Source organism: Amaricoccus sp. (assembly GCF_017993425.1).
GTDB lineage: Bacteria > Pseudomonadota > Alphaproteobacteria > Rhodobacterales > Rhodobacteraceae > Amaricoccus.
Genome location: NZ_JAGOMQ010000010.1, coordinates 55,475 through 109,292, shown reverse-complemented (window position 1 = coordinate 109,292; position 53,818 = coordinate 55,475). Strand labels below are relative to the sequence as shown.

At 71.0% G+C, this 53,818-nt stretch carries 51 protein-coding genes (1 of these 51 only partly in view); 16 read left to right on the top strand and 35 right to left on the bottom strand.

From position 1 onward, the window contains the following. The first annotated feature begins 271 nt into the window (after positions 1–271). Both KBB57_RS06930 and uvrA read left to right on the top strand, forming a co-directional pair. On the top strand, positions 272–1,270 hold the full coding sequence (locus KBB57_RS06930) for a hypothetical protein (RefSeq protein ID WP_290747956.1): 999 nt from the start codon (positions 272–274) through the stop codon (positions 1,268–1,270). Between the two features lie 198 nt (positions 1,271–1,468). After that, entirely contained in the window at positions 1,469–4,345 is a 2,877-nt protein-coding gene (uvrA, locus tag KBB57_RS06925) for an excinuclease ABC subunit UvrA (RefSeq protein WP_290747955.1), read from the top strand. A gap of 691 nt (positions 4,346–5,036) precedes the next feature. Here the strand turns inward: uvrA and mmsB are convergent. The 7 genes from mmsB to KBB57_RS06890 form a co-directional block, all read right to left on the bottom strand. Then, entirely contained in the window at positions 5,037–5,909 is an 873-nt protein-coding gene (gene mmsB, locus KBB57_RS06920) for a 3-hydroxyisobutyrate dehydrogenase (RefSeq protein ID WP_290747953.1), read from the bottom strand. A gap of 10 nt (positions 5,910–5,919) precedes the next feature. Then, positions 5,920–6,954, bottom strand: coding sequence for an enoyl-CoA hydratase/isomerase family protein (locus tag KBB57_RS06915; RefSeq protein ID WP_290747950.1), 1,035 nt, complete (start codon positions 6,952–6,954; stop codon positions 5,920–5,922). Continuing rightward, entirely contained in the window at positions 6,951–8,096 is a 1,146-nt protein-coding gene (locus KBB57_RS06910) for an acyl-CoA dehydrogenase family protein (RefSeq protein ID WP_290747948.1), read from the bottom strand. The genes KBB57_RS06915 and KBB57_RS06910 overlap by 4 nt, the downstream gene beginning before the upstream one ends. After that, the gene (locus KBB57_RS06905) at positions 8,096–8,518 is read right to left on the bottom strand and encodes a type II toxin-antitoxin system VapC family toxin (RefSeq protein ID WP_290747945.1); all 423 of its coding nucleotides are present in this window, start codon (positions 8,516–8,518) and stop codon (positions 8,096–8,098) included. Before KBB57_RS06905 ends, KBB57_RS06910 begins: the two co-directional genes overlap by 1 nt. Further along, a complete protein-coding gene (locus tag KBB57_RS06900) occupies positions 8,511–8,771 on the bottom strand; it encodes a type II toxin-antitoxin system Phd/YefM family antitoxin (RefSeq protein WP_290747943.1) in 261 nt (86 codons plus the stop codon). Before KBB57_RS06900 ends, KBB57_RS06905 begins: the two co-directional genes overlap by 8 nt. An 87-nt stretch (positions 8,772–8,858) precedes the next feature. Then, entirely contained in the window at positions 8,859–10,358 is a 1,500-nt protein-coding gene (locus KBB57_RS06895) for a CoA-acylating methylmalonate-semialdehyde dehydrogenase (RefSeq protein WP_290747941.1), read from the bottom strand. A gap of 220 nt (positions 10,359–10,578) precedes the next feature. Next, positions 10,579–11,262, bottom strand: coding sequence for an O-methyltransferase (locus tag KBB57_RS06890; protein WP_290747939.1), 684 nt, complete (start codon positions 11,260–11,262; stop codon positions 10,579–10,581). A gap of 172 nt (positions 11,263–11,434) precedes the next feature. Between KBB57_RS06890 and KBB57_RS06885 the strand changes: the two genes are divergently transcribed. From KBB57_RS06885 to KBB57_RS06875, 3 genes are all read left to right on the top strand, one after another. Further along, entirely contained in the window at positions 11,435–12,214 is a 780-nt protein-coding gene (locus KBB57_RS06885; protein WP_290747936.1) for an alpha/beta hydrolase, read from the top strand. Positions 12,215–12,224: 10 nt separating this feature from the next. Then, entirely contained in the window at positions 12,225–13,256 is a 1,032-nt protein-coding gene (gene galE, locus KBB57_RS06880; protein WP_290747934.1) for a UDP-glucose 4-epimerase GalE, read from the top strand. Positions 13,257–13,543: 287 nt separating this feature from the next. After that, the gene (locus KBB57_RS06875) at positions 13,544–14,707 is read left to right on the top strand and encodes a glycosyltransferase (RefSeq protein ID WP_290747932.1); all 1,164 of its coding nucleotides are present in this window, start codon (positions 13,544–13,546) and stop codon (positions 14,705–14,707) included. A gap of 42 nt (positions 14,708–14,749) precedes the next feature. On the opposite strand, the gene KBB57_RS06870 is transcribed toward KBB57_RS06875, so the two are convergent. From KBB57_RS06870 to mdh, 25 genes are all read right to left on the bottom strand, one after another. After that, complete coding sequence (locus KBB57_RS06870) at positions 14,750–15,988, bottom strand: folylpolyglutamate synthase/dihydrofolate synthase family protein (protein ID WP_290747959.1); 1,239 nt, start codon at positions 15,986–15,988, stop codon at positions 14,750–14,752. A gap of 75 nt (positions 15,989–16,063) precedes the next feature. Beyond that, positions 16,064–16,984 carry an acetyl-CoA carboxylase, carboxyltransferase subunit beta gene (gene accD, locus KBB57_RS06865; protein ID WP_290747931.1) on the bottom strand — a complete coding sequence of 307 codons (921 nt, stop codon included), beginning with the start codon at positions 16,982–16,984 and terminating at the stop codon, positions 16,064–16,066. A gap of 596 nt (positions 16,985–17,580) precedes the next feature. Then, positions 17,581–18,798 (bottom strand): phenylacetate--CoA ligase family protein, encoded by a 1,218-nt coding sequence (locus KBB57_RS06860; RefSeq protein WP_290747929.1) that lies wholly within the window; start codon positions 18,796–18,798, stop codon positions 17,581–17,583. Next, a complete protein-coding gene (locus KBB57_RS06855) occupies positions 18,786–19,610 on the bottom strand; it encodes an ABC transporter ATP-binding protein (RefSeq protein WP_290747928.1) in 825 nt (274 codons plus the stop codon). The genes KBB57_RS06860 and KBB57_RS06855 overlap by 13 nt, the downstream gene beginning before the upstream one ends. Positions 19,611–19,661: 51 nt before the next feature. Beyond that, positions 19,662–20,957: an ABC transporter substrate-binding protein gene (locus tag KBB57_RS06850; protein WP_290747926.1), complete on the bottom strand. Its 1,296-nt coding sequence runs from the start codon at positions 20,955–20,957 to the stop codon at positions 19,662–19,664. A 44-nt stretch (positions 20,958–21,001) separates the two neighbouring features. Next, positions 21,002–22,078 (bottom strand): branched-chain amino acid ABC transporter permease, encoded by a 1,077-nt coding sequence (locus tag KBB57_RS06845; protein ID WP_290747925.1) that lies wholly within the window; start codon positions 22,076–22,078, stop codon positions 21,002–21,004. 4 nt (positions 22,079–22,082) lie between these two features. Further along, positions 22,083–22,454: a VOC family protein gene (locus tag KBB57_RS06840; protein WP_290747924.1), complete on the bottom strand. Its 372-nt coding sequence runs from the start codon at positions 22,452–22,454 to the stop codon at positions 22,083–22,085. Between the two features lie 2 nt (positions 22,455–22,456). Then, positions 22,457–22,831 (bottom strand): VOC family protein, encoded by a 375-nt coding sequence (locus KBB57_RS06835; protein WP_290747922.1) that lies wholly within the window; start codon positions 22,829–22,831, stop codon positions 22,457–22,459. Positions 22,832–23,102: 271 nt separating this feature from the next. After that, entirely contained in the window at positions 23,103–24,104 is a 1,002-nt protein-coding gene (locus KBB57_RS06830) for a branched-chain amino acid ABC transporter permease (protein ID WP_290747920.1), read from the bottom strand. Between the two features lies 1 nt (position 24,105). Further along, positions 24,106–24,861: an ABC transporter ATP-binding protein gene (locus tag KBB57_RS06825; protein ID WP_290747957.1), complete on the bottom strand. Its 756-nt coding sequence runs from the start codon at positions 24,859–24,861 to the stop codon at positions 24,106–24,108. Positions 24,862–24,920: 59 nt separating this feature from the next. Then, positions 24,921–26,885, bottom strand: coding sequence for an AMP-binding protein (locus tag KBB57_RS06820; protein ID WP_290747917.1), 1,965 nt, complete (start codon positions 26,883–26,885; stop codon positions 24,921–24,923). A 708-nt stretch (positions 26,886–27,593) separates the two neighbouring features. Continuing rightward, positions 27,594–28,019 (bottom strand): hypothetical protein, encoded by a 426-nt coding sequence (locus tag KBB57_RS06815; protein WP_290747915.1) that lies wholly within the window; start codon positions 28,017–28,019, stop codon positions 27,594–27,596. A 132-nt stretch (positions 28,020–28,151) separates the two neighbouring features. After that, a complete protein-coding gene (gene lpdA, locus KBB57_RS06810) occupies positions 28,152–29,540 on the bottom strand; it encodes a dihydrolipoyl dehydrogenase (RefSeq protein ID WP_290747912.1) in 1,389 nt (462 codons plus the stop codon). 151 nt (positions 29,541–29,691) lie between these two features. Beyond that, on the bottom strand, positions 29,692–30,273 hold the full coding sequence (locus tag KBB57_RS06805) for an HXXEE domain-containing protein (protein WP_290747909.1): 582 nt from the start codon (positions 30,271–30,273) through the stop codon (positions 29,692–29,694). A gap of 1 nt (position 30,274) precedes the next feature. Continuing rightward, positions 30,275–30,670: an MAPEG family protein gene (locus KBB57_RS06800; RefSeq protein WP_290747906.1), complete on the bottom strand. Its 396-nt coding sequence runs from the start codon at positions 30,668–30,670 to the stop codon at positions 30,275–30,277. A gap of 7 nt (positions 30,671–30,677) precedes the next feature. Then, positions 30,678–32,213: a 2-oxoglutarate dehydrogenase complex dihydrolipoyllysine-residue succinyltransferase gene (odhB, locus tag KBB57_RS06795; RefSeq protein ID WP_290747903.1), complete on the bottom strand. Its 1,536-nt coding sequence runs from the start codon at positions 32,211–32,213 to the stop codon at positions 30,678–30,680. Position 32,214: 1 nt separating this feature from the next. After that, positions 32,215–35,157: a 2-oxoglutarate dehydrogenase E1 component gene (locus KBB57_RS06790; RefSeq protein WP_290747901.1), complete on the bottom strand. Its 2,943-nt coding sequence runs from the start codon at positions 35,155–35,157 to the stop codon at positions 32,215–32,217. 100 nt (positions 35,158–35,257) lie between these two features. Next, entirely contained in the window at positions 35,258–36,142 is an 885-nt protein-coding gene (gene sucD / locus KBB57_RS06785) for a succinate--CoA ligase subunit alpha (RefSeq protein WP_290747899.1), read from the bottom strand. 4 nt (positions 36,143–36,146) lie between these two features. Continuing rightward, positions 36,147–36,536 (bottom strand): PIN domain-containing protein, encoded by a 390-nt coding sequence (locus KBB57_RS06780; RefSeq protein WP_290747897.1) that lies wholly within the window; start codon positions 36,534–36,536, stop codon positions 36,147–36,149. Further along, complete coding sequence (locus KBB57_RS06775; RefSeq protein WP_290747895.1) at positions 36,460–36,780, bottom strand: hypothetical protein; 321 nt, start codon at positions 36,778–36,780, stop codon at positions 36,460–36,462. The genes KBB57_RS06780 and KBB57_RS06775 overlap by 77 nt, the downstream gene beginning before the upstream one ends. Positions 36,781–36,795: 15 nt before the next feature. Beyond that, complete coding sequence (locus KBB57_RS06770; RefSeq protein ID WP_290747894.1) at positions 36,796–37,317, bottom strand: hypothetical protein; 522 nt, start codon at positions 37,315–37,317, stop codon at positions 36,796–36,798. Positions 37,318–37,321: 4 nt separating this feature from the next. Further along, positions 37,322–38,515, bottom strand: coding sequence for an ADP-forming succinate--CoA ligase subunit beta (sucC, locus tag KBB57_RS06765; protein ID WP_290747892.1), 1,194 nt, complete (start codon positions 38,513–38,515; stop codon positions 37,322–37,324). 1,159 nt (positions 38,516–39,674) lie between these two features. Continuing rightward, the gene (locus KBB57_RS06760) at positions 39,675–41,054 is read right to left on the bottom strand and encodes a GAF domain-containing protein (protein ID WP_290747890.1); all 1,380 of its coding nucleotides are present in this window, start codon (positions 41,052–41,054) and stop codon (positions 39,675–39,677) included. Between the two features lie 7 nt (positions 41,055–41,061). Continuing rightward, positions 41,062–41,580 (bottom strand): hypothetical protein, encoded by a 519-nt coding sequence (locus KBB57_RS06755; protein WP_290747888.1) that lies wholly within the window; start codon positions 41,578–41,580, stop codon positions 41,062–41,064. 126 nt (positions 41,581–41,706) lie between these two features. Beyond that, positions 41,707–42,669, bottom strand: coding sequence for a malate dehydrogenase (gene mdh / locus KBB57_RS06750; RefSeq protein WP_290747885.1), 963 nt, complete (start codon positions 42,667–42,669; stop codon positions 41,707–41,709). Between the two features lie 98 nt (positions 42,670–42,767). On the opposite strand from mdh, the gene KBB57_RS06745 reads away from it, so the two are divergent. Beyond that, positions 42,768–43,517: a sulfite exporter TauE/SafE family protein gene (locus KBB57_RS06745; protein WP_290747882.1), complete on the top strand. Its 750-nt coding sequence runs from the start codon at positions 42,768–42,770 to the stop codon at positions 43,515–43,517. Here the strand turns inward: KBB57_RS06745 and KBB57_RS06740 are convergent. Further along, positions 43,463–43,660 (bottom strand): hypothetical protein, encoded by a 198-nt coding sequence (locus KBB57_RS06740; protein ID WP_290747879.1) that lies wholly within the window; start codon positions 43,658–43,660, stop codon positions 43,463–43,465. The two genes, KBB57_RS06745 and KBB57_RS06740, sit on opposite strands and share 55 nt — an antisense overlap. Positions 43,661–43,929: 269 nt before the next feature. Between KBB57_RS06740 and KBB57_RS06735 the strand changes: the two genes are divergently transcribed. The 10 genes from KBB57_RS06735 to KBB57_RS06690 all read left to right on the top strand — a co-directional run bounded on the left by KBB57_RS06735 (position 43,930) and on the right by KBB57_RS06690 (position 51,520). Further along, the gene (locus KBB57_RS06735) at positions 43,930–44,802 is read left to right on the top strand and encodes a CoA ester lyase (RefSeq protein ID WP_290747876.1); all 873 of its coding nucleotides are present in this window, start codon (positions 43,930–43,932) and stop codon (positions 44,800–44,802) included. Next, positions 44,799–45,359, top strand: a complete 561-nt coding sequence (locus KBB57_RS06730) for an NnrU family protein (RefSeq protein ID WP_290747874.1) — start codon at positions 44,799–44,801, stop codon at positions 45,357–45,359. Before KBB57_RS06735 ends, KBB57_RS06730 begins: the two co-directional genes overlap by 4 nt. A gap of 8 nt (positions 45,360–45,367) precedes the next feature. Further along, positions 45,368–45,571: a DUF1737 domain-containing protein gene (locus tag KBB57_RS06725; protein ID WP_290747872.1), complete on the top strand. Its 204-nt coding sequence runs from the start codon at positions 45,368–45,370 to the stop codon at positions 45,569–45,571. Further along, entirely contained in the window at positions 45,571–46,605 is a 1,035-nt protein-coding gene (locus KBB57_RS06720; protein ID WP_290747869.1) for a MaoC family dehydratase, read from the top strand. Before KBB57_RS06725 ends, KBB57_RS06720 begins: the two co-directional genes overlap by 1 nt. A 208-nt stretch (positions 46,606–46,813) precedes the next feature. Further along, entirely contained in the window at positions 46,814–47,206 is a 393-nt protein-coding gene (sdhC, locus tag KBB57_RS06715) for a succinate dehydrogenase, cytochrome b556 subunit (protein ID WP_290747866.1), read from the top strand. Between the two features lie 12 nt (positions 47,207–47,218). Beyond that, positions 47,219–47,599 (top strand): succinate dehydrogenase, hydrophobic membrane anchor protein, encoded by a 381-nt coding sequence (sdhD, locus tag KBB57_RS06710; protein WP_290747863.1) that lies wholly within the window; start codon positions 47,219–47,221, stop codon positions 47,597–47,599. A 10-nt stretch (positions 47,600–47,609) separates the two neighbouring features. Continuing rightward, positions 47,610–49,418 carry a succinate dehydrogenase flavoprotein subunit gene (gene sdhA, locus KBB57_RS06705; RefSeq protein WP_290747860.1) on the top strand — a complete coding sequence of 603 codons (1,809 nt, stop codon included), beginning with the start codon at positions 47,610–47,612 and terminating at the stop codon, positions 49,416–49,418. A gap of 105 nt (positions 49,419–49,523) precedes the next feature. Then, positions 49,524–49,781 (top strand): virulence factor, encoded by a 258-nt coding sequence (locus KBB57_RS06700; RefSeq protein ID WP_367272660.1) that lies wholly within the window; start codon positions 49,524–49,526, stop codon positions 49,779–49,781. Between the two features lie 9 nt (positions 49,782–49,790). After that, positions 49,791–50,570, top strand: coding sequence for a succinate dehydrogenase iron-sulfur subunit (locus KBB57_RS06695; RefSeq protein WP_290747854.1), 780 nt, complete (start codon positions 49,791–49,793; stop codon positions 50,568–50,570). Between the two features lie 140 nt (positions 50,571–50,710). After that, a complete protein-coding gene (locus tag KBB57_RS06690) occupies positions 50,711–51,520 on the top strand; it encodes a transglutaminase family protein (RefSeq protein WP_290747851.1) in 810 nt (269 codons plus the stop codon). A 24-nt stretch (positions 51,521–51,544) separates the two neighbouring features. On the opposite strand, the gene KBB57_RS06685 is transcribed toward KBB57_RS06690, so the two are convergent. Together KBB57_RS06685 and KBB57_RS06680 are read right to left on the bottom strand one after the other, a co-directional pair. After that, positions 51,545–52,216, bottom strand: a complete 672-nt coding sequence (locus KBB57_RS06685; protein WP_290747849.1) for a hypothetical protein — start codon at positions 52,214–52,216, stop codon at positions 51,545–51,547. Positions 52,217–52,441: 225 nt separating this feature from the next. Then, positions 52,442–53,818, bottom strand: the 3' portion of a protein-coding gene (locus KBB57_RS06680) for a protein meaA (RefSeq protein WP_290747847.1). The gene runs 591 nt beyond the window's last position; 1,377 of the gene's 1,968 nt are visible here — the last part of the coding sequence; its start codon lies off the right edge, out of view; the stop codon is at positions 52,442–52,444.

The following is a 53,818-nucleotide window of genomic DNA, read 5'->3' as shown; positions in this document are numbered from 1 at the left end:
ATCCCCCCGCCGCCCCGCCCCCAAGCCCCCTCACGGCGCCCGCGGCGACCCGCCATGGCGATGTCTGGCGTCGCCGGCGGCGACGGGCGCCGGTCGGCAGCGCCGATGACGAGCGCCTGTTGGCGGCGCCGATGACGAGCGCCTGCTGGCGGCGACGATGGTCCGCGCCCCGGCGGCAATGACAAGCGCCCAGCGGCGGCGATGACAAGCGCGCCGCGGCGGGCTATGGAGCGCGCATTCCCCGCGTGCCGCCCGGAGTCCGCGCCCGACCATGACCGCGCTCGACAAGTATGTCCGCCTCGAGGCCCTCGGCCAGTGGCGCGAGGCCCGCGGCGCGGCCGCGCGCGAGGTGGTGGTGAGCTTCGGCGACGCGACGCTGGTCCTCACCGACCTCGCCGACCGCCCGCTCGGCCACTGGGCGCTCGCCGGCGTGCAGGCGGTCGGCCGCGACGGCCCGGCGACGGTCTACGCCATGACCCGCGACGGCGAGGAGACCCTCGCCATCAAGGACGCCGACATGGTCGAGGCGATCGCCGCGGTCAGCCGCGCCCACCGCCTGCGCGAGATCGTCCCCGGCCCGAAGCCGCGCCCCAGGCGCTGGTGGCCCTGGCTTCTCGTCGCCGCCGCGGCCGCGCTCGCCGCGGGGCTGGCCCCGCCGCTGCTGCGCGCGCAGGCGGCGCGCATGGCCCCGCCCGAGGCGGTCGAGGAGTTCGGCGACCGCATGCTCCTGCAGATCATGGCGGCGCGCGGCCCGCTCTGCGCCGACGCCGAGGGCCGCCGCGCGCTGGCGACGCTGGTCGGCCGCGTCGCCGAGGGGACGACGCCGCGGGTCCGCGCCCTCGACCTCGGCGCGACGCCGGTGACCCTTCTCCCCGGCCCGACCGTGGCGCTCGGCCGCACGGCGCTCCTCCAGGCCGACGACCCGGCCGAGATCGCCGGCTGGGTGGCGCTGGCGCTCGCCCGCGAGGAGATGCAGCCGGGCGCGGAGCGGCTGATGGCTGAGATCGGCCCGGTCGCCGACCTGCGCTACGTGCTGACCGGCCGCCTCAGCGAGGCCGCCCTCGGCCGCGCGATCGTCGCGGCGATGGCGCCCCCGACCCCGGTGGAGATCGAGGCCGCCTTCGAGCGCCTGCGCGTCGCCGGCCTCCCGACCGCCCCCTTCGCCGACGGCCTGCGCCGCGCCGGCCACGACGCCCCCCCGGCCAGCGCCGAGGGCAAGGCCGCCCTCTCCGACCGCGACTGGGTGGCGTTGCAGGGGTTGTGCGGGTAGCCAGGGGGGACCGCATATGCGCCGGAGGTCCCGCGCCCGGGAGCGTTCGCGTTCCTCCTCGCCTGGCCAAACGCGATCCCCTTGGCGTGGATCACCCTTGCGCGCGGTCGCGTTTTGTTCTTCCTTCCCGACTCGCACCCTTGCGACTCGCATCGGCGCGTGGCGACGCTATGTATGGCGCTTCACCAGGGGCGAGACATGCCTGAGCAGAAGTTCATCGAGGTCCGCGGCGCCCGCGAGCACAACCTGAAGTCGATCGACATCGACATCCCGCGCGACCGGCTCGTCGTCATCACCGGCCTCTCCGGCTCCGGCAAGTCGAGCCTCGCCTTCGACACCATCTACGCCGAGGGCCAGCGCCGCTACGTCGAATCGCTCTCCGCCTATGCGCGGCAGTTCCTCGACATGATGCAGAAGCCGGACGTCGACCACATCTCCGGCCTCTCCCCCGCCATCTCGATCGAGCAGAAGACCACCTCGAAGAACCCCCGCTCCACCGTCGGCACGGTCACGGAGATCTACGACTACCTGCGCCTGCTCTTCGCCCGCGTCGGCGTGCCCTACTCGCCCGCGACCGGCCTGCCCATCGAGGCCCAGCAGGTCAGCCAGATGGTCGACGCCGTCATGGCGATGCCGGAGGGGACGCGCGCCTACCTGCTCGCGCCGATCGTCCGCGACCGCAAGGGCGAGTACCGCAAGGAGTTCGCCGACCTGCGCAAGCAGGGCTATCAGCGCGTCAAGGTCGACGGCGCCTTCCACGAGCTCGAGACCCCGCCCGAGCTCGACAAGAAGTTCCGCCACGACATCGACGTCGTCGTCGACCGCATCGTGGTGCGCGAGGGGCTGGAGACCCGGCTCGCCGACTCGATGCGAACGGCCCTCGACCTCGCCGACGGCATCGCCGTGCTGGAGACGGCGCCCGTGGCGGAGGAGGGGGCCGAGCCGCCCGAGCCGCAGCGCATCACCTTCTCCGAGAAGTTCGCCTGCCCGGTCAGCGGCTTCACCATCCCCGAGATCGAGCCGCGGCTCTTCTCCTTCAACGCCCCCTTCGGCGCCTGCCCGGCCTGCGACGGGCTCGGGGTCGAGCTGTTCTTCGACCCGCGCCTGATCGTGCCGGACGAGGCGCTGCCGCTGATGAAGGGCGCCATCGCGCCCTGGTCGCGCGGCCAGTCGCCCTACTACAAGCAGACGATCGAGGGCCTCGCCGCCCACTTCAAGTTCAACAAGAACGCCCGCTGGCGCGACCTGCCGGAGGCGGCGCGCGACGTGCTGCTCTGGGGCTCCAAGGGCGAGAAGGTGCGCTTCCGCTACGACGAGGGCGGCCGCGTCTACGAGATCGACCGCCCCTTCGAGGGCGTCATCCCCAACATGGAGCGCCGCTACCGCGAGACCGACAGCGCCTGGTCGCGCGAGGAGATGGAGCGCTACCAGAACAGCCGCCCCTGCGGCGCCTGCCACGGCTATCGGCTGAAGCCCGAGGCGCTGGCGGTCAGGATCGCCGGCATCCATGTCGGCGAGGCGGTGCGCATGTCGATCCGCGAGGCGCTGGCCTGGGTCGAGGCCGTGCCGGCGAGCCTGACCGCGCAGCGCAACGAGATCGCCCGGGCGATCCTCAAGGAGATCCGCGAGCGGCTGGGCTTCCTGGTGAACGTCGGCCTCGACTACCTGACGCTCGCCCGCAACGCCGGCACCCTCTCCGGCGGCGAGAGCCAGCGCATCCGGCTGGCGAGCCAGATCGGCTCCGGCCTGACCGGCGTGCTCTACGTGCTCGACGAGCCTTCCATCGGCCTGCACCAGCGCGACAACGGAAGGCTGCTGGAGACGCTGAAGAACCTGCGCGACGCCGGCAACACCGTGCTCGTCGTCGAGCACGACGAGGAGGCGATCCGCGAGGCCGACCACGTCGTCGACATCGGCCCCGGCGCGGGCGTCCACGGCGGCGAGATCATCGCGGAAGGAACGCCGGCCGAGATCGCCGCCGCGCCCGCGTCGATCACCGGCCAGTACCTGCGCGGCGAGCGCGAGATCGCCATCCCGGCGAAGCGGCGCAAGGGCAACGGCAAGAAGGTCGTGGTCCGCGGCGCCACGGGGAACAACCTCCGCGACGTCACCGCCGCCTTCCCGCTCGGGGCCTTCACCTGCGTCACCGGCGTCTCCGGCGGCGGCAAGTCGACGCTGACCATCGAGACCTTGTTCAAGACCGCCTCGATGCGGCTGAACGGCGCCCGCCAGACCCCGGCGCCCTGCGAGACCATCGAGGGGCTCGAGCATCTCGACAAGGTCATCGACATCGACCAGTCGCCGATCGGCCGCACCCCGCGCTCGAACCCCGCGACCTACACCGGCGCCTTCGGCCCGATCCGCGACTGGTTCGCCGGCCTGCCGGAGGCCAAGGCCCGCGGCTACAAGCCCGGCCGCTTCTCCTTCAACGTCAAGGGCGGCCGCTGCGAGGCCTGCCAGGGCGACGGCGTCATCAAGATCGAGATGCACTTCCTGCCCGACGTCTACGTCACCTGCGAGACCTGCAAGGGCAAGCGCTACAACCGCGAGACGCTGGAGGTGCTGTTCAAGGGCAAGTCGATCGCCGACGTGCTCGACATGACGGTGGAGGACGCCGAGGAGTTCTTCGCCGCGGTGCCCTCGATCCGCGAGAAGATGACGACGCTGATGCGCGTCGGCCTCGGCTACGTGAAGGTCGGCCAGCAGGCGACCACCCTCTCCGGCGGCGAGGCGCAGCGGGTGAAGCTCTCCAAGGAGCTCGCCCGCCGCTCGACGGGACGCACCCTCTACATCCTCGACGAGCCCACGACGGGGCTGCATTTCGAGGACACCCGCAAGCTCCTCGAGGTGCTGCACGAGCTGGTGGAGCAGGGCAACACGGTGGTGGTGATCGAGCACAACCTCGACGTCATCAAGACCGCCGACCACATCATCGACATCGGCCCCGAGGGCGGCGACGGCGGCGGCTCCATCGTCGCCGTGGGCACGCCGGAGGAGATCGCCCGCGTCCCCGAAAGCCACACCGGCCGCTACCTCGCCCCCCTCCTGTCGGCGCGCCGCGTCGCGGCGGAGTAGCCCCGCGGCGCCGGGCGGCCCTACGACCGCCGCCCGCCGGCTCGACCCCGACGCCGCCGGCGCGGCCGCCTTGTGTCGCCGCCGCCGCACGCTGCCTGACCTTAACGCCCGGCGGCCCCGGGCGGCTGCGCGTCCTGCCCCCTCGTAGACCTGCCGGCGACTCTCGCCTGTGACGGCGCCCCGCCCGCCGCCCGCGCGGCCGGTTCGGCGCCGGTCACCCGGCGCTAACGCTTCGTGAAAAAGTGGCAAGTCGGATTCCAGCCGGATTCCAGCCGCGTTCCAGCCGGAAATTTCCGGGCTGTCCCAAAGCCTTGACCGCTTCCAGCGCCGCCTGGCCCGTCGATGCGAAAAATCGTCCCGTCAGGACCGAAAAAGATGCGGGCGCGCCCGACCCCACGAGCGCGCCCGCCTCTTCACTCACCCCACCCCGAACTCGCGGACGCCGCCCCACACGGCGTCCGAACAACTCACGACACAGCCCTCGGCCTGGGGGAGCCTGACCGTGGCCAGGGCTGCTTGGCGGCCCTGGCCACCACAGGCTGCTCCCCCCAGCCGCTGACGGCGGAAGAAGCGAGGGCGGCAAACACCAAGGACACAACCCCACCGACGCCGCGTCTCCCCACAGACGCGTCAACTCCCACGCCGCCCTCGGTAAACACAACGTTGCGGCACGGGAGTTATTCGCGAGGATCTACGCGTCGCGCGATTTTTTTTCGAGCCAGGGCAGCATGGCGGAAAAATCGCTTCCCCGTCCGCCGCTTGCGACGAACGCCTCGTAAAGCTCTGCCGCCCGCGCCCCCATCGGCGTCGCCGCGCCGACCGCCGCGGCAGCCTCCTGGCTGAGGCCGAGGTCCTTCAGCATCAGCTCGGCCGCGAACCCCGGCCGGTATCCGTCGTCCGCCGGCGACCGCGGCCCGACGCCCGGGGCCGGGCAATAGGTGTTCATCGACCAGCACGACCCGGACGAGGTCGACACCACCTCGAACATCGCCCCCCGGTCGAGCCCGAGCCGGTCCGCGAGCGCGAAGGCCTCGCAGACGGCGATCATCGACACCCCGAGGATCATGTTGTTGCAGATCTTGGCCGACTGCCCCGCGCCCGACCCGCCGCAATGCACCGTCCGCGCGCCCATGACCTCCAGCAGCGGCCGCACCCGCTCCATCGCCGCCTCCGACCCCCCGGCCATGAACGTGAGCGTCCCCGCCTTCGCGCCCCCCGTGCCCCCGGAAACCGGGGCGTCGACCGCCAGCAACCCCGCCTCCTCCGCCTCCGCCGCCGCGGCCTTGGCCGAGCCGACGTCGACGGTGGAGCAGTCGACGAGCACGGCCCCCTTGCGCGCCGCCGGCACGATCTCGGCGTAGACGGCGCGCAGGATCGCCCCGCTCGGCAGCATCGTGACGACCACGTCCCGCCCCGCCGCCGCCTCGGCGGCGGAGGCCGCCGGCGTCACGCCCTCGACCCTGACCCCGGCGACGTCGAAGCCCGCGACCGCATGCCCGGCGGCGGCGAGGTTGGCGGCCATGGGCCCGCCCATGTTGCCGAGCCCGATGAAACCCACCTCCATGTCGACCTCCTCAGGCCTGCGGCAGCTTCAGCTCGTCGGGGCCGAGCGATTCCATCAGCGCGGCGACCCGGGCGGGCGTCACGCTGTCGATGGTGTCGGCCCATTGCGGGTTGCGGTCCTTGTCGATGACCTGCGCGCGGACGCCCTCCATCATGTCGCCGCCCTCGAAGATGCGCGTCCCGGCGCGCAGCTCGCGCGCCAGCGCCAGCTCGAGGCCGGGCTCCTGCCGCGAGGCCCGCACCAGCGCCATCGTCGCCGCCATCGAGAGCGGCGAGCCCTTGCGCAGCGCGGTCAGCGTCTCGTGGCCCCAGTCCGACGCCTCGAGCCGGGCGACGAGCGTCGCGAGGTCCGGCGCGGAGAAGGCGTCGTCGATCATGGCGCGCTTGTCCGCGAGCTCGCTCGGCGGCGGGTCGGCGGCGAAGTCGGCGATCACCGCCGGATCGCCGCTCTCGACCAGCCGGGCCGCAAGGTCGGGCCAGAGCGCCTCGGGCACGAACACGTCGGCGAAGCCGGCGGCGATGGCGTCGGCCGGGCCCATGCGCCAGCCGGTCAGGCCGAGGAACTCCCCGAGCCGCCCCGGCGCCCGGCCGAGCAGATGGGTCCCGCCGACGTCCGGGATGTAGCCGATCGCGCATTCCGGCATGGCGACCCGCGAGCTCTCGCCGACGATGCGGTGGCTGGCATGGCCGGAGAGGCCGACCCCGCCGCCGAGGACGTAGCCCCTCATCAGCACCGCGACCGGCTTCGGGTAGGCTCCGATCGCCGCGTTGAGGCGGAACTCGTCCGCCCAGAAGGCGCGCGCGAAGACGAAGTCGCCGTTGCGTCCGTGCTGGTAGATCTCGGCGATGTCGCCGCCGGCGCAGAAGGCGCGGTCCCCGACCGAGTCCATCAGGACGAGCGAGACCTCGGGATCGTGCCGCCACTCCTCCAGCGCGCGCTCGATCACGAGGTCCATCTCGTGGGTCAGCGCGTTGAGCGCCTTCGGCCGGTTCATGGTGATCCGGCCGGCCCGGCCTTCCTTGCCGATCAGGACGTCTTCGGTCATGTCGCCTCCGCGATGAGCGCGCGGGCGACGATCACCCGCATGATCTCGTTGGTGCCTTCGAGGATCTGGTGGACGCGCAGGTCGCGCACGATCTTCTCGATCCCGTAATCGGCGAGATAGCCGTAGCCGCCGAGCAGCTGCAGCGCGTCGTTCGCCACCTTGAACGCCGTGTCCGTCACCAGCCGCTTGGCCATGGCGCAGTGCTTGGTCGCGTCCGGCGCGCCCGTGTCGAGCTTCCACGCCGCCTGGCGCAGGAAGACGCGCGCCGCCTGGAGCTCGGTCTCCATGTCGGCGAGGCGGAACTGCGTCGCCTGGAAGTCGCGGATCGCCTGCCCGAAGGCCCGCCGCTCGCCGGTATAGGCGAGCGCCTTGTCCATCGCCGCCTGCGCCCCCCCGAGGGCGGCGGCGGCGATGTTGAGCCGCCCGCCGTCGAGCCCCTTCATGGCGTAGCGGAAGCCCTGCCCCTCCTCGCCCATCAGGTTCGCCGCCGGCACCGTGCAGGCGTCGAGCTGCACCTGCGCGGTCGGCTGCGCCTTCCAGCCCATCTTGCGCTCGTTGGCGCCGAAGGAGAGGCCGGGCGTCCCCGCCTCGACCGCGAGGGTGGAGACGCCGCGGGGGCCGTCGCCCCCGGTGCGCGCCATGACGACGTAGAGGTCGGAAAAGCCGCCGCCGGAGATGAAGGCCTTCGTCCCGTCGAGGGTCCAGCCGTCGTTCGTGCGGGTCGCCCGGGTGCGCAGCGCCGCGGAGTCCGACCCCGACCCGGGCTCGGTCAGGCAATAGGACGCCACCGCCTCCAGCGTGACGAGCCGCGGCAGCCAGCGCGCCTTCAGCGCCTCGGCGCCGTAGGCCGCCACCATGCTCGCGCACATGTTGTGGATCGAGACGAAGCTCGAGAAGGCCGGGCAGCCCATGGCGAGCGCCTCGAAGACCAGCGTCGCGTCGAGTCGCGAGAGCCCGGCGCCGCCCAGCTCCTCGGGCACGTACATGGCGGCGAAGCCGAGCTCGCCCGCCTCGCGCAGCGCCTCGCGCGGGATGGCGCCGGCGGCCTCCCAGGCCTCGGCGAAGGGCGCGATCCGGTCCCGGGCGAAGTCCCGGGCCATGTCGAGGATCGCCTGCTGTTCCTCGGAGAGCGCGAAATCCATCAATCCTCCCAAGGGTTGAACACACTGGCCCCGGTTTCCCCGAAGTCGCTGACGTTGCGGGTCCAGACCGTCAGGCCGTGGACGACGGCGGTGGCGGCGATCAGTCCGTCCGCGGGAGAAATCGTCCGGCCGCGCCCGCGCGCGCCTGCCGCGATCGTCCCCCAATGCTCGGCGACCTCAAGGGTCACCGGCAGTATCCTGTCTCCGAAGTCGCGAACGAGACCGGCGTAGTAGTCCGAAAGCCCGTCACGCCGCCGCGACGGCTTCAGCTGGCTGATGCCGCGCCACGTCTCCCCGAGCACGACCACGCTCAGCATGATCCGATCGCTCACGTCGGCAAGAGCCTCGCGGACGGAGGTGCGTCCCGCGGGATTCCAAATCTCTCCGAGGACATTCGTGTCCGGCAGAATGCCCTTATTCATCGTCGAATTCGAAGTTCACCTCGCGCATCGGCGACCTGTCCCTTGTGAGGTCGACGCCCTCGAAGGAGGGGCCGCTCAGGAGGTACTCCCCCAGCGTCATCTTCGGCCTGGGCTTGCCCGCAAGCCGCTCGTACTCCGCGCGGGAGATGAGGACGGCCTCCTCGCCGCGGCGGGTGATCGTCTGGGGGCCTTCCGTCATCGCCCGGGTGAAGACCTGGGAAAACTTGTTCTTGGCTTCGGCGAGCTGCCACATGGCGGCCTCCATCTTGGCTAGATTGTCTAGACAATATGGTCGGCGCGCCCCGCGCGATCAAGCGCGGAGCGCGTCGGCGGGCAAGCGTCACTCCATCGTCGGGATGGAGAAGGCCGCGCCTTCCTTGATGCCGGAGGGCCAGCGCGCCGTGACGGTCTTCGTCCGGGTGTAGAAGCGGAAGGCGTCCGGGCCGTGCTGGTTCAGGTCGCCGAAGCCCGATTTCTTCCAGCCGCCGAAGGTGTGGTAGGCGAGCGGCACCGGGATCGGCACGTTGACGCCGACCATGCCGACGTTGATCCGGCTGGCGAAGTCGCGGGCGGTGTCGCCGTCGCGGGTGAAGATCGCGGTGCCGTTGCCGTAGGGGTTCGACATGGCGAGGTCGATCGCCTCGTCGTAGGAGCCGGCGCGGACGGTGGAGAGGACCGGGCCGAAGATCTCCTCCCTGTAGATGTCCATGTCCTTCGTCACCCGGTCGAACAGGCAGGCGCCGACGAAGAAGCCGTTCTCGTAGCCCTGCATCTTGAAGCCGCGGCCGTCGACGACGAGCGTCGCGCCCTGCTTCACGCCGGAATCCACCAGCCCCAGGATGCGGCTCTGGGCCGCCCGCGTGACGACGGGGCCGAAGTCGACGTCGGCGCCGGCGGTGTAGGGGCCGATCTTCAGGCTCTCGACCTTGGGGATCAGCTTCTCGATCAGCCTGTCCGCGGTCGCCTCGCCGACGGGGACGGCCACCGAGATCGCCATGCAGCGCTCGCCGGCGGCGCCGTAGCCGGCGCCGACCAGGGCGTCGGCCGCCTGGTCCATGTCGGCGTCGGGCATGATGATCATGTGGTTCTTGGCGCCGCCGAAGCACTGCACCCGCTTGCCGGCCGCGCAGCCGCGGCCGTAGATGTACTCCGCGATCGGCGTGGAGCCGACGAAGCCCACCGCCATGATCGTCGGGTTGTCGAGGATGGCGTCCACCGCCTCCTTGTCGCCGTTCACCACCTGGAGCACGCCGTCGGGGAGGCCCGCCTCCTGCAACAGCCCGGCGAGCATCAGCGGCACGGAGGGGTCGCGCTCGGAGGGCTTCAGGATGAAGGCGTTGCCGGCGGCGATGGCCGGGCACATCTTCCAGAGCGGGATCATCGCCGGGAAGTTGAACGGGGTGATCCCGGCGACGACGCCGAGCGGCTGGCGCATCGAGTACATGTCGATGCCGGGGCCGGCGCTGTCGGTGTACTCGCCCTTGAGGAGATGGGGGGCGCCGATGCAGAACTCGGCGACCTCCAGGCCGCGGACCACGTCGCCGCGGGCGTCGGGCAGGGTCTTGCCGTGCTCGCGGCTGAGCGCCTCGGCGAGCTTGTCCATGTCGCGGTTGATCAGGTCGACGAACCGCATGATGACCCGGGCGCGGCGCTGGGGGTTGGTCGCGCCCCACTTGACCTGCGCCTCGGCGGCCGAGGCGACGGCGGCGTCGAGCTCCGCCTTGCTCGCCAGCGCGACGCGGGCCTGCACCTCGCCGGTGGCGGGGTTGTAGACGTCGGCGGCGCGGCCGGAGCCGCCGGCGACGCGCTTGCCGTCGATGAAGTGTCCGAGTTCCTGCATGACGTCCTCCCCCGGGGCCTCGTTCGGGCGGGACCCTAGCGCGGGCAAGTTCGATGCGCAGCGGGAAAAACGTCAGTTCGGATCCGCGTTTCTGCCGGGGGCGCGCGTAGGGCGGGCCCGGAGCGCCCAGGAGCGGGTCTGCCCGGCGCACTTTGGGGCGCGAAGGAGCGCGGGGGACCGGACGGTGGCGTCGGGCGCGTCTGCCCCTCGCCCGGCCCGCTCAGGCGGCGGCGCGGGGCGGGTCGATGACGACGGCGACGAGGATGCCGTCCCAGCCCTTCTCGCCGACGGTCTGCATCACCGTGGCCTCGAGGCGGGGCTCGGCGGCGACGCGGTCGAGCAATCGCCGGGATCCGACGGCGCCGGCCTCGTCGGAGCCGCGGTCGGCGAGGCGGCCGGAGCGGACGACGTTGTCGACGAGGATCACCGAGCCCGGCCGGGCGAGGCGCAGCGCCCAGTCGAGATAGGCGGCGTTGTTGGGCTTGTCGGCGTCGATGAACACGAGGTCGAAGGCCGGGCCGCCGGCGAGCGCAGGGAGGGTGTCGAGCGCCTTGCCGAGGCGGAGCTCGACGCGGTGGCCGAGGCCGGCGGCGGCGATGTTGGCGAGCGCCACCTCGGCGTGGCGGGGATCGGCCTCGAGCGTCACCAGCCGGCCGTCGGCGGGCAGGGCGCGGGCGAGGCAGATGGTCGAGAACCCGCCGAGCGTGCCGATCTCGAGGATGCGCCGGGCGCCGACCATGCGGGCGAGGATCTGCAGGAGCCGGCCCTGCGCCCGGCTGACGTCGATCGCGGGGAGGTTCGCGCCGGCGTTGGCGGCGAGGACCGCGTCGAGCGTCGGGTCGGGGCCGAGGAGCGCGTCCGCGATGTAGCTGTCGACCCTGGCCCAGTCCTGCGCTTGCGACATTCGCGGGTGCTCCCGGTTCTGGAGGCGCGCTACGCCGCCGGTGGCGAGGGTAGTCCCGCGGGCCGCCGCGGACAAGGTTGACCCCGGCCCCGCGTTAGCGCTTCGTTCGCGCATAGCCGCTATGCGGGGGCGCCGCTCGACAGGCGGAGCGCCGGGGGTTAGACGACGAGACATGGCCGAGCGACCGCCGCTTCTGTTCCTGCACGGGGCCTTCGCCGGGCCCGAGGTCTGGACCCGCTTCGTCGCCCCCTGGTTCGCCCGGCGCGGACACCGCGTCGCGGCGCCGGTGATGCCGGGGCGGCTGAACGTCCGGGCGCGGCTCCGGGACTACGTGCGGGCGGGACGGGAGGCGGCCGAGGAGCTCGGGCGGCCGGTGGCGATCGGGCATTCCCTCGGCGGGCTCGTCGCGCAGCATCTCGCGGCCGAAGGGCGGCTGGCCGGCGCGGTGCTGGTGTCCTCGCCCGGGCCGATGGGCCTCGCCCCGACCCTATGGAACCTCTCCGCCGTCTCGCCCCACGTGCTGGCGGCGCTGATGATCGCGCAGGCGGGCGCGGGGAACCGGCTGGGGACGGACCTGGTGCGGCGGGCGCTCTTCACCGAGGAGACCTCGGACGACTGGATCGCCGGGCTGGGGCTGACATGGGCGCCGGAGAGCCCGGGGGCCTTCGCCGACGGGCTGGCCTGGGACCTGCCGGCCTGGCCGCTGGCGCGGGCGACGCCGATGCTCGCCGTGCAGGGCGACCGCGACGCCTTCGTGCCGGTGACGGATCTGTGGTCGATCGCGATGGCCTATGGCGCCGAGACGGACCTTCTGCCCGGGCTGGCGCACGGGCTGCCGGTCGATCCGGCGTGGAAGAGCCTCGCCTGGCGCATCAACAGCTGGCTGGGGGAGCGGCAGATCGGCGAGCGGGCGCCGCGGCCCTGGCTGACCGCCTTCGGTTTCGCGTCCTGAGGTTTCCGTCATGCGTATCCTGGTCACCGGCGGCGCCGGCTATATCGGCAGTCACACCCTCGTCGAGCTTCTGGCCGCGGGGCACGAGGCGCATGTCGTCGACACCTTCGCCAACTCGAGCCCGGAGGCGCTGGCGCGGGTGCGGCAGCTCGCGAACCGGGACTTCGGCTTCACGCGGGCGGACATCCGCGACGGAGAGGCGATGGCGCGGGTGGCGCGGGACTTCGCGCCCGAGGCGGTGGCGCATTTCGCCGGGCTGAAGGCGGTCGGCGAGTCGGTCGGGAAGCCGCTCGCCTATTTCGACGTGAACGTCGGCGGGACGGTGGCGCTCCTCCAGGCGTTGCAGGCGGAGGGGTGCCGCAGGTTCGTGTTCTCTTCCTCGGCGACGGTCTACGGCGATCCCGACTACCTGCCGATCGACGAGGCGCATCCACGGCGGACGACCAACCCCTACGGCCGCACCAAGCTGCAGATCGAGGGGATCCTCGAGGATCTCGCCGTCGCCGATCCGGCGTGGTCGATCGCGCTCCTGCGCTACTTCAACCCGGTCGGCGCCCATGCCAGCGGGCGGATCGGCGAGGACCCGGAGGGGATCCCGAACAATCTGATGCCCTACGTCACCCAGGTCGCCACCGGGCGGCGGGAGCGGCTGATCGTGCATGGCGACGACTACGACACGCCGGACGGGACCGGGGTGCGGGACTTCATCCACGTGGTCGACCTCGCGCGGGCGCATGTCGCGGCGGCGGAGTGGACCGGGCGGGGCGCCGGGTGCGAGGCCTTCAACCTCGGGACCGGGCGGGGCGCCTCGGTCCTGGAGCTGGTCGCGGCGTTCCGCGCGGCGAGCGGGCAGGCGATCCCGGTGACGGTCGGGCCGCGCCGGGCCGGGGACATCGCGGCGAGCTGGGCCGATCCTGCCCGGGCGGCGCGGGTGCTGGGCTGGCGGGCGGAGCTCGGGGTCGCCGAGATGTGCGCCTCGGCCTGGGGCTGGGCGGCGCGCAATCCGGCGGGCTATGCCGGGCCGGAGCGCAACCCGGACTGAGCCCGACGGGAAATGTGGGGTCCGGCGCGGCAGTCTCGGGCCGAGGCAGTCGGCTGGCGAGCGTATATTATCGGCCTCGCTTGAACTGTTCCGTTTGATCGGAGCGATCGACTGGACCCGCGCATCGTTATCAGCGCCGCATTTCGCGGCGCCGTGCGACTCACTTCGAGGTTCCGCCGTCCCCGCCGCTACCGCTCCGCGTCGAGCCGGGCGACATGCGCATGTCACCCCGGCGGCCGATGGCGCGAGATGCGAATCGCCGCTCGCCTTTCATGCCGCAATGCGGTATGAGGCGGCTCACCCCGGTCGAGCGGGGGAAGCGGCGTCTTGGCATGGACGGGTTGGGGCAGGTCACGGCGGATTGGGGCGTCCTGGCGGCGGCGGCGGCCGGTTTCGGCCTCTGCCTGGCGGCCTGCGTCCTGCTGATCCTCACCCAAAGCTGGCATGGCCACCTGTCGCACGACAGCACCGAGGGCGTGCAGAAGTTCCACACCGCGCCGACGCCGCGGATCGGCGGCGTGGCGATCGCGCTCGCCTACGGGCTGGTCTGGCCGCTGGTCCCCGCGGACTTGCAGGGGATCTGGGCGGCGATCGGCATCGCCGGCGTCCCCGCCTTCGCGGCCGGGCTCGGCGAGGACCTGACGCGCAAGGTGGGCGTGCGGGCGCGGCTGATGGCGACGATGCTGGCGGGGCTGCTGTTCTCGGCGCTGACCGGCTACGTGATGAACGACGTCGACCTGCCGGGGGTGGACTGGCTCCTGTCCTTCACGCTCGGGGGGCTCCTCTTCACCGCCTTCGCGATGGGCGGGGTCGCCAATGCGATCAACATCATCGACGGGTTCAACGGGCTCGCCGCCGGGGCGCTGCTGATCATGCTCGGGGCCTTCGCCTGGGTGGCGCATCAGGTCGGCGACGGGCTGGTGCTCGGGCTGGCGCTGATCTTCGCCGGGCTGGTGCTCGGGTTCTTCGTGCTGAACTTCCCGTTCGGGCGGATCTTCCTCGGCGACGGCGGCGCCTATTTCGCCGGATACCTGCTCGCCTGCCTCGGGGTGCTGCTGCCGGCGCGCAACGCCGAGGTCTCGGCGTGGACGGCGCTGCTGATCTGCGGCTATCCGGTCATCGAGACGCTGGCCTCGATGCGGCGGAAGTCGCGGCGCGAGGGACACAGCGTCGGGCGCCCCGACAAGGTGCATTTCCACATGCTGGCGCATCGCCACTACGGGCGGCGGATCGTGCCGGACCGCGAGCGCGAGCACCTGCGCAACCCGGCGACGGCGGTGGTGACCTGGGCGCTGCCGGCGATCACGGCGGTCCTCGCGGCGATCGCCTACGACAGCGCGCTCCTCAGCGCGGTGTTCTTCTTCGCGACGGTGGCGATCTACGGCCAGCTCTACCGGGTGATGTCGCTGAACGCCCCCCGCCTGCCGGCGGCCCTGGCCCGGCTGCTCTGAGGCTTCAGGCTGCGGCGCCGAGGCGACCCGCCGAACCCGGGATCAGCCGTTCTCGCGCAGCACCCGCCCCGCCAGATAGAGCGACCCGCAGACCAGCACCCGCGCCTCGGGCGCCCGCGCGGCCACCCGCGCCGCCGCCTCGACGACGTCCGCCGCCGCCTCGGCGGCGATGCCCACCGACCGCGCCGCCGCCACCGTCTCCGCGGCGGTCAGCGTCGCCGCCTCGCCGGGGATGTCGACGCCCTGCAGGCTGGCGGCCATCCCGGCGAAGGGCCGCAGGAACCCCGCCGCGTCCTTCGTCCGCAGCATCCCCACCACCATGTGCAGCGGCCGCGCCGGCAGCCGCCCCACGGCCTCGGCCAGCGCCAGCCCGGCGGCGGCGTTGTGGCCGCCGTCGAGCCAGACCTCGGCCCGCGGCCCCGCCGCCTCGACCAGCGGCCCGCGCCGCAGCCGCTGCAGCCGCGCCGGCCACTCCGCCCGGGTCACCGCCGCCTCGCAGGCCGCCTCGTCCATCCCGAGCGCCCGCAGCGCCGCCAGCGCCGATCCGGCGTTCGCCACCTGATGCGCCCCGATCAGCGCCGGCCGCGGCAGGTCGAGCAGCCCCCGCCCGTCCTGGTAGACGAGCCGCCCGTGCTCCTCCCAGACCTGCCAGTCCTGCCCCTCGGCGATCAGCGGCGCCCCCACAGCCTCGGCCCGCGCCACCACCACGTCCCACACCACCGCCGGCTGCGGCCCGACCACGCAAGGCACGCCCGGCTTCAGGATCCCGGCCTTCTCGCCGGCGATCTCGGCCAGCGTCTCGCCGAGATACTGCTGGTGGTCGATCGAGACCGGGGTGATCGCGGTCAGCAGCGGCCGCTCCACCACGTTGGTGGCGTCGAGCCGCCCGCCGAGCCCCACCTCCAGCAGGCACCACTCCGCCGGCGTCTCGGCGAAGGCGAGCAGCGCCGCCGCGGTGGTGATCTCGAAGAAGGTGATCGGCGCCCCGCCGTTCGCCGCCTCGCAGCGCTCGATCAGCGCCACCAGCCGATCCTCGGCGATCAGCTCGCCCGCCACCCGGATCCGCTCGTGGAAGCGCGCCAGATGCGGCGAGGTGTAGACATGCGCCCGCCCCCCCGCCGCCTCGAGCCCGGCGCGGATCATCGCGATCGTCGAGCCCTTGCCGTTCGTCCCCGCGACGTGGATCACCGGCGGCAGCCGCCGCTCGGGATGCCCCAGCGCCGCGAGCAAGCGCTCGATCCGGCCGAGCGACAGGTCGATGACCTTGGGATGGAGCCCCATCACCCGGGCGAGCGCGGCGTCCGAGCCCGCGTCCGCGGCGGTCACGACAGGCTCATGACGGGCTCAGGACGGGGCTCACGGCGCCGCCGTCGGCTCCACGGCCGCCTCGCCCTCCGTCGGCGCGGCCAGCTCGCCCCAGACCGGCGGCGGCTGGTTCGTCAGCATCCGCAGCATGGTCGCGAGCTCGGCCCGCATCGCCTTGCGCGGCGTCACCCGGTCGAGCATCCCGTGGTCGAGCAGGTACTCCGCCCGCTGGAAGCCCTCCGGCAGCGTCTCGCGGATGGTCTGCTCGATCACCCGCGGCCCCGCGAAGCAGATGAGCGCGTTCGGCTCGGCGATCTGCACGTCCCCGAGCATCGCGTAGGACGCCGTCACGCCCCCCGTCGTCGGATGCGTCAGCACCACCACGTAAGGGAGGCCGGCATCCTTCAGCATCTGCACGGCGACCGTGGAGCGCGGCATCTGCATCAGGCTGAGGATGCCCTCCTGCATCCGCGCGCCCCCGGCGGCGGCGAAGACCACCAGCGGCGCCTTCAGCTTCAGCGCCCGCTCGGCGGCGGCGACGATGGCGTTGCCGACATGCATCCCCATCGAGCCGGCCATGAACGAGAAATCCTGCGCGGCGGCGACCACCTTCAGCCGGGCGATCTCGCCCTCGGCCACCAGCATCGCCTCCTCCTCGCCGGTCGACTTCCTCGCCTCGCGCAGCCGGTCGACGTATTTCTTCTGGTCGCGGAAGCCGAGCGGGTCGGTCAGCGGCTTCGGCACGGGCACCTCGACGAACACCCCGCCGTCGAACAGCGCCGCGAACCGCTCGCGCGGGCTGATCGGCATGTGGTGGCCGCAATTGGTGCAGACCTGCAGCGAGGCGTCGAGCTCGCGATGGAAGAGCATCGTGCCGCACTGGTCGCACTTGACCCACAGGTTCTCCGGCATCTCGCGCCGGCTGAACAGCGAGTTGATCTTCGGCCGGACGTAGTTCGAGATCCAGTTCATGCCGCCTTCCGCCTGCTCGGCCCTAGATATTCCCGCCCCCCCGCGAATGCAATCAGCGCCTCCGCCCGCAGGCCCCGGCCGCCCCTTGCGGCCGCGCGCGCGCCGCGCAAGAACGGGCGGCACGCCCCGCCCTGCCCGAGGCTCCCGAAACCCATGCCCGCGCTCCCCGTCCCGGTGGTCACCATCGGCCTCCTCGCCGTGTCCATCCGCGCCGGCGCGTTCCCGATCGCCGTTCCCCTGATCCGGAGCGCCCGGCGCGTGGGGCGGGCGAAATCAGCCTGGACAAGGGCGCCCTCGACGCCATCGACGAAGCCGCGTCCCGCCGCGGCCTGACCCGCCCGGCCTTCCTGGCCGCGGCCGCGATCAACGAGATCAACGGCAGGCACTGACACCGGGCGCTCGCGGAGGGCAGGGGCGGGATTCGTGCAGATTCCGGCAGGATCGTGCATAAACGTGCAATCGCTCACGACATATCAATGGCTTAGCCTGTGTTCACACGTGGGCACGCCCCGGAAGTTTGCCGGGCCGCCGGAAACGTGGAGGCCCGCCAACGTCCTCACGGCGGCCCGGGCGGGACGCCGGCGCCGCCCGCTCGCTCAGTCGTAGCTGCGCCGGTCCTCGATCACCTTGCCGTCGTTCGGGAGCGAGCCCGGGGCCACCACCTCGACCTCGCCGCGAAGCTTCAGCACCGCCTGCACGCTCTCGCCGATGCGGCCCGCGTCGGCGGCCTCGGCCTCGACCAGCACCCGCATCCGGTCCGCGTCGCCCGCGCGCTCCGCCACCACCCGGGCGCGGCGGATCTCCGGGTGCCGCGCGACCAGCGCCGCCACCTGCTCGGGGCGGACGAACATGCCCTTGATCTTCGTCGTCTGGTCGGCCCGGCCCATCCAGCCGCGGATCCGCATGTTGGTCCGCCCGCAGGGGCTCGGCCCCGCCGCCACGGCCGACAGGTCCCCCGTGGCGAAGCGGATCAGCGGATAGTCCGGGTTCAGCGTCGTCACCACCACCTCGCCGACCTCGCCCTCCGCGACCGGATCGCCCGTCCCCGGCCGCACGATCTCCACCACCACGCCCTCGTCGACGATCATCCCCTCGCCGCCGGCGCTCTCGTAGGCGATGAGCCCCAGATCCGCCGTGGCATAGCATTGCAGGCAGGCGATCCCCCGCGCCGCATAGCCCGCCCGCAGCGCGGGAAAGAGCGCGCCCCCCGACACCGCGGCCCGCGTGAGCCCGAGCGCCACGCCCATCTCGTCGGCCCTGTCGAGGATCGCCTTGAGGAAATCCGGCGTCCCCGCATAGGCCGTGGCCCCGAGCTGCGCCGCCGCCTCGACCTGCAACTCCGTCTGCCCGGTCCCCGCCGGGATCACCGCGGCCCCGACCGCCGCCGCGCCGCTCTCGAACATCATCCCCGCCGGCGTCAGGTGATACGAGAAGCAGTTCTGCACCAGATCGCCCTTGCCGATCCCGCAGGCCCGCAGGAACCGGCCGATCCGCCACCAGTCGCCCCCGCGCCGGCCCGGCTCGTAGATCGGCCCGGGGCTCTGGAAGGCATGGTCGAACTCCGCCGCGCCCCCGGAAGCAAAGCCGCCATAGGGGGGCCGCGCCTTCTGCGCCGCCGACAGCTCGGCCTTGCGCAGCACCGGCAGCCGCGCCAGCGCCGTCCGGTCCGCGACCGCCGCCGCCTCGACCCCGGCCAGATGCGCCGCCATCCCCGGCGCCCCCGCGATCGCCGCCGCCACCGCCCGCGGCAGCGCCTCGGCCAGCGCGGCCGCCCGCGCCTCGGGGCTGCGGGTCTCGTCGCTCACGCCAGCCACCGCTTGCGCCTCCTGTAGCTCCGCACCTCGCGGAACGACTTCCGCCCGGTGTCCGACATGCCGAGATAGAACTCCTTCACGTCCGGGTTCTCGCGCAGCGCCTCGGCCGGCCCGTCCATCACCACCCGCCCCGACTCGAGGATATAGCCGTAATGCGCGAACCGGAGCGCCACGTTGGTGTTCTGCTCGGCGAGGAGGAAGCTCACCCCCTCCTTCTCGTTCAGCGTCTTCACGATGCCGAAGATCTCCTCGACGAGCTGCGGCGCCAGCCCCATCGACGGCTCGTCGAGCAGCACCGTCTCCGGCCGCGACATGATCGCCCGCCCGATCGCGCACATCTGCTGCTCGCCGCCCGAGGTATACCCCGCCTGGCTCCGCCGCCGCACCTTCAGCCGCGGGAAATAGGCGTAGACCATCTCCAGATCCCGCGCGACCGCGGCGGACCCGTCCCGGCGCGTGAACGCCCCGGTCATCAGGTTCTCCTCGATCGTCAGGTGCTCGAAGCAGTGCCGCCCCTCCATCACCTGGATCACCCCCCGCCGCACCAGCTCGGCCGGGTTCAGCTCGCCCACCGCCTCGCCGCGGTAGAGGATCGACCCCTTGGTGATCTCGCCGCGCTCCGAGGCGAGCAGGTTCGAGATCGCCTTCAGCGTCGTCGTCTTGCCCGCGCCGTTGCCGCCGAGGAGCGCGGTCACGCCGCCCTTGGGCACGCTCAGCGACACCCCCTTCAGCACGAGGATCACGTGGTTGTAGATCACCTCGATGTTGTTGACCTCGAGCAGGGTCTCGCCCTGCGGCGCGGCGTCGAGCATCCTTCACCTCCCCCAGAGATGCCCCCGGCCCGCGGGCCGGGGGCGCGCCGGTCAGCCGGCGGGGCACTCGCGCTGGCTCACCCCGCTCTCCGAGCGGAACGCCGCGGCGTCCTCCTCGACCAGCGGCCAGATCACCTCGTCGTCGGGCTCGATGAAGTCGGTCAGCACCACCCACTTCTTCGCGGCCGCATCCCACTGCGTCATCATCGCCTTGCCCTTGGAGCGATGGTTCTGGCAGCTCACCGAGATCTCCGGCGAGAAGCCGGTCATCCCCAGCGCCTCCAGCGCGGCTGCGTCGAGCGACAGCGCCTCCATGCCGTCGCGCATCTCCTCGGGGGTGATGCCCGCATGTCCCGACAGCGCCTGCGCCTTCCTCGCGCTCTCGGCCGCCAGCATCGCCGCGAAGACGCCGCGGTTGTACTGCACCGTGCCGACGCTCGACCCGTCGCCCGCGCCCTTGCCCGCGTCGACCACGTACTTCCGCAGGTCGTCGTAGAACTTGTAGTGGTCGCCCACGCCGGTGAAGGCGAGCGCCTTGTAGCCGTTCGCGCCCGCGCCCGCCGGCAGCACGTCAGGCTCCGCGCCCGACCACCAGATGCCGATGAAATGGTCCATCGGGAAGCCGATCGAGGCGGCCTCGCTGACCGCCACCGAGTTCATCACGCCCCAGCCCCACATCAGCACGTAGTCCGGGCGCTCGCGGCGGATCTGCAGCCACTGGCTCTTCTGCTCCTGGCCGGGGCTGTCGACGGGGATCGTCGTCAGCGCGAAGCCGTACTTCTCCGACAGCTTCTCCAGCGTGCGGATCGGCTCCTTGCCATAGGCGGAGTTGTGGTAGAGGAGCGCGATCTTCTTGCCCTCGAGGCTGCCGCCGTTCTCGTCGAGCAGGTACTTGATCGCCACCGAGGCGCCGTCCCAGTAGGTCGCCGGGAAGTTGAACACCCAGGGGAAGGTCGAGCCGTCCGCGGCCGAGGTCCGGCCATAGCCCACGGTCAGCAGCGGCAGCTTGTCCGCGGTCATCTTGGGGATGAGCTGGTAGGTGATGCCGGTCGACATCGGCTGCAACACCAGCGGCTTGCCCTCGCGGAGCTGCTCGTAGCACTCGACGCCGCGGGTGGTGTCGTAGGCGGTCTCGCACTCCGTCACCACCGCCTTCTCGCCGCCGATGCCGCCGTCGCGCTCGTTCAGCAGCGTGAAATAGTCGGCATAGCCGTCGGCGAACGGCGCCCCGCCCGAGGCGTAGGGCCCGGTCCGGTAGGAGAGCGAGGGAAAGTTCAGCTCGGCGAAGGCCGGGGCCGCGGTCACCGCGGCCGCCAGCCCAAGGGCCGCAAGTCCGGTCAGTCTCATCTTCGGTCCTCCCTTTTTTGTCCGCATTCCCGTCCGGCCCCAGCTCAGTGCGGGAACGGCCAGAGCCTCAGCTTCTCCTTGGCCAGCCGCCAGAGCTGCGCCAGACCGTGCGGCTCCACGATCAGGAACGCCATGATCAGGAACCCGAGCAGCAGGATCTCCACATGCGCGGCGAGATCGGTCGGCCAGCCGAGGCCGCCGACCATGACGTTCTTCAGCAGGATCGGCAGCAGCACCATGAAGGCCGCCCCGAGGAACGAGCCGAGGATCGACCCGAGCCCGCCGATGATCACCATGAAGAGCACGAGGAACGACACCCGGATGCCGAAGGCGTCGGTCACCTCGACCGCCCCGAAATAGACGGTGAAGTAGAGCGCGCCGGCGACGCCGACGAAGAACGACGACACCGCGAAGGCGGATAGCTTGGCGCGGAGCGGGCTCACCCCGATGATCTCCGCGGCGATGTCCATGTCGCGGATCGCCATCCAGCTCCGCCCGATCCGCCCGCGGGTCAGGTTCTTCGCGACCAGCGCCACCACGAGAAGGATGGCGAGGCAGAAGAGATACTTCGCCGAGGGCGCGGCGTTCGCGCCCGTCACCTCGAACCCGAAGACCGTGCGCACCGGCGCGTTGATCTGCCCCGTCGCCGAGTTGTTGAAGAACCACGGCGCCTTGTTGAAGAGCCACACGAGGAAGAACTGCGCCGCGAGCGTCGCCACGGCGAGGTAGAACCCCTTGATCCGCAGGCTCGGCAGGCCGAAGGCCATCCCCACGACGGCGGTGACGAGCCCCGCCAGCGCCACGACGAAGACGATGTTCATCCCCGGAAACGCCGTCATCAGCTTGAACGCCGCGAAGGCGCCCACGGCCATGAACCCGCCGGTGCCGAGGCTCACCTGCCCGCAATACCCGGTCAGGATGTTGAGCCCGATCGCCGCGATCGACCAGATCAGGAACGGCAGCAGGATCGCGTTCGACCAGTAGTTGGTGATGACCAGCGGCACGACGAGGAACGCGACCGCCACCAGCGCATAGAAGGCGTGGCGGTCGAAGCGGATCGGGAACGTCTGCTCGTCTGCCGCGTAGCTCGTCTTGAAGTCGCCCGCCTCGCGATAGAGCATCGCCTCACGCCTCCCAGACGTTCGCCGTGGCCGCGAAATCCGCGCCCTTCGCCCGGATCACGCAGAAGCGGTGCCCCGTCGGGGCCTCCATCACCACCCAGGTCCGCACCCGCTTCACCACCCGGGCGCCCAGCCGCTCCAGCCGCGCCACCTCGGCAGGGATGTCGTCCGCCGCGATGTCGAGATGCACGCGCGAGGGATGCGCCACCCGCTGCACCTCGATATGCATCCCGTTCCGCATGTCGAGCCGCACGTATTTCCCCTGCGGCTTCCGCCGCTTCGCATCGCCGAGGGCGCCGGCCCAGAACGTCCCCGCGGCGTCGAGGTCGGCGTCCTCGCAGTCGATGATGAACCCCCCGAGCCGGCTGTGGTGCATCCTCAGTCCTCCCAGACGTTCGCGCTGGCCCGGAACGCCTCCGAGCGGCCCTCTATGATGCAGAACCGCTGCCCCGTCGGCGCCTGCATGATCGTCCAGGTCCTGACCTCGCCCACCTTCGCCGCCCCGAGCCCCTCCAGCCGCGCCACCTCGGCCGGAATGTCGTCCGCCGCGATGTCGAGATGCACCCGGCTCTCGTGGTCGACGACCTGCACCTCGACCTGCAACGCGCCGACGGCGCCGAGCTCGACATAGTTCGGCGTCGCCCCCGGCCGCGCCTCCAGCCCCAGCGCCGCCGACCAGAACGCCGCCGCGGCGTCGAGGTCCTCGCCCTTGCAGTCGATGACCAGCGCCGCGAGGCGCGAGCGATGCGACATCACCGCGGCCCTCCGCCCGAGACGCCGTCCGCCGCCGGAAACGCCACGCGCGTTTCATTCAGGTTAGCTAACCTGGAGAGCAGTCGTTTCGCGCGAACGCGCGCGAAACCAGAAAAGAGACTCTGCGCGCACCTGCGCGCGCCTTGTGGCGGCAAAGGCCGCCTCCCGCCCGCGCCGCCGCTCCCCCGGCCCGGATCCGGCAAACACGCAGCCATGATGAATTCTCCTAGAGATTTCAATCTACTAACCCTGCTAACACGCGTGTTAGCCATCATACCCGCTCGATGATCCGCTCGCCGAACAGCCCCTGCGGCCGGACCATCAGGAACGCCAGCGCCAGCACGTAGGCGAACCAGTTCTCCGTCGCCCCGCCGATCATCGGCCCGACGGCGAACTCGAAGAGCTTCTCGCCCACCCCGATGATCAGCCCGCCGACGATCGCGCCGGGGATCGAGGTGAACCCCCCGAGGATCAGCACCGGCAGCGCCTTGAGCGCGATCAGGCTCAGCGAGAACTGCACGCCCGTCTTCGCCCCCCACATCGTCCCGGCGACCAGCGCCACCACCCCGGCGATCGACCACACGATCACCCAGATCCAGCGCAGCGAGATCCCGACCGACAGCGCCGCCTGGTGGTCGTCCGCCACCGCCCGCAGCGCCCGCCCGATGCGGGTATACTGCGAGAGCAGCGTCAGGCTCACCACCAGCACGCCCGCCACCACCATCGCGGTGACGTCGAGCCGGTCGATATACATCCCCCAATAGCCCGAATCCGCCGCCGCCCAGCCCTTGGTCAGCTCCTCGAACCACAGGCTCCCGCCCTGCGGCAGCCCGATGTCCACGGCCCGCACGTCCGCGCCCCACATCAGGTCGCCGAGCCCCTCGAGGAAATACGCGAGCCCGATCGTCGCCATGAACAGGATGATCGGCTCCTGGTTCACCAGATGCCGCAGCAGCAGCCGCTCGACGAGGATGGCGAGGACGACCATCACCCCCGCCGTCAGCACGATCGCCACGACGGCCGGCAGCGTCCAGCCGAAATGGTCGAGCTCCACCCCCGTCACCGCCTTGATCAGATGCGCGAACGGAACCTGCCCCGACTGCAACCCGACCAGCGTCAGCGCCGCGAAGAGCGCCATCACCCCTTGCGCATAATTGAAGATGCCGCTCGCCTTGAAGATCAGCACGAACCCCAGCGCGACCAGCGAGTAGAGCACGCCGACCATCAGGCCGTTCAGGATCACCTCGATGGTGTCGAGCATCCAGATCGGCATGTCAGTGGCTCACGCCGAGATAGGCGTCGATCACCTCGGGGCTCGCGCGCACCTCGTCCGGCGTCCCGTCCCCGATCTTGCGCCCGTAGTCGAGCACCACCACCCGGTCCGAGATGTCCATCACCACCCCCATGTCGTGCTCGATCAGCGCGATCGTCGTGCCGAACTCCTCGTTCACGTCGAGGATGAAGCGGCTCATGTCCTCCTTCTCCTCGACGTTCATCCCGGCCATCGGCTCGTCGAGCAGCAGGAGCTTCGGTTCCGCCGCCAGCGCGCGGCCGAGCTCCACCCGCTTCTGCAACCCGTAGGGCAGCCGCCCCACCGGCGTCTTGCGGATCGCCTGGATCTGCAGGAAGTCGATGATCCTCTCGACCACCTCGCGGTTCGCGTATTCCTCCCGCTCCGCCGGCCCCTTCCACAGCGCCTGCCAGAACATCCCCCGCCGCATGTGGGTGAAGCGCCCGGTCATGATGTTGTCGAGCGTCGTCATCCCCTTGAAGAGCGCGATGTTCTGGAAGGTCCGCGCGATCCCCTGATGCGCGATCGCATGCGGCCGCATCGCCCCGCGCCGCGCGCCGCGGAACCAGATCTCGCCCTCCTGCGGGTGATAGAAGCCGTTGATGACGTTCAGCATCGACGACTTCCCCGCGCCGTTCGGCCCGATGATCGCCCGGATCTCGCCCTCGCGGATGTCGAAGCTGATGTCCTTGATCGCGGTGACGCCGCCGAAGCGCAGCGTGATGTTCCTCAGCTCCATCAGCACGCCGCCGATGCGGCGTCCCCCAGCAGTATCGGCCGGCGCCTCCACGGCCGCGCTCACGCCGCCGCTTTCCGCTCGACGCCGGCGCGGTCCGCGTCGCGGATGGCCAGCGTCGCCTTGATCCGCCCCTTGCGCCCGTCCTCGTAGGTGACCTCGGTCTCGGTGTAGACGCTGTCCCGCCCGTCGTAGAGCGCCGCGATCAGGTCGGCGTACTTCTCCTCGATGATCCGCCGCCGCACCTTGCGGGTGCGCGTCAGCTCGCCGTCGTCGGCGTCGAGCTCCTTGTGCAGGATCAGGAACCGCGCGATCTGGCACCCGGCCAGCATCGGGTCCTCCGCAAGGCTGCGGTTCACCTCCGCCACGTGCCCGGCCACGATCTCGTAGACCTTCGGGTGCTGCGCCAGCTCCTGATAGGAGGCATAGGCGATGTTGTTGCGCTCCGCCCAGTTCCCCACCGCCGTCAGGTCGATGTTGACGAAGGCGGTGCAGAACTCCCGCCCCGCCCCGAACACCACCGCCTCCAGCACGTTGGGATAGAACTTGAGCTTGTTCTCGACGAACTTCGGCGCAAACAGCGCCCCCGAGGCGAGCCGGCCCACGTCCTTGGCGCGGTCGATGATCCTCAGGTGCCCCGAGCCCTCCTCGATGAAGCCCGCGTCGCCCGTCGCCACCCAGCCGTCGGCGTCCTTGGTCGAGGCGGTGCTCTCGGGGTTGCGGAAATACTCCACGAAGGTCCCCGGCGAGCGGTAGAACACCTCGCCGTTCCCGGCGATGCGGATCTCCACCCCCGGGCTCGGCACCCCCACCGTGTCGGCCCGCACCTCGCCGTCGGGCTGCTGGGTGATGAAGACGCTGGCCTCGGTCTGGCCGTAAAGCTGCTTCAGGTTGATCCCGATCGCCCGGTAGAAGGCGAAGATCTCCGGCCCGATCGCCTCGCCGGCGGTGTAGCCGACCCGCACCCGGCTCAGCCCCAGCGTGTTCTTCAGCGGCCCGTAGACCAGCGCCTCGCCGAGCGCGTAGCGCGCCCGGTCCCCCGCCGCGACCGGCTTGCCGTCGAGGATCGCCGGCCCGACCCGCCGGGCGAGGTCCATGAACGAGCGGAACATCCGCCGCTTGGCGCGGCCGGCGTCCTCCATGCGGATCATCACGTTGGTGAGCAGCCCCTCGAAGAACCGCGGCGGCGCGAAGAAGTAGGTAGGCCCGATCTCGCGCAGATCCGCCTGCATCGTCGCGGCGCTCTCCGGGCAGTTCACGCAGAACCCCGCCCAATAGGCCTGCCCCATCGAGAAGATGAAGTCGCCCACCCAGGCCATCGGCAGGTAGGCGAGCACGCTGTCCGTCTCGCTCAGGCTGTCGAACTCCGCGCTCGCCTTCGCCGTGGCGACGATGTTGCGGTTCGACAGCACCACGCCCTTGGGCTTGCCGGTGGTGCCCGAGGTGTAGAGCATCACGCAGGTGTCGCCCTCGCCCTGCCGCGCCACCCGCGCCGCGATCGCCCCGACCGTCGCCGCGTCGGCCTTCCTGCCCGCCGCCTGCACCTCCGCATAGGGCGTCAGCCGCGCGTGGTCGTAGTTCCGCATCCCCCGCGGATCGAGATAGACGATCCGTTCCAGCCCGTGCAGCCGCGACTGGATCTCCAGCACCTTGTCGACCTGCTCCTGGTCGCCGGCGACGACGAAGCGCGCGCCGCAATGCTCGAGGACGTATTCCATCTCCTCGGCGACCGCGTCCTGGTAGAGCGGCACCGGCACGGCGCCGCACATCTGCGCCGCCGTCATCGCCCAGTAGAGATAGGGCCGGTTCCGCCCGATGATGGCGAGGTGGTCGCCCTCGGCGAGCCCGATCGCCGCCAGCCCCGCCGCCAGCGCGTCGATCTCCGCCTTCGCCTGCGCCCAGGTCCAGGCCTGCCAGATGCCGAACTCCTTCTCGCGGTAGGCGGGACGCGCGCCGTGGAGCGCGGCGTTGCGGGCGAGGAGCTTCGGAAAGGTGTCGAGGTCGGCGGGGACTCCGTCGGCTTGCATCGATGACCTCCCTGGCGGCGCCTTGTCGTCGCGCCAGCCGCGCTTCGCGCGGTCCGCCACATCCTAGCCACAAAAACCCCGCCGCGCCTCAACAGATAACTGAACGATAGCTCAGTTCATTTCTGCACGCCCGTCCTGCACGAATGCGCCCCCACCTCCGCCGCCCGCCGGTTCCCGCCCCACGCCACCGCGCGCCCGCCGACTCCCGCGGGCGGCCCTCCGCCCCGCGGACCCCCGCCCCGCCATTCCCGAGGCCGCGAGGCGCCGGCCCCGGCCCGACAACGCCGCCAGCGGCAGATTGCCTCGCCGGGGACCGTCCCCGCGCACCCAGGAGATAGCGTCCGCTCCCGCCGCCGCGCCCCCTCTCTTCCCCCTGCCCTTGACCTGTCGTGCGAGGTTTCCCTCGCCCCGGGGCGTTGCTGCTTGGGGCGGGGGGAAGGGGGGTAGGGCGACGCGCGCAACAGCGCGCAGGGGCCACGCCCGCGCTTGCGCGGGTGGGGAACGACGTCGGGGCGCAAAGGCGCTCCGCCTCCCTGGCCTTCAGGTGATTGCCTGCGTTCCGGCCGGCCGCGCCCCGCGCGCGGACCGGCCGACCGGCACGCCTGCCTCAGGCGTGGATCGCGCCGTCGCCGCAGGCGAGCGCCGCCTCGGAGCAGGTCAGATGGGCGTGGCAGGTGCGGGCGATGTCTGCCAACGCCCGTCGCTCCATCAGATCATCCTCAGGGCCGAAAAAGCCTCGGTCGCCTCTTTTGTCAGGCAATAACGGACCCGACCTTCACTATCGTCGCGCGCGAAAAGTACATCCGACATTCGCGCCAAACCATCAGTCCAGTGCCTGAAGTATCCGTAGCGATCATAGACGCAGTGCCCGAGGACGAGCGCAGCGTCTTCGCTTCCATGCTCACGTACAAGCTCCGAATAAGCAATGCCAGGATGATGGAAGATAGCTCTTATGACCGAAGACTCATAGTATCGTGGAGGAAGCTTGGCAAAAGCATACTCTATAGCAGATTGCAACGTCATGCTGCGGGTCTTTTCGGCCCAGTCGGCATGCTTTACCGCATCTCCGGTACTCATTTTGCCGGGAGGTCTACTTGCGATCTCTCGCTCGCAGGCTTCTGCAAGCTGGCCCAAGTTCCTCTCCTGCGCGATCTTAAGCAGCCTTTGCAAGGCAGCGGTCTCCATTTGCGGAAGCCGCTCTATTGCTCGCACAACGTTGTGTGGGTCAAAGGCACTCACAAGTTATGGCCCATCCCAGCTTCTTCCTCAGGCGTGGATCGCGCCGTCGCCGCAGGCGAGCGCCGCCTCGCGCACCGCCTCGGAGCAGGTCGGATGGGCGTGGCAGGTCCGCGCCACGTCCTCGGCGCTCGCCCCGAACTCCATCGCCACGCAGACCTCGGCGATCAGCTCGCCCGCCTGCGGCCCGATGATGTGGCAGCCGAGGATGCGGTCGGTCTCCTTGTCGGCCAGCATCTTCACGAAGCCGTCGCCCATCAGGTAGGACTTCGCCCGGGCGTTCCCCATGAACGGGAACCTGCCGACCGTATAGGCCCGCCCCGCCGCCTTCAGGCTCTCCTCCGTCTTGCCGACCGAGGCGACCTCGGGCGAGGTGTAGATCACCCCCGGGATCACCCCGTAGTTCACGTGCCCGTGCCGCCCGGCGATGGTCTCGGCCACCGCCATGCCCTCGTCCTCGGCCTTGTGCGCCAGCATCGGCCCGGCGATGGCGTCGCCGATCGCGTAGATGCCGGGGACGCTGGTCCGCCAGTGCGCGTCCGTCCGCACCTGCCCGCGCTCGGTCAGCTCCACGCCGACGCCCTCCAGCCCGAGCCCGGCGACATAGGGCCGCCGGCCGGTCGCCACCAGCACCACGTCCGCCTCCACCGAGCCCGCGCTGTCGTCCTTGCGGAGCTTGTAGTCGACCGTGACCCCGCCCTCGCCCTTCGTCGCACCCTGCACCGCCGCGCCGAGGATGAACGTCAGCCCCTGCTTGGCCAGCGTCTTCTGCAGCGCCTTGCAGACCTCGAGGTCCATCCCCGGGGTGATCTGGTCGAGGAACTCGACCACCGTCACCTCCGACCCGAGCCGGGCATAGACCGAGCCGAGCTCGAGCCCGATCACCCCGGCCCCGATGACCGCCAGCCGCTTCGGCACGGCCCCGAGCGCCAGCGCGCCGGTCGAGGTCACCACCACCTCCTCGTCGACCTCGACGCCCTTCAGCGCCGACGGCTCCGAGCCGGTGGCGATCACGATCGCCTTCGCCCTGTGGACCTCCTCGCCGACCTTGACCTCGCCCGGCGCCGTGATCGTCCCCCAGCCCTTCAGCCAGTCGACCTTGTTCTTCTTGAACAGGAACTCGATCCCCTTGGTGTTCCCGTCCACCGTCGACTGCTTGTAGGCCTGCACCCCGGCCCAGTCGAAGCCCGGATCGGCGACCTTGAGCCCCATCTTGGCGAAGTCATGCCCGGCGGCATGGTAGAGCTCCGAGGCGTGCAGCAGCGCCTTCGAGGGGATGCAGCCGATGTTGAGGCAGGTCCCGCCCAGCGTCTCGCGCCCCTCCACGCAGGCGACCTTGAGCCCGAGCTGCCCGCAGCGAATGGCGCAGACATAGCCCCCCGGCCCTGCGCCGATCACGATCACGTCGTACTCTGCCACGTCTTCCCCCGTCTCAGGTTGCCGCGCCGCCCCGGGCGCCCGTTCAGATGCGCCGCGCCGGCGCCCGCTTCAGACCGCGCCCACCGGCGCGCACTTAGACCGCGCCGCCCGCCGGCGCGCACTCAGACCGCGCCGCCCGCCGACGCCAGCTTCAGACCGCGCCGCCCGCCGACGCCCGCGCGAGCCCGATCCGGACATGCGCGAGGATCGCCAGATGCAGCGCCAGCACGATGACGAGGCTCAGCCAGAACACCCACCCCGTCGCCACCGGCCACGCCGCCTCCAGCGTCAGCGCCCCGAGCGGCAGGAACAGCAGCACGCCCGTCGCCAGCCCCGGGTTGTAGCGCCGCAGCGCCAGCCCCTGGCCGAGATGCAGGAGCCCGTTCACCGCCACGAGCCAGCCCGCGAACGCCGCCCATCCCGGCCCGTCGCTCCGCGCCAGCCACAGGCAGGCGACCATCGCCGCCCAGACCCCGAGCACGTTGATCCAGAACACCGCCGCCACGCTCAGAAGCTCGCGCCCGCCTCCGATCACCTCGTTGACGAAGCGGCGGAAGCGGTCGTCGTCGTGCTCCTCGAGCTGGTGGAGCATGTAGACGGGCAGGACCAGATAGGCGAGCGCCGAGGCCCGGTCCCATCCGGCGACCAGCACCGGCGCCAGCGCCAGCAGCATCAGCCCGGCGAGGAACCCGCCATAGACCCACGATCGCTGCATCCGCCCGAGGGTCGTCATCTCACCCTCCGAACAGCGCCACGAGCAGCATCACCATCGTCGCCGTCGCGCCCACGGCGAAGACCGCCGACCGCCACGGCGACCAGCCGAAGGCATAGGCCGGCACGTAGACCACGCGGGCCGCGAGATAGACCCAAGCGCAGAAAGCTGTCACGGGGCTGGCGGCGCCGGAGAGCGTCACCACCACCACGGCGACGGTGAAGAGCGCCAGCGCCTCGAAATGGTTCGCCACCGCCCGCCGCAGCCGCCCGGTCAGCGGCGAGAGCGCCACCTTCTCGTCCCGCGGCCCGGCATTGTAGGCGACGCCGACGTCCCGGTTCATCACCGCCCCGGCCAGCACGATCTGCACCGATTGCAGGATGGCGGCCAGCGTGAGGGCGGTGAGCTCCGGGGTCATGCGCGGCCTAGAGATCCAGCAACAGCCGCCGCGGGTCCTCCAGCGCCTCCGTCACGCGGACGAGGAAGGTCACCGCGCCCTTGCCGTCGACAATGCGGTGGTCGTAGCTCAGCGCCAGATACATCATCGGCCGGGCGACGATCTGGCCCTTGATGACCATCGGCCGCTCCTGGATCTTGTGCATCCCGAGAATGCCCGACTGCGGCGGGTTCAGGATCGGCGAGGACATCAGCGAGCCGTAGACGCCGCCGTTCGAGATGGTGAAGGTGCCGCCCTGCATCTCGGCCATCGAGAGCTTGCCGTCGCGGGCGCGGACGCCCAGCTCGGCGATCTTCTTCTCGATCGCCGCGAAGCTCATCTGGTCGGCGTCGCGCAGCACCGGCACCACGAGGCCGGAGGGCGTGCCGACGGCGATCCCCATGTGGACGAAGTTCTTGTAGACGATGTCGGTCCCGTCGATCTCGGCGTTGACCTCCGGGACCTCCTTCAGCGCGTGGCAGCAGGCCTTCGTGAAGAAGGACATGAAGCCCATCTTCACGCCGTGCTTCTTCTCGAACTGGTCCTTGAACTCGTTCCTCAGGTCCATCACCCCGCTCATGTCCACCTCGTTGTAGGTGGTCAGCATGGCGGCGGTGTTCTGCGCCTCCTTCAGCCGGCGCGCGATGGTCTGGCGCAGGCGGGACATCTTCACCCGCTCCTCGCGGGCGGCGTCCTCGGCGGCGACGGGAGCGCGCGGGATCGGCGCCGGTTCGGCAGGGGCCGCGGGCGCGGCCGGGCGCGGCTCGGCGCGGAGCGCGTCCTCCTTCATGATCCGCCCGTCGCGGCCCGTGCCGGCGACGTCGGAGGGGCTCAGCCCCCGCTCGGCCATCACCCGCTTCGCCGAGGGCGCGTCCTCGACGTCGCGCGGCTTCGGCTCCACGGGGCCGGCGTCGATCGCCTTGGCCGGATCCTTGCCTTCGCCCGCCTTGCCGTCTCCGCCCGCTCGTGCCGGCGCGGCGCCGCCCGAGGAGATCACCGCGAGCTGTCCCCCGGCCGAGACGGTCGAGCCCGCCGGCGCGAGGATGTCCGCCAGCACGCCCGCCGCGGGCGAGGGCACCTCGACCGACACCTTGTCGGTCTCGAGCTCGCACAGGAGCTCGTCCTGCGCCACCGTGTCGCCCACCGACTTGAACCAGGTGGAGACGGTCGCCTCCGAGACGCTCTCCCCGAGCGTGGGCACCATCACGTCGACGGTCTTTCCGGCTTCCGCGGGTTTCGTGGCGGGCTCGGCGGGCTTCGCGGAGGCCTTGGCGGCGGGCATGGCGTCTGCCTTCTCGTTGATCGTTGCAAGCAGGGCGTCGACGCCGACGGTCTGGCCGGCGGCGGCGACGATCTCGGCGAGGATGCCGGCGCTGCGGGCGGGAACCTCGACCGTCACCTTGTCGGTCTCGAGCTCGCAGAGCAGCTCGTCGACGGCGACCGGATCGCCCACCTTCTTGAACCAGGTGGCGACGGTCGCCTCGGTGACGCTCTCCCCGAGCGTCGGCACGCGGACATCGGTCATCTCAGGCGTCCTTCGGGACCGTGAGGGCATCGTCGACGAGCGTCGCCTGCTGCTCCTTGTGCTGGCGGGCGAGGCCGGTGGCCGGCGAGGCGGCGGCCGGGCGCCCGGCATAGGCGGGCCGTCCGTGGCTCGCGCCGATCCTCCCGAGCACCCATTCGAGGTTCGGCTCGACGAAGAACCAGCCCCCCTGGTTCTTCGGCTCCTCCTGGCACCAGACGATCCGCGCGTCCTTGAACCGCGACAGCTCCTTCGTGAGGCTGAGCGCCGGGAACGGATAGAACTGCTCCAGCCGCAGCAGGTAGACGTCCGTCAGCCCGCGGGCGTCGCGCTCCTCCAGCAGGTCGAAGTAGACCTTGCCCGAGCAGATCACCACCTGGCGGATCTGCTCGTCCGGCACGAGCGTCGTCGTCGAGCTGCCCGACTCGGCGTCGTCCCACAGCACCCGGTGGAAGCTCGACCCCTTGGCCATGTCCTTGAGCGACGAGACCGCGAGCTTGTGGCGCAGCAGCGACTTCGGCGTCATCAGGATCAGCGGCTTGCGGAAGCTGCGGTGGATCTGCCGGCGCAGGATGTGGAAGTAGTTCGCCGGCGTGGTGCAGTTCGCCACGATCCAGTTGTCCGCGGCGCACATCTGCAGGAAGCGCTCGGGGCGCGCCGAGGAATGCTCCGGCCCCTGGCCCTCGTAGCCGTGCGGCAGCAGCATGACGAGCCCCGACATGCGCAGCCACTTCGACTCGCCCGACGAGATGAACTGGTCGATCATGATCTGCGCGCCGTTGACGAAGTCGCCGAACTGCGCCTCCCACAGCACGAGCGCGTTGGGCTCGGCCAGCGAATAGCCGTACTCGTAGCCGAGCACCGCGTATTCCGACAGCATCGAGTCCACCACCTCGTAGCTCGCCTGGTCCGAGCTGATGTGGTTGAGCGGGTAGTAGCGCTCCTCGGTGTTCTGGTCGACGATGCCGGAATGGCGCTGGCTGAAGGTGCCGCGGGTGCAGTCCTGCCCGGAGAGCCGCACCGGATAGCCCTCGGTCAGCAGCGTCCCGAACGCCAGCGCCTCGGCCGTCGCCCAGTCGATCCCCTGGCCGGTCTCGATCATCTGGCGCTTGGCCTCGAGCATCCGCATCACGGTCTTGTGCGCCTGGAAGCCCTCCGGCAGCCGGGTCAGCGCCTCGCCGACCTTGCGCAGCCGCGCGATCTCCACCCCGGTCTTGCCACGGTCGTACTTGCCGTCCTGCTTGCTGAACCCGGACCAGCGGCCGTCCAGCCAGTCCGCCTTGTTCGGGCGGTAGTCCTTGCCGATCTCGAACTCTTGGTTGAGATGGGCCTGGAAGGCGGTCTTCATGTCCTCGATCTCGCCCTCGGGGATCAGCCCGTCGGCGATGAGTCGCTCGGTGTAGAGCTGGAGCGTGGTCTTGTGCTGCTTGATGGCCGTGTACATCAGCGGCTGGGTGAACATGGGCTCGTCGCCCTCGTTGTGCCCGAAGCGCCGGTAGCAGAACATGTCGATGACCACGTCCTTGCCGAACTGCTGGCGGAACTCGGTCGCCACCCGCGCGGCATGGACCACCGCCTCCGGGTCGTCGCCGTTGACGTGGAAGATCGGCGCCTCGACCATCAGCGCGATGTCGGTCGGATAGGGCGAGGAGCGCGAGTACATCGGCGCCGTGGTGAAGCCGATCTGGTTGTTGACGACGATGTGGATCGTCCCGCCCGTCCGGTGCCCCTTGAGGCCGGAGAGGCCGAAGCATTCTGCGACCACGCCCTGGCCGGCGAAGGCGGCGTCGCCGTGCAGGAGGATCGGCAGCACCTTGGTGCGGTTGACGTCGTTCTTCTGCGCCTGCTTGGCGCGCACCTTGCCGAGCACGACCGGGTCGACCGCCTCGAGGTGCGAGGGGTTCGCCGTCAGCGACAGATGCACCACGTTGCCGTCGAACTCGCGGTCCGAGCTGGCGCCGAGGTGGTACTTGACGTCGCCCGAGCCCTCGACCTCGTCGGGCTTGAAGCTGCCGCCCTGGAACTCGTTGAAGATCGCGCGATAGGGCTTCGACAGCACGTTGGCGAGCACCGAGAGGCGGCCGCGATGCGGCATGCCGATCACCACCTCCTCGACGCCGAGCTGGCCGCCGCGCTTGATGATCTGCTCCATCGCCGGGATCAGCGCCTCGCCGCCGTCGAGGCCGAAGCGCTTGGTGCCGGTGTACTTGACCTGGAGGAACTTCTCGAAGCCCTCGGCCTCGACGAGCTTGTTCAGGATCGCGCGCCGGCCCGTCTGGGTGAAGCTGATCTCCTTGCCGTAGCCCTCGATCCGCTCCTTGAGCCAGGACGCCTCGGCCGGGTCGGAGATGTGCATGTACTGGAGCGCGAAGGTGCCGCAATAGGTCCGCTTCACCAGCCCGAGAATCTCGCGCAAGCTGGCGGTCTGCAGGCCGAGCACGTTGTCGATGAAGATCGGCCGGTCCATGTCGGCGTCGGTGAAGCCGTAGGTCTTCGGATCGAGCTCGGGATGCGGCTGCGGGTCGCTGAGGCGCAGCGGGTCGAGGTCGGCGACCAGATGCCCCCGGATGCGGTAGGCGCGGATGATCATCAGCGCGCGGAGCGAATCCAACACCGCCTGCTGCACCTGCGCGTCGGTCAGCGTGACGCCCTTCTCGGCGGCCTTGGCCTTGACCTTCTCGCCGACGGCGCGGGCCGGCTCGGCCCACTGCCCGTCGAGCGCCGCGATCAGCTCGCCCTGCGGCGTCAGCGGCCAGTCCGCCCGCGCCCAGCTCGGCCCCCTCGGCGCGCGCTCCTCGCCGAGCGAGCGGAAGTACTCCGCCCAGCTCGCGTCCACGCTCGCCGGATCCTTCTCGTAGCGCGTGTGGAGCGCGTCCACGTAGGCCGCGTTCATCCCGTTCAGGAACGAGGAGGAGTGGAACAAGGCGTTCTGCGACTGTTCGGTCATCCGTGCGACGGGTCCTGGCCCGCTCCCTGCCTGCGGCCCCCGCCCCTCGGGGACCGCGCTGTCCTCGGCGCCGGGCCGCCGTGCCTCCCCCGGGGGCGCCTCAGCGCCCGATCGCCTTGAGCACCGCCTGGCCGAGCCCGGCCGGGCTGTCGGCGACGACGATTCCCGCCGACTTCATCGCCTCGATCTTCGATTCGGCGTCGCCCTTGCCGCCGGAGACGATGGCGCCGGCATGGCCCATGCGCCGCCCCTTCGGGGCCGTCCGCCCGGCGATGAAGCCCGCGGTCGGCTTCGCCCGGCCCTTCTTCGCCTCGTCCTTCAGGAACTGCGCCGCGTCCTCCTCGGCCGAGCCGCCGATCTCGCCGATCATGATGATCGATTCCGTCTCCGGGTCGGCCAGGAACCATTCCAGCACGTCGAGGTGCTCCGTCCCCTTGATCGGGTCCCCGCCGATGCCGACGCAGGTCGATTGCCCGAGCCCGGCGTTGGTCGTCTGCAGCACCGCCTCGTAGGTGAGCGTCCCCGACCGGCTGACGACGCCCACCGAGCCGCGCTTGTGGATGTGTCCCGGCATGATGCCGATCTTGCAGGCGTCCGGCGTGATGACGCCCGGGCAGTTCGGCCCGATCAGGATCGACCTCGACCCCTGCAGCGCCCGCTTCACCTTCATCATGTCGAGCACCGGGATGCCCTCGGTGATCGCGACGATCAGCGGCAGCCCGGCGTCGATCGCCTCGAGGATCGCGTCCGCGGCGAAGGGCGGCGGCACGTAGATCGCCGTCGCGGTCGCGCCGGTCGCCTCGACCGCCTCGCCGACGGTGTTGAAGACCGGCAGCCCGATATGGCTCTCGCCGCCCTTCCCGGGTGTGACGCCCCCGACCATCTGCGTGCCGTAGGCGATGGCCTGCTCGGAGTGGAACGTCCCCTGCGAGCCGGTGAAGCCCTGGCAGATGACCTTGGTGTTCTCGTCGACGAGGATCGCCATTCGTTCAGCCTTCCTTGAAGGGATTTCGCACCGTGACGCCGCCATAGGCGCGCCCGTCGGCCATGTCTTCGCTGAGCACGCTCCCGCACCCGAGCCGCTCGGCCCCGGCGAGGATCGCGCCGTCGTAGTAGTTGAGCCCGTGCTCCGCCGAGATCGCCCGGCCGCGCCGCACGAGGTCGGCGTCGACCGGCAGCACCGCGTGTCCCGCCAGCCGGTCCCACCATTCCGCGATCGCCGGCTCGGCGAGCGGCGGCACGACGCGGCGACGCGACACGTTCACGAACTCGGCCAGCACCTGGGCCGAGACCGCGAAGGACTCACGCTCCATGATCGCCACCGCCTTCGCCCACTTCTCCGGGTCCGCCTTCTGCGCCGTGGCCGCGTAGACGATCACGTTCGTGTCCAGAAACACCACGCTCGTAGAGCTCCTCCCGGGTCCAGGGGATCAACCGGCGGGGAACGTCCGGCCGCCGCGCCAGCTCGACCAGCTCCATCCGCGCCTTGTAGGCCGCGGCGGTCTCGCCGCCGGTCTCGCGGGCGATCAGGTCGCGGACCATGTCCTCGACGCTCACGCCGCGCGTTGCCGCGATCCGTTCCGCCCTCTCGAAGAGCGCGTCGTCGATCCTGATGCTCTTCACGGCCGCCCCCCTCCCTCAGCTCCTGCCGGACCGGATCATGATCTGCGCCGGCGCGCCCGCGTCGCAGGCGGGATCCTGGCCCGCCGACGCCGCCGCCACCTGAACCACCCGGCCCGCCGCCTTCGTCCAGCCCGCGACGCAGGCCCCGAGGTCGTCGAACCAGATGTTCGGCGTCCCCGGCTCCAGCCGCCGCCCGAGCACCTGCTCGGCCGCCGCCTTCGCATAGGGGACCGCCTGCGCCACCGTGACCCCGCGCGGGATCACCGCGCAATGATCGCCGTCATGCGCCGAGCCGAACGAGATCGCCACGGTCACGGCCTTGTCCGGCGAGGCATACCAGTGCAGCACGTCCGTGGGCCCGCCGCCGAAGTCCTCCGGCGTGTAGGCGTAGCCCGCCGCCTCGAGGGCCTTCATCGCCCCGCGCAGGTCGCCTGCGTTCGCGAGGCATGCCGTCAGCGCCCGCGGCAGCTCCGCCGAGGTCTGCGCCGCCGCAGGCCCGGCCAGCGCCGCCAGCGCGAGGATCAGCGCCGCCCGCATCGCCTCAGCCCTTCACCGCCTTGACGATCTTCTCCGCCGCGTCCGAGAGGTCGTCCGCCGCGATGACGTTGAGCCCGCTGTCGCGGATGATCTGCTTGCCGAGCTCGACGTTCGTCCCCTCGAGCCGGACCACCAGCGGCACCTTCAGCCCGGTCTCCTTCACCGCGGCGATCACCCCCTCGGCGATGATGTCGCAGCGCATGATCCCGCCGAAGATGTTGACGAGGATGCCCTTCACGTTCGGATCGCTCGTGATGATCTTGAACGCCTCGGTCACCTTCTCCTTGGTCGCGCCGCCGCCGACGTCGAGGAAGTTCGCGGGCTCCGAGCCGTAGAGCTTGATGATGTCCATCGTCGCCATGGCGAGGCCGGCGCCGTTCACCATGCAGCCGATCTCGCCGTCGAGCGCGATGTAGTTCAGGTCGAACTTCGACGCCGCCAGCTCCTTCGGATCCTCCTCGGTCTCGTCGCGCAGCGCCAGGATCTCCGGCTGGCGATAGAGCGCGTTGCCGTCGAAGCCCATCTTGGCGTCGAGGCACTTGAGGTCGCCCGCCGTCGTCACGATCAGCGGGTTGATCTCGATCATCTCGGCGTCGCGCTCGACGAAGAGCTTGTAGAGCTTGCCGATCATGTCGACGCACTGCTTGACCTGCTTGCCCTCGAGCCCGAGCGCGAAGGCCACCTTGCGCCCGTGGAAGCCCGAGATGCCGCTCGCCGGGTCGATGGTGAAGGTCAGGATCTTCTCCGGGGTCTTCGCCGCGACCTCCTCGATGTCCATGCCGCCCTCGGTCGAGCACACGAACGAGATCCGGCTCGACCCGCGGTCGACCAGCAGCGCGAGGTAGAGCTCGCGGGCGATGTCCGAGCCGTCCTCGATGTAGACCCGGTTCACCACCTTGCCGACCGGCCCGGTCTGGTGGGTGACCAGCGTGCGGCCGAGCATCTTCTGCGCCTCGTCCGCCGCGTCGGAGACCGACTTCGTCACCCGGACGCCGCCCTTCTCGCCGGCGGTCGCCTCCTTGAACTTGCCCTTGCCGCGGCCGCCGGCGTGGATCTGCGCCTTGACGACCCAGATCGGGCCGTCGAGCTCGCTCGCCGCGCTCTTGGCCTCGTCGGCCTTCTGGACGATCCGTCCGCCGGACACGGGGAGTCCATACTCCCGCAGGAGTTGCTTCGCCTGGTACTCGTGGATGTTCATCCGCAGCCTCACGACCCGGGGCGCGATGCGCCCGCCCTCTCGCTGGCAGCAGGTTCTAGGCGGCCCCGCCATCCGACACAACGAAATTTCGTTACCGACCAAAGGCGCAACCGGAAAAACCCCCGCCCCGTGACCACAAGAAGATCCCGGCGATCAAAGACGAAGATCGGGGTGAGCACAGCCGAGCGGCCCCGGCCGGCGAAACGCGTCCCGAGGGCGATTCGCGAGGCCACGCGCACGTCGCCCCCGGATCCCGGCCCTCGACGCCGTCGCGCGGGGCCGCCGGTCGGGCGCTTCCCGCCGACGGGAGGGGCGCCTCGGCCCGCCGCCCCCGGCCTTGCGGCCGCGGCCGCCGGCCCGACCCTGGCGCCGCGTCGACGTGCCGCCTGCTCCCCCGTCACGCCCGCGGCGCGCTGCGATGGCGCACGGGCGGCGCCGTCTCCGCGGCGCCCGCCACACGATTCTTGCCTTGCCCCCGCGCACCCTCACGGCCAATCGCCGGCGAGGCTGTCGGAAGAGTCCTAGCAGTTGCAAACGGGCGACATCTCGACCAAGCTTGTTTACGTGCAAATATAATTCGAAATATATTTACAAATATTTTGAATATAACGGTGAAAACCATAGCACAATCATCAGCACCGCATTTCGCGGCGCCGTTCGACTCACTTGAAGCTTGCGCCCTCCCCGCCCCGACCGCTCCGCGTCGAGCAGGTTGACATGCGCATGTCACCCTGCGGGAGCCGTCGCGAGGCGGGACATCGCCACTCGACCCTTGCCGCCTCCGGGCGTCTCCGCCGCGCCACACTGCACGACAGGAGCCGGTCGCCGCCCGAGGCCGCGTCGCTCCCCCCGACCGAAGCGGGCTCTGCCCGCGCAGGCTGCGGCGCGACAAGCGAAAGCAAGGCTTTCGCCGCGCCGACGGCTGGAGCGCGTTGGCGTGGAAGCCGTGGGGGGTCCAGATTTCCCCGTCGCGCGCAATCCGTCCGTGAGCGCCCCGGCGAGCGCGGAATCGCGCTCGCCCCCCGAGGGGCGAGCGCGGACGGATTTGCCACGGGTCAAATCCGTCTGGCGTCACCGTCCCGCACTCTCCCGACCGGGGTTTCTCTCCACTGTCGTGCAGTCTGGCGCCGCGCGCGTCCACAGGGCCACAGACGGAGAATCAACGGGTTAGGTAATTTTCACGCGTGAACACCTGGTCGGCCGCGCCCTCGCCGGCCTCGTCGAGGGCGAGCGTCGCCGGCACGTCGAGGCGGAACCGGCCCCGGCCGGAGCGGTCGATCCGGATGCCGCAGTCGCGCTCGCGCAGCCGCCGCTGCAACAGCAGGAGCCGGGCCTCGAGGTTCTCGGCGTGCTCGGGCAGGCGCAGCGCCGGGTCGAGCCGGAGCTCGCGGTTGGTGAACTCCACGCGCCCGGTCCGCAGGTGCTCGCGCACCAGCCGCCAGAAGATCGCCCCGGCCACCCCCTTGATCAGGTAGTCGTGGTCGAGAAAGACGCTGTCGTCCGCCGGATAGTGCCGCACCACGATCGGCCGGCTCGCGTCCGCCGCGGCGGCCGGGGCAGGGGCCTCCGGCGCCGCCGCCTCCTCGGACTGCGCCGCGCCGACCAGCGCGCCCAGCCGGTCCGCCACCAGCGCCAGCGCGTCCTCGTCGTCGTAGAGGAACCGCATCGGCTGCGCGCTCTCGGCGAAGAGCACCCCGAGCGCCCGCCCCCCGTGGCGGAAGGGGATGGCGATCTGGCTCTCCGGCGCGGCGAGGCCGGGGTAGGGAATCTCGTTCTCGCCGCCGGCGCCGCCGCCGCCCGACTGCTCGCGCACCGCCGCGCCGTAGGCGTAGTCGACGCTCATGTGGGCGATGCGAATCGGCACGCCCTCGCGCGCCGCCACGCCGATCACCCCGTCGCCGACCGCGATCTCCGAGCCGATCCCCGAGCGCTCGTAGCCGGCCGAGGCGACGGTGTAGAGCCGGGTCCCCGCCTCGTCGAGCATCAGCGCCATCGCGTGCTCGACGCCGAAATGCCGCCGCAGGCCGTCGAGGCTGCGGTCGAAGAGCTCGCCCAGATCCGCCGCCGCCTCGATCTCCGCGAAGGTCCGCCGCACCGCCGACAGCAGGTTCCGCGGCGGCGCCGGCGCCACCCGGACCGGCGGCGACGCCAGCGCGATCGAGCGGACCCGGAACACGTCGGCCCCGAGCAGGTGGAACACCCCGTGCATCCCGGTATGCGAGGCGATTCCCGCGAGCTTCGCCTTCATCGCCTCGAAGAGCGGCCCGGCGACCTGGGTCTCCTCGTAGTCGAGCTCCAGCCGGTAGCGCGCGATCGTCACCGGATGCACGACCTGCACCGCCGCCGTCCGGGTGGCGAGGATGTTGCGGCGGGTCTTGTTGAAGAACTGGTAGCTCAGCGCCACCCGCTCCGGGTCGACGAAATGCACCTGCGAGATCAGCGAGACGTTGGGCTCGCCGGCCGCGTCGCAGGTGGCGAGCGCCGCGGGCACCGAGCCTTCGAGGCAGTCGCGGATCGTCTCGAGCGTCGGCTCGCTCACCGGAGGCTCAACCGCCGAGCGCGCTGCCGGCGCGCGGTCCGGGCGTCTGCACGAAGGCCTGCTCCGGCGTGAAGTCGATGGCGGCGAGCTCGGCGGCCTCGAAGGCGACGTAGCTCGCCGCGAAGGCGGTGTCGTAGCCCACCCCGACCAGCTCGGACGCGAAGGCGGCGGCCTGGTCCTCGGCGACCAGCGCGTCGGTCTCCGTCGGCTCGGCGACGGTGGCCCGCGACGCCTTGAGCTGCATGGCGCGGTGGTTGAAGGGCCGGGTGAACGTCGCCGCGATCGCCGCGCCGCGGGCGACCGCCTGGAGAATCGGCCCGCTCGCCGGCCGCCGCAGCAGGATCCGCACCCGCCCGGCCGAGTCGATGCGGCAGCCGAGCCCGTAGCCCACCACCGGCGCGCCCAGCCGCGCCCGGCTGCCGAGGCAGATGCTGACCCCGCTCTGGCAGAACTCCGCCAGCTCCGGCGTCAGCACGCCGCCCGCCAGCGTGCGCCCGGCCCAGCTGCGCCGGGCGGCGATCTCCAAGTCCGGGGTCGCCGGGTCAGTCGCTCGGGCCACGCGCGCTCGCCGCTCAATTCCTGCGTCGCGATGGTATCACGCGCCGCGGCGGAACGGAATGCGCCGGCGGTCCCCGCCGGCGCGCAGGGACGCTCAGGCGAGCGACGGGTCGATGCCCTTGCAGGCGTCGACGAGGCCCTTCACCGCATCGACCGACTTGTCGAACATCGCCTTCTCGGCCTTGTCGAGCTTGATCTCGACCACCTTCTCGATGCCGCCCGCGCCGATGATCGTCGGCACGCCGACATAGATGTCCTTGAGCCCGTACTGGCCGTCGATATGCGCCGCGCAGGGCAGCACCCGCTTCTGGTCCTTGAGATAGGCTTCGGCCATCTCGATCGCGGAGGCCGCCGGGGCGTAGAACGCCGAGCCGGTCTTCAGCAGGCCGACGATCTCCGCCCCGCCGTCCCGCGTGCGCTGGACGATCGCGTCGAGCCGCTCCTGGCTGGTCCAGCCCATCGCCACGAGGTCGGGCAGCGGAATGCCGGCGACAGTGGAGTACCGCGCCAGCGGCACCATCGTGTCGCCGTGCCCGCCGAGCACGAAGGCGGTCACGTCCTTGACCGAGACCTTGAACTCGTCCGCCAGGAAGTGCCGGAACCGCGCCGAGTCGAGGATCCCCGCCATGCCGCAGACCTTGGCGTGCGGCAGGCCCGAGAACTGGCGCAGCGCCCAGACCATGGCGTCGAGCGGGTTGGTGATGCAGATCACGAAGGCGTCCGGCGCATTGTCCCGGATGCCCTCGCCGACCGACTTCATCACCTTGAGGTTGATGCCCAGCAGGTCGTCCCGGCTCATCCCCGGCTTGCGCGGCACGCCCGCGGTGACGATGCACACGTCCGCCCCGGCGATGTCGGCATAGGTGTTGGCGCCCTTCAGGATCGCGTCGAAGCCGTCGACCGGGGCGCTCTCGGCGATGTCGAGCGCCTTGCCCTGCGGCGTGCCCTCGGCGATGTCGAAGAGGACGACGTCGCCGAGCTCCTTCAGCGCGGCCAGATGGGCGAGCGTGCCCCCGATCTGCCCCGCGCCGATCAACGCGATCTTCGGTCTTGCCATTTCGCCTCTCTCCCGCTCAGGTGCGCAAATCGGCCCTTGGGCTAGCCCCTTGCGCTGCACAAAGCAAGCCGTCCCCCTCGCCGACCGTCCGAGGCCCCATGGAGCTCACCCCGCTGTTCTTCGCGGCCGCCGTGCCCGCGGTCCTGCTCGCCGGCATCTCCAAGGGCGGGCTGGAGACGGCGGGCGGCATCGCCGCCGCGCCGCTCCTCGCCCTGGTCATCGAGCCGCGCCTCGCCGTCGGGCTGATGCTGCCGCTCCTGATGCTGATGGACCTCGCCTCGCTCCGCGCCTACTGGCGCAAGTGGAGCTGGGCCGACGCGCGGATGCTGATGGCCGGGGCGATCGCCGGCGTCGTCGTCGGCTGGATGGTGTTCGGCGCGGTCAGCTCCGACGCGGTGCGGCTGATCATCGGCTGCATCGCCGTCGGCTTCGTCGCCTGGTCGGTCGGCCGCCGCCTCGGCCTCATCCCGCTCGGCCGCCCGCAGCCGCCGCCCGCCGGCCTGTTCTGGGGCTCGCTCGCCGGCTTCACCAGCTTCGTCGGCCATGCCGGCGGCCCGCCGGCGGCGGTCTACCTGCTCGGTCGCAACCTCGGGAAGACCCCGTTCCAGGCGACCAACGTCGTCACCTTCTGGTGGATCAACCTCATCAAGTTCCCGCCCTACGTCGCGCTCGGCATGTTCACCGCCGACACCGGCAAGGCGGTGCTCGCGCTCGCGCCCGTGGGCGTCGCCGGCGTCCTCATCGGCGCCTGGGCGCACAAGCGGGTCAGCGACGCCTGGTTCTTCGGCCTCACCTACGTCGTGCTGGCGGCCACCGGGCTGAAGCTCATCCACGACGCCGTCGTCTGATCGCCGAGGTCGCAGACCTCGATCTCGTCGGCGAGCCGCCCCCGCGCCGTGCAGATGCGCCCCGCATGGGCGATCGCCGCCGAGGGCGAGGTCGCGAGCAGCGCGAGGACCAGGACACGCAGGCAGGCAAGCGCAGGGGGCATGAGGTCGGCGTCCTCTCGGCGGCCGGCCGCGTCGCCGCGCCGGCAAGGGTCTCGGATGTCCCGCCGGTCCGCCACGCGAAGGGCGTCCCCGGGTTCCACCCCACCTTTGGCGCCGACGCTCAACCGGGCGTTAACCCTGCGCGCGCTGCCCCGGCCCGCTGCGCAACGCCCCCGACCGCGGCCGCCCGCCGGCGCGCAAGATTCGTGCTTGTGTTTCCCGTTCTCGCGGCCTAGCGATTGGTGCGGTGCAGCACAGGCGCGGGGGACCCATGGAGCACGGCGATCAGCCCTGGCGTTCGGTCCTCTACATGCCCGGCTCGCGCGAGCGGGCGCTGGAGAAGGCCCGCACGCTGCCCGCCGACGCGCTGATCCTCGACCTCGAGGACGCCGTCGCCCCCACCGAGAAGGAGCGCGCCCGCGACCTCGTCGCCCGGGCGGTCCGCGCCGGCGGCTACGGCGAGCGGCGCCTGCTCATCCGCACCAACGGGCTCGACACCGAATGGGGCCGCGCCGACGTCATGGCCGCCGCCGCGGCGGCCCCGGACGCGGTGCTGATCCCCAAGGTCGAGCGCCCCGCCGACATCGGCCGCGTCGCCGACCTGCTCGCCGAGGCCGGCGCCTCCGACCGCGTCACCATCTGGGCGATGATGGAGACGCCGCGCGGCATGCTGAACGCCGCCGCCATCGCGGCCAGCCACCCCCGCCTCGCCGGCTTCGTCCTGGGCACCAACGACCTCGTCAAGGATCTCGGCGCCGCCCATACCCCCGAGCGCCTGCCGCTCGTCGCCTCGCTCGGCCTCTGCCTGCTCGCCGCCCGCGCCGAGGGGCTCGTCTGCGTCGACGGCGTCTACAACGCCTTCCAGGACGCCGAGGGCTTCCGCGCCGCCTGCGCGCAGAGCCGCGACTTCGGCTTCGACGGCCGCACGCTGATCCACCCCGACCAGATCGCCGTCGCCAACGCGGCCTTCGCGCCCGCGCCGGAGGAGATCGCGCTCGCCGGGGAGCAGGTCGCCGCCTTCGAGGCGGCCCAGGCCCGCGGCGAGGGCGTCGCGGTGGTGAACGGCCGCATCGTCGAGAACCTGCACGTCGTCACGGCGCGGAAGCTCCTCGCCCGCGCCGCCGCCATCGCGGCCCGGCAATGACGCTCCTCGTCCTCGGCGTCGCGCTCTGGTGGGCGGCGCATCTCGTCAAGGGCGTCGCCCCGGGCCTCCGCGCCGACCTCGACGCCCGTCTCGGCCCGGCCGCCGCCCGCGGCGCCTTCGCGGTCGCGCTGCTCGTCTCCGTCGTGCTGATGGTCATCGGCTTCCGCCGCGCCGAGTATGTCGGGCTCTGGGCCTCGCCGGACTGGACCGTCCACCTCAACAACCTGCTGATGGTGATCGCGGTCCTCGCCTTCGCCACCGCGCACTCGAAGAGCCGCGCCCGGGCGTGGCTCCGCCACCCGATGCTGCTCGGCCTCGTGCTCTGGGCGGTCGCCCACCTGCTGGTCAACGGCGACCTCGCCTCGCTCGTGCTCTTCGGCGGCCTCGGCGTCTGGTCGCTGGTCGAGATGGCCGTCATCAACCGCCGCGACGGCCCCTGGATCCCGCCGGCGACCGGCACGCGCGCCGGCGACGTCCGCCTCGTGGTCATCTCCGCAATCGTCTTCGTCGTCATCGTCGCCGTCCATACCTGGCTCGGCTACCCGCCCTTCCGCTGAGGCCCGCCATGCTCGCCTACCGCTACCTGACCGAGGCCGACACTGCCTCCTTCTGCCACAAGGTCACCAAGGCGCTCGCCGAGGGATGGTCGCTCCATGGCGAGCCCGCCTACGCCTTCGACGCCGCCGCCGGGGTCATGCGCTGCGGGCAGGCGGTGGTGAAGGAGGTCGACGCCGCCTACTCCCCCGAGCTCAAGCTGTCGGAGCTCTGATGTCCAAGACCTTTTCCGGCAACTTCTTCGAGGACTACCGCGTCGGCCAGACGATTCCCCACGCGGTGCCGCGCACGGTGACCTCCGGCGACCGCGCCCTCTACACCGCGCTCTACCCGACCCGCTTCCCGCTCTACTCCTCCGACGAGTTCGCCCGCGCCTGCGGCCTGAAGGCGAGCCCGATCGAGGATCTCGCCGCGTTCCACGTCGTCTTCGGCAAGACCGTCCCCGACGTCTCGCTGAACGCCGTCGCCAACCTCGGCTACGCCGAGGGCCGCTTCCTCGCCCCGGTCTGGCCGGGCGACACCCTGACCTCGACCTCCGAGGTGATCGGGCTCAAGGAGAACTCCAACCGCCAGTCGGGCGTCGTCTACGTCCGCTCGACCGGGCGCAACCAGCACGGGCAGCCGGTGCTCGAATACGCCCGCTGGGTCATGGTCCGCAAACGCGACCCCGAGGCCGCCGTCGCCGACCCGGTCGTGCCGAAGCTCGCTCCGGCGGTGGCCGCGGCCGACCTCGTCCTGCCCGGGGGCCTCGACTTCACCGGCTACGATTTCGCCCTCGCCGGCGAGCCGCACCGCTGGGGCGACTACGCCATCGGCGAGAAGATCGACCATGTCGACCGCGTCACCATCGAGGAGGCCGAGCACATGCTCGCCACCCGGCTGTGGCAGAACACCTCCAAGGTGCATTTCGACGCCACCGCCCGCCCCGACGGCCGCCGGCTGATCTACGGCGGCCACGTCATCTCCCTGGCCCGCGCGCTCTCGTTCAACGGCCTCGCCAACGCCGCCGCCATCGTCGCGATCAACGCCGGCGCCCACGCCAACCCCTGCTTCGCCGGCGACACCATCGCCGCCTGGTCCGAGGTGCTCGACAAGGCCGACACGCCCGCGCCCGGCGTCGGCGCCCTGCGCCTGCGCCTCGTGGCCGTCCGGGCCGGCGCGCCCGCGCTCACGCTCCGCGGCGAGGACGGCAAATACCACCCGGACGTGCTCCTCGACCTCGACTACTGGGCCCTGGCGCCGAAATAACCATGCGACAACAGGGCGATCATCGAAATCACCAGCCTGTTCGCCTGAGCGATGCCGCTTGCATTCGCGTGTCGAAGGGTGTTGTAACCGCAACGCGCAGGGGGATCGCGCACCGGCCTGGCCGCTGCCGCTCCCCTTCGTCGCTGGACCCGGACAGGCCGTCGCCGCGCCTCCCGGGCAGGGGTCGGGCGGCGACGCGGAGGCGCACATGGCCGATGTAAACCGGGGCAATCGCCCCTTGTCCCCGTTCATGCTCGGGCAGGTCTATCGCCTCCAGATCACCTCGGTGATGTCGCTCCTGCACCGCATCACCGGCATCGGCGTCGCCTTCGGCGCCGTCCTCGGCGTCTGGTGGTTCCTCGCCGCCGCCTCCGGCCCCGGCTACTTCCAGCTCGTCGACGACCTCCTCACCTCGTGGATCGGCGGCCTCGTGATGCTCGGGATGCTGGTCGCGCTCTGGTACCACTTCTGCAACGGCATCCGGCACCTCGTCTGGGACGCCGGCCACGGCTTCGACCTCGCCTCCGTGACCCGCTCCGGCATGATCGCCTGCGCCGGCACGGCGGTCCTCACCATCCTCACCCTGATCCTGGCCTGGTAGGGGAAGCGCATCATGGACTACCGCACCGACCGCTCCCGCGTCACCGGCCTCGGCTCCGCCAAGGAGGGCACCGGCCACTGGTGGAGCCAGCGCATCACCTCCGTCGCGCTCGTCCCCCTGACCCTCCTCTTCATCTTCCCCTTCGTGTCGAGCCTCGGCGCCCCCCATGCCGACGTCCTCGACACCTACGGCAACCCGTTCAACGCCATCGTGGCGATCCTCTTCATCCTCACCACCTTCGTCCATGTCCAGCAGGGGCTGCAGGTGGTGATCGAGGACTACGTCCACGACAAGCCCATCCGCACCGCCGCGCTTCTCGCCAACACGCTGCTCTGCTGGGCTTTCGGCCTCGCCGGCGTCTTCGCCGTCGCCAAGATCGCCTTCATCGCCTGAGGAAAGCCCCATGGCAGCCTATACGTTCACCGATCATGTCTACGACGTCGTCGTCGTGGGCGCCGGCGGCTCGGGCCTGCGGGCGACCCTCGGCATGGCCGAGCAGGGGTTGAAGACCGCCTGCGTCACCAAGGTCTTCCCCACCCGCAGCCACACCGTCGCGGCCCAGGGCGGCATCGCCGCCTCGCTCAGCAACATGGGCCCCGACAACTGGCAGTGGCACCTCTACGACACGGTGAAGGGCTCCGACTGGCTCGGCGACACCGACGCCATGGAGTACCTCGCCCGCGAGGCCCCCAAGGCCGTCTACGAGCTCGAGCACTATGGCGTGCCCTTCTCCCGCACCGAGGACGGCCGCATCTACCAGCGCCCCTTCGGCGGCCACACCACCGAGTTCGGCGAGGGCCCGCCGGTGCAGCGCACCTGCGCCGCCGCCGACCGCACCGGCCACGCCATCCTGCACACGCTCTACGGCCAGTCCGTCAAGCACAACGCCCAGTTCTTCATCGAGTATTTCGCCATCGACCTCCTCCGCACCGAGGACGGCGTGGTGCAGGGCGTGCTCGCCTGGAAGCTCGACGACGGCACGCTGCACCGCTTCAACGCCAAGATGACGGTGCTCGCCACCGGCGGCTACGGCCGCGCCTATTTCACGGCGACCTCGGCCCATACCTGCACCGGCGACGGCGGCGGCATGGTCGCCCGCCAGGGCCTGCCGCTCCAGGACATGGAGTTCGTGCAGTTCCATCCGACCGGCATCTATGGGGCCGGCTGCCTGATCACAGAGGGCGCCCGCGGCGAGGGCGGCTACCTGACCAATTCCGAGGGCGAGCGGTTCATGGAGCGCTACGCCCCCACCTACAAGGACCTCGCCTCCCGCGACGTCGTCTCGCGCTGCATGACCATCGAGGTCCGCGAGGGCAGGGGCGTCGGCCCGCTCAAGGACCACATCCACCTCCATCTCAACCACCTGCCCCCCGAGGCCCTGCACGAGCGCCTGCCCGGCATCTCCGAGAGCGCCAAGATCTTCGCCGGCGTCGACGTGACCAAGGCCCCGATCCCGGTCTCGCCGACCGTCCACTACAACATGGGCGGCATCCCGACCAACTACTGGGGCGAGGCCCTCGACCCGACCGAGCACAATCCCGACCGCATCCTCCCCGGCCTGATGGCCGTCGGCGAGGCCGGCTGCGCCTCGGTCCACGGCGCCAACCGCCTCGGCTCCAACTCGCTGATCGACCTCGTGGTCTTCGGCCGCGCCGCCGCGATCCGCGCCGGCGAGGTCGTCGAGCGCAGCACGCCGAACCGCCCGCTCAACTCGGCCTCCGTCGAGCAGGCGCTCGACCGCTTCGACGGGCTCCGCCACGCCGACGGCAAGCTCCCCACCGCCGAGATCCGCCTCGCGATGCAGCGCGCCATGCAGTCCGACGCCGCGGTCTTCCGCACCAACGCCTCGCTCGCCGAGGGCGTCGAGAAGGTCACCGCGGTCGCCCGCTCGCTCGCCGACGTCAAGGTCACCGATCGCTCGATGATCTGGAACTCCGACCTGATGGAGACGCTCGAGCTCACCAACCTGATGCCGAACGCGCTGGCCACCATCGTCTCGGCCGAGGCCCGCAAGGAGAGCCGCGGCGCCCACGCCCACGAGGACTTCCCCAACCGCGACGACGCCGAATGGCGCAAGCACACCCTCGCCTGGGTCCACCCCGACGACACGGTGACGCTGACCTACCGCCCGGTCCACCTCGACCCGCTCACCACCCAGGAGCACGGCGGCATCGACCTGAAGCGGATCGCGCCCAAGGCGCGCGTGTACTAAGCAACATATAGGGAAGCGGAGATGCTCGATCACGCTCGCCTAGGCCATAATTCGAAGGGTGCCGGGACCGTGTACGCTATCAGCTTCGATATGGATACTTCGAGAATGCAGGAGCTCTACGAAGGGGCCAGCTGGCGTAACGGATATACCGAGATCGGCAATGTCCTCAGCGAGCACGGGTTTAGCTGGAAGCAAGGAAGCGTCTATTTCGGCTCGCCCGACGTTAACGCCGTAACCTGCGTGCTGGCGATCCAAGACGTAGCCCGTCGACTCGTGTGGTTCGGACCGGCCGTCCGGGACGTACGGATGCTCAGGATTGAAGAGTTCAACGATCTTGGCCCTGCTGTAGGCCGTCGGGACTAGGAGGCAGTCATGGTCGAATTCACCCTCCCCCGCAACTCCCGCGTCGTCGTCGGCAGGACCTGGCCCAAGCCCGCCGGCGCCACCAACGTCCGCGCCTTCAAGATCTACCGCTACGACCCGGACACCCCGGAGAACCCGCGGATCGACACCTACTTCGTCGACCTCGACACCTGCGGCCCGATGGTCCTCGACGCGCTGATCAAGATCAAGAACGAGATCGACCCGACGCTCACCTTCCGGCGCTCCTGCCGCGAGGGCATCTGCGGCTCCTGCGCGATGAACATCGACGGGACCAACACCCTCGCCTGCATCCGCGGCATGGACGAGATCAAGGGCGACGTGAAGATCTATCCCCTGCCGCACATGCCGGTGATCAAGGACCTGATCCCCGACCTGACCCACTTCTACGCGCAGCACGCCAGCGTGAAGCCCTGGCTCGAGACCTCCTCGGCCGAGCCCAACACCGAATGGCGCCAGTCGATCGAGGACCGCCGCAAGCTCGACGGGCTCTATGAGTGCATCCTCTGCGCCTGCTGCTCGACCTCCTGCCCGTCCTACTGGTGGAACGGCGACCGCTACCTCGGCCCGGCCGCCCTCCTGCAGGCCTATCGCTGGCTCGCCGACAGCCGCGACGAGGCCACCGGCGAGCGCCTCGACGACCTCGAGGATCCGTTCAAGCTCTACCGCTGCCACACCATCATGAACTGCGCCAAGACCTGCCCGAAGTCGCTGAACCCGGCCAAGGCAATCGCCTCGATCAAGCAGATGATGGTCGACCGGCGGATGTGACCCCAGCCGCCCGGGTCGCTTCACCCGCCCCGGCGTGACGTTCATGTGGCGCCTGCGAACGAACGGCCCTACACTCGCGGCCAGGACATGCGCCGGCGCCAGGCCGGCGCGGACCCTTCCCTCGTCCTGAAGGCCACGCCATGCGGATCCGCTTCGGCTGCGAAATGCGCTTCGACTTCCCGAAGCCCACCCCGATGATCGTCCTGCTGAACGTCCACTACTCGCGCTTCCAGGATCTCGAGGGCCCCGATCACCTCACGACCGATCCGGCCGTGCCGATCGAGAGCTACCGCGACAGCTTCGGCAACTGGTGCTGCCGCCTCGTCGCCCCCGCCGGCCCCATGCGCCTCGGGACGAGCGGCTTCCTCCGCGACTCCGGCCTGCCCGACCCGATCGCCCCCGACGCCGTCCAGCATGCCGTGGAGGACCTGCCCGCCGACACCCTGATGTACCTCCTCGGCAGCCGCTACTGCGAGACCGACCGGCTCTCCGAGGACGCCTGGCGGCTTTTCGAGGCCACGCCGCCCGGCTGGGCCCGCGTCCAGGCCATCTGCGACTTCGTCAACGCCCACATCACCTTCGGCTACGAGTTCTCCCGGCCCACCCGCACCGCCTGGGAGGCCTACACCGAGCGGCGCGGCGTCTGTCGCGACTTCGCTCACCTCGCCGTCGCGTTCTGTCGCTGCATGAACATCCCGGCGCGCTACTGCACCGGCTATGTGAGCGACATCGGCCTGCCGCCGCCCTACGCCGAGATGGACTTCGCCGGCTGGATGGAGGTCTACCTCGGCGGCAGGTGGCGCATGTTCGACCCGCGCAACAACGCGCCGCGCTGGGGCCGCGTGCTGATCGCCCAGGGCCGCGACGCCGCCGATGTGCCGCTCACGCACACCTTCGGCCCGGGCGAGCTCCGCGGCTTCAAGGTCTGGATCGACGAGGCCGCAGGATGATCCGCCTCCGCCTGGCCCTCCCGGTCAGCCGAAGCGCCGCAGTCCGCCCAGCGTCAGCAGGCCGCCGATCAGCAGCAGCCCGGCCGCCGGCAGGGGAACCGGGACCGGCGTCGCCTCGACGTCGAAGCGCAGCCGCGGCCCGTCGTTGATCAGCTGGCCGTGGAACATCGCGAAGTCCGCCGTCACCGAATCCGCGGCCCAGCTCGTCGTCGGCGGCAGGAAGTAGGCGCCGGACGGGTTGCTCGGGCTCTGCAGGTAGGTGTCGAGCGTCGAGGCGCTCCGGTTGAACGTGAAGCCGCGGATCGCCGCCGCCCGCCCCCCGTCGCGGAAGGAGAGCCCGGTCACCGAGAAGCTGACCGGCACGTCGTCCTCGATCGAGGAGGGCGCATAGAAGAACAGATCGAAGCTGTCGCCGTCGACCCAGTCCACCACCAGCTGCGGCGAGAAGGGGTCGTTCGGGTCGGCCACCCCGTTGAGGTCGCAGCCCCCGGCCGCGCCGTAGATGTCGCAGGGGCCGGGGATGTTCGGTGTCCCGTCGAACGGCCCCACCGTGGTCCCGAAGGTGGTCAGGCTCGCCCGGAAGGTGGCCGATTCCAGCGTGGCCCCCTGCGCCGCGCCGACCCCGGCCAGCAACGCCGCCGCCAGAGGCGCGATGAACCTGCTTGCGGACGACCTCGCCGGTCCCGTGCTTTCCATGACTGGTCCCCCGATGCAGCGCCCGGAGGATACCACGGCTCCCGCCCGCAACCTACCGCGTTGTCGCCCTGCGAGCATCCACGAGCCGGAGGGTCATTGTGGGCCGCCGCGCACGCCACGCCAAGCCACCCCATCGTTTCGCAGGATGCCGTCGCGCAATATTATTGCCTGCTTACATTTATCCTTATGGGTCAATAGCTTGACCATTGTCCCACTGTGTTACGCTCACGCCGCCGCCCGTCCCTCGGCCTCGGCGAGCGCCACGATGTCGAGCATGATCCGGTTCAGGTCGAAGTCCTTCGGCGTGTAGACCCGCGCCACGCCGTAGCCCTTCAGCTGCTCGGCGTCGGCGTCCGGGATGATGCCGCCGACCACCACCGGCACGTCGTCGAGCCCGGCCGCGCGCAGACGCTCCATCACGTCCCGGACCAGCGGCAGGTGGCTGCCCGACAGGATCGACAGCCCGACCATATGCACGGACTCCTCCAGCGCGGCGTTGACGATCTGCGCCGGCGTCAGCCGGATGCCCTCGTAGACCACCTCCATGCCGACATCGCGCGCCCGCACCGCGATCTGCTCCGCCCCGTTGGAATGCCCGTCGAGCCCGGGCTTGCCGACCAGGAACTTCAGCCGCCGCCCCAGCCGCTTGCTCGCCGCCTCGACCGCCGCGCGCACCTCCTCCAGCCGCCCCGCCGCCGCGACCGCAGCCTTGCCGACGCCGGTCGGGGCCCGGTATTCGCCGAACACCTCGCGCATCGCCGCGCCCCACTCGCCGGTGGTCACGCCGGCCTTCGCCGCCGCGATCGACGGGCCCATGACGTTCTCCCCCGACCGCGCCGCCGCCTTCAGCGCCTCCAGCGCGGCCGCCACGGCGCCGGCGTCCCGCGCCGCCCGCCACTCGCCGAGCCGGGCGATCTGCTCCGCCTCGACGCCCGGGTCGACCACCATGATCCCGCCGTCGCCGCCGACCAGCGGGCTCGCCTCGCCCTCGACGAAGCGGTTCACCCCGACCACCACCGTCTCGCCCGCCTCGATCCGCCCGAGCCGCGCCGTGTTGGCCTGCACCAGCTCCGCCTTCATGTAGTCGATCGCCGCGACCGCGCCCCCCATCTCGTCGATCCGCGCCAGCTCCGCCCGCGCCCCCGCCTTCAGCGCCTCGACCCGGGCGTCGACCGCCGGATTGCCGTCGAAGAGGTCGCCGTACTCGAGGAGGTCGGTCTCGTAGGCCATGATCTGCTGCATCCTGAGCGACCATTGCTGGTCCCACGACCGCGGCAGCCCCAGCGCCTCGTTCCACGCCGGCAGCTGCACCGCCCGCGCCCGGGCCTTCTTCGACAGCACGACGGCCAGCATCTCGATCAGGATGCGGTAGACGTTGTTCTCCGGCTGCTGCTCCGTCAGCCCCAGCGAGTTCACCTGCACCCCGTAGCGGAACCGCCGCAGCGTAGGGTCCGCGACCCCGTAGCGCGTCTCGGTGATCTCGTCCCACAGATCGACGAAGGCCCGCATCTTGCACATCTCGGTGACGAACCGGATCCCGGCGTTCACGAAGAACGAGATCCGGCTCACCACCTCCGGGAAGTCCTCCGCCGGCACCTGCCC

What these genes read in the sequence shown, in the direction of transcription:
- KBB57_RS06690 (WP_290747851.1), top strand. Translation starts at nt 50,711, where the DNA reads ATGCGGATCCGCTTCGGCTGCGAAATGCGCTTCGACTTCCCGAAGCCC.
- KBB57_RS06915 (WP_290747950.1), bottom strand. Translation starts at nt 6,954, where the DNA reads ATGACCGAAGACGTCCTGATCGGCAAGGAAGGCCGGGCCGGCCGGATC.
- KBB57_RS06745 (WP_290747882.1), top strand. Translation starts at nt 42,768, where the DNA reads ATGGAGCTCACCCCGCTGTTCTTCGCGGCCGCCGTGCCCGCGGTCCTG.
- KBB57_RS06725 (WP_290747872.1), top strand. Translation starts at nt 45,368, where the DNA reads ATGCTCGCCTACCGCTACCTGACCGAGGCCGACACTGCCTCCTTCTGC.
- KBB57_RS06695 (WP_290747854.1), top strand. Translation starts at nt 49,791, where the DNA reads ATGGTCGAATTCACCCTCCCCCGCAACTCCCGCGTCGTCGTCGGCAGG.
- KBB57_RS06900 (WP_290747943.1), bottom strand. Translation starts at nt 8,771, where the DNA reads ATGTGGCAGCTCGCCGAAGCCAAGAACAAGTTTTCCCAGGTCTTCACC.
- KBB57_RS06840 (WP_290747924.1), bottom strand. Translation starts at nt 22,454, where the DNA reads ATGCACCACAGCCGGCTCGGGGGGTTCATCATCGACTGCGAGGACGCC.
- KBB57_RS06790 (WP_290747901.1), bottom strand. Translation starts at nt 35,157, where the DNA reads ATGACCGAACAGTCGCAGAACGCCTTGTTCCACTCCTCCTCGTTCCTG.
- sdhD (WP_290747863.1), top strand. Translation starts at nt 47,219, where the DNA reads ATGGACTACCGCACCGACCGCTCCCGCGTCACCGGCCTCGGCTCCGCC.
- KBB57_RS06700 (WP_367272660.1), top strand. Translation starts at nt 49,524, where the DNA reads ATGCAGGAGCTCTACGAAGGGGCCAGCTGGCGTAACGGATATACCGAG.
- KBB57_RS06890 (WP_290747939.1), bottom strand. Translation starts at nt 11,262, where the DNA reads ATGTCGCAAGCGCAGGACTGGGCCAGGGTCGACAGCTACATCGCGGAC.
- KBB57_RS06825 (WP_290747957.1), bottom strand. Translation starts at nt 24,861, where the DNA reads ATGGAGCTGAGGAACATCACGCTGCGCTTCGGCGGCGTCACCGCGATC.
- sucC (WP_290747892.1), bottom strand. Translation starts at nt 38,515, where the DNA reads ATGAACATCCACGAGTACCAGGCGAAGCAACTCCTGCGGGAGTATGGA.
- sdhA (WP_290747860.1), top strand. Translation starts at nt 47,610, where the DNA reads ATGGCAGCCTATACGTTCACCGATCATGTCTACGACGTCGTCGTCGTG.
- KBB57_RS06820 (WP_290747917.1), bottom strand. Translation starts at nt 26,885, where the DNA reads ATGCAAGCCGACGGAGTCCCCGCCGACCTCGACACCTTTCCGAAGCTC.
- KBB57_RS06685 (WP_290747849.1), bottom strand. Translation starts at nt 52,216, where the DNA reads ATGGAAAGCACGGGACCGGCGAGGTCGTCCGCAAGCAGGTTCATCGCG.
- KBB57_RS06830 (WP_290747920.1), bottom strand. Translation starts at nt 24,104, where the DNA reads ATGCCGATCTGGATGCTCGACACCATCGAGGTGATCCTGAACGGCCTG.
- KBB57_RS06800 (WP_290747906.1), bottom strand. Translation starts at nt 30,670, where the DNA reads ATGACCCCGGAGCTCACCGCCCTCACGCTGGCCGCCATCCTGCAATCG.
- KBB57_RS06930 (WP_290747956.1), top strand. Translation starts at nt 272, where the DNA reads ATGACCGCGCTCGACAAGTATGTCCGCCTCGAGGCCCTCGGCCAGTGG.
- sdhC (WP_290747866.1), top strand. Translation starts at nt 46,814, where the DNA reads ATGGCCGATGTAAACCGGGGCAATCGCCCCTTGTCCCCGTTCATGCTC.
- KBB57_RS06770 (WP_290747894.1), bottom strand. Translation starts at nt 37,317, where the DNA reads ATGCGGGCGGCGCTGATCCTCGCGCTGGCGGCGCTGGCCGGGCCTGCG.
- KBB57_RS06870 (WP_290747959.1), bottom strand. Translation starts at nt 15,988, where the DNA reads ATGGGGCTCCATCCCAAGGTCATCGACCTGTCGCTCGGCCGGATCGAG.
- KBB57_RS06835 (WP_290747922.1), bottom strand. Translation starts at nt 22,831, where the DNA reads ATGTCGCATCGCTCGCGCCTCGCGGCGCTGGTCATCGACTGCAAGGGC.
- odhB (WP_290747903.1), bottom strand. Translation starts at nt 32,213, where the DNA reads ATGACCGATGTCCGCGTGCCGACGCTCGGGGAGAGCGTCACCGAGGCG.
- KBB57_RS06875 (WP_290747932.1), top strand. Translation starts at nt 13,544, where the DNA reads ATGAGGCGGCTCACCCCGGTCGAGCGGGGGAAGCGGCGTCTTGGCATG.
- KBB57_RS06910 (WP_290747948.1), bottom strand. Translation starts at nt 8,096, where the DNA reads ATGGATTTCGCGCTCTCCGAGGAACAGCAGGCGATCCTCGACATGGCC.
- uvrA (WP_290747955.1), top strand. Translation starts at nt 1,469, where the DNA reads ATGCCTGAGCAGAAGTTCATCGAGGTCCGCGGCGCCCGCGAGCACAAC.
- KBB57_RS06740 (WP_290747879.1), bottom strand. Translation starts at nt 43,660, where the DNA reads ATGCCCCCTGCGCTTGCCTGCCTGCGTGTCCTGGTCCTCGCGCTGCTC.
- sucD (WP_290747899.1), bottom strand. Translation starts at nt 36,142, where the DNA reads ATGGCGATCCTCGTCGACGAGAACACCAAGGTCATCTGCCAGGGCTTC.
- mdh (WP_290747885.1), bottom strand. Translation starts at nt 42,669, where the DNA reads ATGGCAAGACCGAAGATCGCGTTGATCGGCGCGGGGCAGATCGGGGGC.
- KBB57_RS06805 (WP_290747909.1), bottom strand. Translation starts at nt 30,273, where the DNA reads ATGACGACCCTCGGGCGGATGCAGCGATCGTGGGTCTATGGCGGGTTC.
- galE (WP_290747934.1), top strand. Translation starts at nt 12,225, where the DNA reads ATGCGTATCCTGGTCACCGGCGGCGCCGGCTATATCGGCAGTCACACC.
- mmsB (WP_290747953.1), bottom strand. Translation starts at nt 5,909, where the DNA reads ATGGAGGTGGGTTTCATCGGGCTCGGCAACATGGGCGGGCCCATGGCC.
- KBB57_RS06855 (WP_290747928.1), bottom strand. Translation starts at nt 19,610, where the DNA reads ATGCTCGACGCCGCGCCGCAGGGCGAGACCCTGCTCGAGGTCAACAAC.
- KBB57_RS06850 (WP_290747926.1), bottom strand. Translation starts at nt 20,957, where the DNA reads ATGAGACTGACCGGACTTGCGGCCCTTGGGCTGGCGGCCGCGGTGACC.
- KBB57_RS06730 (WP_290747874.1), top strand. Translation starts at nt 44,799, where the DNA reads ATGACGCTCCTCGTCCTCGGCGTCGCGCTCTGGTGGGCGGCGCATCTC.
- KBB57_RS06720 (WP_290747869.1), top strand. Translation starts at nt 45,571, where the DNA reads ATGTCCAAGACCTTTTCCGGCAACTTCTTCGAGGACTACCGCGTCGGC.
- KBB57_RS06885 (WP_290747936.1), top strand. Translation starts at nt 11,435, where the DNA reads ATGGCCGAGCGACCGCCGCTTCTGTTCCTGCACGGGGCCTTCGCCGGG.
- KBB57_RS06735 (WP_290747876.1), top strand. Translation starts at nt 43,930, where the DNA reads ATGGAGCACGGCGATCAGCCCTGGCGTTCGGTCCTCTACATGCCCGGC.
- accD (WP_290747931.1), bottom strand. Translation starts at nt 16,984, where the DNA reads ATGAACTGGATCTCGAACTACGTCCGGCCGAAGATCAACTCGCTGTTC.
- KBB57_RS06895 (WP_290747941.1), bottom strand. Translation starts at nt 10,358, where the DNA reads ATGCAGGAACTCGGACACTTCATCGACGGCAAGCGCGTCGCCGGCGGC.
- KBB57_RS06905 (WP_290747945.1), bottom strand. Translation starts at nt 8,518, where the DNA reads ATGAATAAGGGCATTCTGCCGGACACGAATGTCCTCGGAGAGATTTGG.
- KBB57_RS06845 (WP_290747925.1), bottom strand. Translation starts at nt 22,078, where the DNA reads ATGCTCTATCGCGAGGCGGGCGACTTCAAGACGAGCTACGCGGCAGAC.